Origin of the sequence: Nonomuraea sp. NPDC050022 (genome assembly GCF_044460705.1) — a bacterium.
Taxonomy (GTDB): domain Bacteria; phylum Actinomycetota; class Actinomycetes; order Streptosporangiales; family Streptosporangiaceae; genus Nonomuraea.
The window spans coordinates 1-56,528 of the sequence record NZ_JBITKE010000011.1 but is presented as its reverse complement, the minus strand read 5'-3'; the positions used below and the strand labels follow the sequence as shown (position 1 = coordinate 56,528).

The window sequence follows — 56,528 nt, the reverse complement described above, 5'->3', positions numbered from 1 at the left end:
GATGGTCGTGGCGATGTCGCGCGACATCCGGGTGCTGATCATCAAGCTGGCCGACCGGCTGCACAACATGCGCACGATGCGCTACCTGCCCGAGCACAAGCGCCACCAGAAGTCCCGCGAGACCCTGGAGATCTTCGCCCCGCTGGCCCACCGCCTGGGCATGAACACCATCAAGTGGGAGCTCGAGGACCTCGCCTTCGCCATGCTCTACCCCAAGCGCTACGACGAGATCGCGCGCATGGTGTCGGAGCGGGCCCCGCGCAGGGACCTGTTCCTGCAGGAGGTCATCGAGAAGGTCTCCGGCGACCTGCGTGACGCCAAGATCCGCGCACTGGTCAAGGGCCGGCCCAAGCACTACTACTCGGTCTACCAGAAGATGATCGCCAGAGACGTGGCCTTCGACGACATCTACGACCTGGTGGGCATCAGAGTCCTCGTCGACAGCGTGCGCGACTGCTATGCGGCCCTCGGGACGATCCACGCGCGCTGGAACCCGGTCCCCGGCCGGTTCAAGGACTACATCGCGATGCCCAAGTTCAACATGTACCAATCGCTGCACACCACGGTGATCGGTCCCGAGGGCAAGCCCGTCGAGCTGCAGATCCGCACGCACGCCATGCACCACAGGGCCGAATACGGCGTGGCCGCCCACTGGAAGTACAAAGAGGAGGTCGGCGCCCCGGGCCCCGCCGGCAAGGTCAAGCCGGGCAGCGACATGGCCTGGCTGCGCCAGCTCCTCGACTGGCAGAAGGAGACCTCCGACCCGGGAGAGTTCCTGGAGTCGCTCCGCTTCGACCTGTCGGTCTCCGAGGTCTACGTCTTCACCCCGCGCGGCCAGGTGGTGGCGCTGCCGGAGGGGGCGACCCCGGTCGACTTCGCCTACGCCGTCCACACCGAGGTCGGCCACCGCTGCATCGGCGCCCGCGTGAACGGCCGCCTGGTGCCGCTGGAGTCGCGGCTGGGCAACGGTGACACGGTCGAGATCTTCACCTCGAAGTCGCCCGACGCCGGTCCGTCGCGCGACTGGCTCAAGTTCGTCAAGTCCGGCCGCGCCCGCAACAAGATCCGCCAGTGGTTCTCCAAGGAGCGCCGCGAGACCGCGATCGAGGCGGGCAAGGAGGCCATCGGCCGGGCCATGCGCAAGCAGGGGCTGCCGCTGCAACGCCTGATGTCCGGCGAGTCGCTGCTGGCCCTGGCCCGCGACCTGCGCTATCCCGACGTGTCCGCGCTCTACGCGGCCGTGGGGGAGGGGCACGTCGCCGCGCAGACGGTCGTGCAGAAGCTCGTGGCCTCCATCGGCGGCGTCGACAGCGCCGAGGAGGACATCGCCGAGACCTCGCTCCCGACCCGCCTGCGTGGCCGTCCCCGGGGCGGCGGCGCGGGCGTGGTCGTCGCGGGCGACTCCGATGTCTGGGTACGCCTGTCGAAGTGCTGCACCCCGGTGCCCGGCGACGAGATCGTCGGCTTCGTCACCCGGGGGCACGGCGTGTCGGTGCACCGCGCCGACTGCACCAACATCGTGCAGCTCAAGTCGCAGCCCGACCGTCTGGTGGAGGTGAGCTGGTCGCCGGGCGACGACTCGGTCTTCCTGGTGGCCATCCAGGTCGAGGCCCTCGACCGGCCCCGCCTGCTGTCCGATGTCACCCGGACCCTGTCCGACCAGCACGTCAACATCCTCAGCGCCTCGGTGACCACCTCGCGAGACCGGGTGGCGGTCAGCAAGTTCACCTTCGAGATGGGCGATCCCAAGCATCTCGGTCACGTGCTGAAGGCCGTCCGCAACATCCAGGGCGTTTTCGACGTCTACCGGGTCAGCGGCGCGAGCACGTAGCCGGATCAGGCGCCGGGTCGGCGGCCCAAGCGTGTGGACAGATCGGGCAGGTTGACCACGATCGCGTCCTGCGTGCTGCGGGCGATGACGACCACGGCCTCCTGCTCCGGATCGGCGTTCTCCTCGCGGTGCGGGACATAGGGCGGGACGAAAATGTAGTCACCGGGCTTGGTCTCCAGCCGCGTCTCGCGTGCGTCCCGGGGGTCGAGGAACACGAACGACGGTGTGCCGCTGATCACGTAGATGGCCGTCTCCGACTCCCCGTGGTGGTGATCGGCCGAGCGCGTCGACGGGGCGACGTGGGTCTGGCCCATCCACAGCTTGCCGGACCCGGCCGTACGCCCGCTGACGGCGGCCAGGCGGTGCATGCCGGAGCTCTGGGCGGTCTCGGACGTCAGATCGCCTGAGGCGATGTGGCGCAGCCGCTGGTGGAAAGGGTCCCCATCGGCCCGGTAACCCTCCCACAGGCGCCCTCCGGCCCGCTCCAGCACGCTTCCCGCCGTGGCGGCCAGGCGTACCGGATCGTCGTGGGCGGACAGCAGCTCGTCGGCGAGCGCGGCGTCGTACGCGCGCAGCTCGCGCAGCAGCCATTTGCCCGAGCCGTGCCAGCGGCCCGCGGACGTCAGCGCCAGCCGGGCCGACTCCTCCACGACCTGCCAGCGGATGAACGCCAGCTCGCCCGGATCCGTCGCGCCCGCCAGGTCGTCGAGCAGGTCCGACAGGAGGTAGCGGGCCCGGTCCAGCATCCGGGGCGCGGCGGGGCCGGGACCGGCGGAGAGGCGTTCGCGCATGACCGCCTGGACCTCGGCGGCGCGGCCCGCCCGGTCGGTGAGCACCACGCCTTCGGCGCACAGGCGCGGCAGGGTCGGCGAGTGGGCGGCCAGATCGCGGTCGGCCCAGCCGGTCAGGCTCAGCTCGGTGTGCACCAGCAGGTCTACCGGCCAGTCATGCCAGCGCAGCGACTCGCGGTAGGGCACGGCCAGGCCGTCCAGCACCACGACCACGTCGAGATCGGACCGGCTCGTGCGGTGGCCGGTCAGCGCGCTGCCGCCCAGGAAGGCGTAGAGCGCGTCCGGGAACAGCTCGGCGACCAGGGCGCGCGCGGCGGGCACAGGTTCCATGCCCAACACCCTAGAACTCCCCGAGCCGGCCGGGCATCCCCCGACGCCGGACATCCCTGATGACAGGACATGCCGGGCGCCGGGTACGCAGGCGACCCCCTTCGCCCGCGGATCGGCGCGAACCTCAGCGGATCGGCCCTCAGTGGATCTTCGCGGACCTCAGCTGAACTCGGCCAGCGTCCGCTCGGCCTCCTCCAGCCACGAGCGGCGGGCCGTGATGGCCTCCTCGGCCTCCTTCACGTCCTTGGCGCGTCCGGCCGCCTCGGCCTTGGCCAGGCGCTTCTCCAGCTGCTCGATCGAGGTGCGCAGCTGGTCGACCGCGTTCTGGGCGCGGGCCCTGGCCTCGGGGTTGGACCGCTTCCACTCGGCGTCCTCGGCCTTGCGCACGGCGTCGTCCACCTTGCGCAGGCCGCCTTCGAGGCGGTCGCGCTGCTCGCGCGGCACCGGACCGGCCGCCTCCCAGCGCTCCAGGATGTGGCGCAGTGCCGCCCTGGCCGTGCGGACGTCGGTGACCGGAAGGATCTTCTCGGCCTCCGTCAGCAGCACCTCCTTGAGCTCGGCGTTGGCCGCCAGGGACGCGTCCCGCTCGGCGAAGACCGCCGAGCGGGCCTGGAAGAACAGGTCCTGGGCGCCCTTGAACCGCGCCCACAGCTCGTCCTCGGCCTCCCGCGACGCCCGGCCCGCGCTCTTCCAGCGCTGCATCAGGTCGCGATAGACGGCCGCCGTCGTGCCCCAGTCGGTCGAGTCGGCGATCGCCTCCGCCTCGGCGACGATGCGCTCCTTCTCGGCGCGTACGCCCTCGCGCTGCTCGTCGAGCCCCGCGAAGTACGCCTTGCGCCGCTTGGCGAAGGCGGTGCGGGCGGCCGACAGCCGCTTCCACAGCGCGGCCTCGGTCACGCGGTCGATGCGGTCGGCCGCCTTCCACTCCTCGACCAGCTGGCGCAGCCGCTCACCACCCGACTTCCAGTGGGTGGTCTCGTCGGCGATGCGCTCGGCCTCGTCGACGATGCGTTCCTTGACCGTCCTGGCCTCGGCGCGCGCGTGCTCACGCGCGGCCTTGACCTCCTCGCGCCGCTGCGCGACCGCCTCCGTCAGGCCGTCGAGACGGGCCGTCAGCGCGGCGAGGTCGCCGATGGCGTGCGCGTCGGCGACCGCTTCGCGGAGCTTGACGATGCTGGCCTCGGCCTGCGCCGGGGCCAGGTCGGTGCCTTTCAGCCGCTGCTCCAGCAGCGTGACCTGGCCGGCCAGCTCGTCGTACTTGCGATGGAAGTAGGCCAGCGCCTCGTCCGGTTCACCGGCCTGCCAGGACCCGACGGCTCGCTCTCCCTCAGCCGTACGCACGTAGACGGTGCCGTCGTCGTCTACCCGGCCCCACGGGTCGGTGCTCACCGTGTCCTCCCGCACTATCCATCAGACCCTTCGGGACTACTGTCCCTAGTTTGTATTACGTCAGCTCTTGCCAGAGAATGTCACGCTTTTGATTTCGACGGTTTCCTTAGGTGCGCCAGTACCATCCTGCATGGGAGTGATGACACCTGCTTTGTTCACCTTGTCTAGGATGTCCAGACCCTTGGTGATCGTACCCACCGGCGTGTAATCCGGGGTGAGTCCGAGGTCGCCGAAGACCAGGAAGAACTGGCTCCCGGTGCTACCCGGCGCCTGCGTCTTGGCCATCGCCATCACGCCGCGCTTGTAGGTGGCGCCCTTGAGGTTCTCCTCGGCCATGACGTAGCCGGGGCCGCCCGCACCGTCCGACTCGCCCTTGCCGTCGGCCTTGGCCTGCGGGTCTCCGCACTGCAGCATCGGGAACTGGGCGCTGCCGAGCCGGTGACACTTGCTGCCGTCGTAGAACTTCTTCTCCGCCAGGTAGGCCAGCGAGTTGACCGTGCACGGCGCCTTGGCGTTGTCGAGCTGCACCTCGATGTCGCCCAGATTGGTGTTGAGCGTCATCGTCTTGGTCGCCGGCTTGAGTTTCACCTTCTTCGGCGGCAGTCCGACGTCCTTGACCACGCCGCCGCCCTTCTCCGCGACGTAGTCGCAGGTGCCGGTCTTGGCGTCGAACGGCTTGGGCCCCGCGGCGGCCGAAGCCGAGGCCGTGGGCGCCGCCGTGTCCTGGGCGGAGGTCGAGGGCTGCGCCGTCGCGGCGGCGTCGGTCTTCGAGTCATCGCCGCCGCCCAGCAACGCGACCGCCGCCACGATGCCCCCCACCACGACGACCACGCCCACCGTGGAGCCGATGATCGCCGTGCGCTTGGCGCGCTGCTCGCGTTCGAGACGGCGTGCCAGCTGCCGCTCGTGGTGCTCGCGTGCCAGCTGTTTCTGCCGGTCCTTCCCCGTGGCCACCGCTTTGCCTCCCATAGTCAATCAACTGAGGTGGGCGAATCGTATCGGCCAACGGGTAATGATTCGCAGCCCGGCGACCCGCACCGGTACCCTTCGGTTACATTCCCATTGGCTTTTTTGACGAGATCAGCTGAGGCAGATGCTCATCGCAGGCTTCCCCGCAGGGGCCTTCCAGACCAATTGTTACGTCGTCGCGCCCGCAGCGGGCGAGGAGTGCGTGATCGTCGATCCAGGTCAGGACGCGGTCGACGGGGTCGAGGAGCTGCTGAGAGAGCACCGGCTCAAGCCGGTGGCGGTGCTGCTCACCCACGGACACCTCGACCACGTCTGGTCGGTGGCCCCGGTCTGCGGCGCGCGCGACGTGCCCGCCTGGATCCATCCCGACGATCGCCACCTGCTGAGCGACCCGGCCGCGGGCTGGTCGCCGTCGAGCTCGGCGATGTTCGGCGGCATCACGCTCAGCGAGCCCGACGACGTACGGGAGCTGTCCGACGGCGCCGTGCTGCCGCTGGCCGGGCTGGAGCTCGTGGTCGACCACACCCCCGGCCATACCAAGGGGTCGGTGAGCTTCCGGATGCCCGATGACGACGTCCTGTTCTCGGGTGACCTGCTGTTCGCCGGCTCCATCGGCCGCACCGACCTGCCGGGCGGCGACTACCCGACGATCCTGCGCAGCCTGGCCGACAAGTGCCTGCCACTGCCTGACGATACGGTCGTCCTGCCGGGCCACGGACCACAGACCACGATCGGCCACGAGCGCGCCACCAATCCATATCTGAAGGAAGCCGCGCCGCACGCCGGTCCCACACGAGGCATCTAACAGGGATCTCATGAGTTTCCAAGCGCCAAAGGGCACCTTCGACTGGCTGCCGCCCCGCTCCGAGCAGGTCCTCGCCGTACGCGAGGCCCTCGTCGCGCCCGCGCGGCTGGCCGGCTACGGCTACATCGAGACGCCGGTGTTCGAGGACACCCAGCTGTTCGCCAGGGGCGTGGGTGAGTCGACCGACATCGTGTCCAAGGAGATGTACACCTTTCCCGACAAGGCGGGCCGGTCGCTGACGCTGCGTCCCGAGGGCACCGCGTCGGTCGTACGCGCCGTCCTGCAGCACGGCCTGCACAACGGCCAGCTCCCGGTCAAGCTGTGGTACTCCGGCAGTCAGTTCCGCTACGAACGCTCCCAGAAGGGCCGTTATCGGCACTTCTGGCAGGTCGGCGCCGAGGCGCTCGGCTCCGAGGATCCCGCGCTCGACGCCGAGATCATCGTGCTGGGCGCCCAGGGCTTCGCCGCGCTCGGCCTGACGGGCGTCCGGCTGCTGATCAACTCGCTGGGCGACAAGACCTGCCGGCCGGCCTACCGGGCCGCGCTGCAGGAGTTCCTGCGCGGGCTCGACCTCGACGCCGACACCAGGGCCCGGATCGAGATCAATCCGTTGCGGGTGCTCGACGACAAGCGGCCCGAGGTGCAGGCGCAGCTGACCGGCGCGCCCCTGGTCGTCGACCACCTGTGCGCCGCCTGCAAGTCCTACCACGAGGAGGTCCGCGGGCTGCTGAGCGCCGCCGGCGTGGCCTACGAGGACGATCCGCGGCTGGTGCGCGGGCTCGACTACTACACGCGCACCACGTTCGAGTTCGTGCACGACGGGCTCGGCTCGCAGTCCGCGGTCGGCGGCGGCGGACGCTACGACGGGCTGAGCGAGATGCTCGGCGGGCCGCCCCTGCCCAGCGTCGGCTGGGCCCTGGGCGTCGATCGCACGTTCCTCGCCATGGAGGCCGAGGGGTTGATCGGCGAGGCCGCACCGGGACGCGTCCAGGTGTACGGTGTCCCGCTGGGTGACGAAGCCCGCCGCCGGATGTTCCTGCTCGTGACCGAGCTGCGCCAGGCGGGCGTCAGCGCCGACCTGGCTTACGGCGGCAAGGGGCTCAAGGGCGCGATGAAGGGCGCCGACCGCTCGGGTGCCCGGTTCGCGCTGATCCTGGGCGAGCGTGACCTGGCCGCGCAGGCCGTACAACTGAAGGACCTGACCACCGCTGAGCAGACCGAGGTGCCGCTGGCCCAGGTCGTCGATGTCTTGAAGGGGAAAGTGCAGTGATGCGCACGCATACCGCCGGGTCGCTCCGAGAGGAGCACGCCGGGCAGCAGGTGACGCTGGCAGGATGGGTGGCCAGGCGCCGTGATCACGGCGGTGTGGTCTTCATCGACCTGCGCGATGCCTCCGGCTCGGCGCAGGTGGTCTTCCGCGAGGAGGACCACGCCCACGACCTGCGCGCCGAATACTGCGTGCGGGTGGTCGGCCAGGTCCGGGTCAGGCCGGAGGGCAACGAGAACCCCGAGCTGCCCACCGGCGCGATCGAGGTCGTCGCCGAGCGGGTCGAGGTGCTCAGTGAGTCCGCCCCGCTGCCCTTCCCGATCGAGGGCGGCGCGGGCGTCTCCGAGGAGGCCCGCCTCAAATACCGCTATCTCGACATTCGCCGCCCGCAGGTGGCCAATGCCCTGCGGGTCCGCTCGAAGGCCACCTACCTGGCCAACGAGGTCATGCACGAGCTGGGCTTCGTCTACGTCGAGACGCCGACGCTGACCAGGTCCACGCCCGAGGGCGCGCGCGACTTCCTGGTGCCGGTCCGGCTCCAGCCGGGCAACTGGTACGCGCTGCCGCAGTCGCCGCAGCTGTTCAAGCAGCTGCTCCAGGTGGGCGGGCTCGAGCGCTACTACCAGCTCGCCAAGTGCTACCGCGACGAGGACCTGCGGGCCGACCGGCAGCCGGAGTTCACCCAGATCGACGTCGAGATGTCGTTCGTCGACCAGGAAGACGTCATCGCGGTCGGCGAGAAGCTCATCGGCCGCGTGTGGCGGGAGACGGTCGGCTACGAGATCCCGACCCCGCTGCCCCGCATGACCTACGCCGACGCGATGGCCCGCTACGGCTCCGACAAGCCCGACCTGCGCTTCGGCCAGGAGCTCGTCGAGATGACCGACTACTTCGCCGGCACCTCCTTCCGCGTCTTCCAGGCCGACTACGTGGGCGCGGTCGTCATGCCGGGCGGCGGCTCGCAGACCCGCAAGGAGCTCGACGGCTGGCAGGACTGGGCGCGCTCGCGCGGCGCCAAGGGCCTGGCGTACGTGCTCGTCCAGGAGGACGGCACGCTCGGCGGCCCCGTGGCGAAGAACCTCTCAGAAGAGGAAATTTCCGGACTCGCGGCGAAGGTCGGCGCCCAGCCGGGCGACGCGGTCTTCTTCGCGGCCGGCGCGCGCAACGCGGCGCGCGACCTGCTCGGCGCGGCCCGGCTGGAGATCGGCCGCCGCTGCGGCCTCATCGACGAGTCGCTGTGGTCGTTCCTGTGGGTCGTCGACGCGCCCATGTTCGAGGAGGACGGCGAGGGCGGCTGGACGGCCGTGCACCACCCGTTCACCGGCCCCAAGCCCGAATGGGCGGACAACTTCCAGGACCACCCCGGCGAGGCCCTGGCCTACGCCTACGACATGGTCTGCAACGGCATGGAGATCGGCGGCGGCTCCATCCGTATCCACCGGGCGGAGATGCAGCAGCGGGTCTTCGACGTGCTGGGCATCTCCAAGGAGGAGGCCGAGAACAAGTTCGGCTTCCTGCTGGAGGCGTTCAAGTACGGCCCGCCCCCGCACGGAGGCATCGCCTACGGCTGGGACCGCATCTGCATGCTGCTGTCCGGCGGTGAGTCAATCCGCGACGTGATCGCCTTCCCGAAGACCGCCTCGGGCTTCGACCCGCTCACCGGCGCGCCCACGCCCATCACGGTGGACCAGCGCAAGGAGGCGGGCGTCGACGCCAAGCCCAAGAACGAAGGCTGACCCACCACGAAAGAGGGCGCCCCGCCTCTCCGGTTCAGGAGAGGCGGGGCGCCCTTTCGTGTCCGGCTAGCGGAGCGTGACCTTCTCGATGATGATCGGGTTCTTCGGGGCGGTCGAGCCGCCGTCGCCGACGATGTCCTGGCTGTTGACGATGACGCCGTCCTTGGCGACCTTCTCGATGATCTCCAGGCCCGAGCGGACCATGCCGAGCACCGAGTACTGGCCCTCGATCTGCGAGTTCTCGTCCGACAGTGAGATGGCGAACTGGCTGCTGTTCTGCCCGGCCGCGTCCAGCGGCTGGGTGAGGAACACCACACCGCGGGTGTACGGGATCGCGCCGACGGCCTCGTCCTGGTAGACGTAGCCCGCCGTGCCCTGGCCGTCCGTCGGGTTCTTGCCGTCGGCCTTGGCCTTGGGGTCGCCGCACTGCAGCAGGAACAGCCCCGCCGTCTCCGGCGTCACCAGGCGGTGGCACTTGGTGTTGTTGTAGAAGTTCTTCTTGGCCAGGAAGTCCATCGAGTTGACCGAGCATGGGGTCGCGGCCGGGTCGACGTCGATGACGATCTTGCCATGGTTGGTGAAGACGGTCATCGTCTTCAGCTTCAAGTTCGGGCGGCTGCCCGGCATGCCCACGTACTTCATCGGCACGCCCGAGGTGTCCCGCTTGTAGGTGCAGGATATCTTGCCGGTCTTCTTCGGTATCGAGGACAGCGACGGCGTCGGCGAGGGCGCGGCGCTGGGCGGCGTGGAGGCCGACGGAGTGCTCTCGGCCGAGACCTTCTTGCCCGCGTCGTCCTTGTTGACCAGCGTGGTCGCGGCGAAGATGCCGCCCGCCACCACGACCACGGCCAAGCCCGCGCCGATGAAGACGTTCCGCTTCCCCTTGGCGCTGTCCGCCGCCGCGCGCTGCTCCTGCCGCTCCTTGTGTTCCCGAGCCAACTGGCTCTGGCGGTCGTCCTCGCCGCTCACCGGTATGTCCTCCACTTTTGCCAGTACATGACCAAACAACTCCGGGAATGCTACCGGCCCTGCGATGTGCCGGACGTAAGAGGAGGAAACCACTCGTAGTGACGGGATGGACCGCGAACCATATCGTGTCGCCATTCGTAGTTGAAATGAGAACTAGGAGTGCAGACATGTTCGACGAGATCTTCGGCTTGCCCGCCCATCCGCTGATCATCCACTTCGCCGTGGTGCTGACCCCGCTCCTCGCGGCCGCCTCCGTGGCGTACACGGTCCTGCACCGCTGGCGGCCGCTGCTGGCCTGGGCGGTGGTCCTGCTCTCCCTGGGGGCGCCCGTGGCCGTCTTCGCGGCCAAGGAGAGCGGCGAGAGCCTCAAGGCGGCCCGCTTCGCCTCGGTCGACGGCAGCCTGGGCGAGCGGATCGAGACCCATGAGAACTTCGCCAACCCGTTGCTCCTGTCGACGGCGGGCCTCGGGGTCGCCGCGTTGCTACTGGTCTACGCCACGAGCCCGAGCCGCGGCTCGCTCGGCGACCGGTTCGGCCGCCCGGCCACCCTTGTGCTGTCCGGCGTGACGGTGCTGCTGGCCGTGGTGGTCGGCTACTTCGTCTTCCGCGCCGGTGACTCGGGCGCGAGAGCCGTCTGGGGCGCGTAGCCCGCTCCCTGATGGTGGAAGAGCCGTCCGGGATACCCGGCCCGCTCTCTGGCGGTGGATTGAAGCCCGTGTGCCTGGCGGTGGACCGAGGCCCGCTTGCCTGATGGTGGGCCGCTGGACGCGGTCCACCCCGTAAACTCGCGTTGTGGAGAGTCTGTTCGATTCGGCGGCTGAGGAGGCCACACCGCAGCCCCTCGCGGTCCGGATGCGGCCGCGCACGCTCGACGAGGTGATCGGCCAGCGGCACCTGCTCGGCGCGGGCACCCCGCTGCGCAGGCTCGTCGAGAGCGAGGCGCCGATGTCGCTCTTCCTCTGGGGGCCGCCCGGCACCGGCAAGACGACGCTCGCCTACGTCGTCTCCAACGTCACCAAGCGGCGCTTCGTCGAGGTCTCCGCCGTCTCGGCCGGGGTCAAGGACGTACGCGCCGCCATCGACGTCGCCAAGCGCGAGCTGGGCATGAGCGGCCGGCAGACCGTGCTCTTCGTCGACGAGGTCCACCGCTTCAACAAGGCCCAGCAGGACGCCCTGCTGCCCGCCGTCGAGAACCGCTGGGTCACCTTCATCGGCGCCACCACCGAAAACCCCTTCTTCTCGGTCATCTCCCCCCTGCTGTCGCGCTCGTTGCTGCTCACGCTCGAGTCCTTGACCGACGACGACATCCGCGCGGTCCTGGAGCGGGCGGTGGCCGACGAACGCGGCCTCGGCGGCCGCGCCACCGTCGCCCGCGAGGCCGTCGACCATCTCGTACGCCTGGCCGGCGGCGACGCCCGCCGCTCCCTGACCTACCTCGAAGCCGCCGCGCTGCTGTCCGACGACATCACGGTCGAGGTCGTGGAGAAGGCCGTCGACAAGGCGGCCGTCCGCTACGACCGGCAGGGCGACCAGCACTACGACGTCATCAGCGCCTTCATCAAGTCGATGCGCGGCTCCGACGCCGACGCCGCGCTCCACTACCTGGCCCGCATGATCGAGGCGGGCGAGGACCCGCGCTTCATCGCCCGCCGCATCGTCATCTTCGCCTCGGAGGACGTCGGCCTGGCCGACCCGACCTGCCTGCAGACCGCGGTCGCCGCGGCCCAGGCCGTGCAGCTGATCGGCCTGCCGGAGGGCCAGATCAACCTGGCCCACGCGGTCCTGCACTGCGCGCTGGCGCCCAAGTCCAACGCCGTCGTGAAGGCCATCGGAGCGGCGATCGGCGACGTACGCCGCGGTCTGATCGGCCAGGTGCCCGGCCACCTGCGCGACGCCCACTATCCGGGCGCCGCCAAGCTGGGCCACGGCGACGGCTACAAGTATCCGCACGACTTCGACCACGGGCTGGTCCGCCAGGACTACGCGCCCGAGCAGGTGCGCGACAAGCGCTACTACGAGCCCACCAAGCATGGTGGTGAGGGCGTGCTGGCCGAGCGGTGGGCTCGGATACGTGACTTCCTGCGTGGCTCTTGACGGCCGCTTGGCGGGCTCTTGAAGGACTTCTGGCTGTCCGGCACGGGCCGGGTTCGGCTGGTCGGCGTCGGGGTCGGTGCCGCTCGCGAGCCGGTCCGTTCGAGCGGGGAAACGGGGGCCTCCGACGTGGCGGCCTGATGGAGCCGGGCGTCACCAGTAATCTGGGCCGTCGAACGCGATAGGGTTCTTGCCGTTCCGGCCCAGCGTACGAGGGAGATGAGCGGATGCTTACCGCTGGAGAGGTCGCCGGGCTGATCGCCGCCACGGGCTGGATCGTCTTGGTCTGCGTGCTCGTCATGGTGCTGGTCAAGCTCACCCGGCTGATCACCGCGACCAGCAGAGCGGTGGCCGACCTGAGCGCCCGCATGGCGCCGCTGCTCGACGACATGAGCCTGACGGTCAACGAGACCAACCGGCAGCTGGTGGTCGTCGAGGCCATCGCCAAGGACGTCAAGCAGGTGAGCTCCCACGCCGCCAAGCTCAGCGCCGTCACCCAGACCGTCTTCACCGGACCGCTGATCAAGGTCTCCTCCATCGGCTACGGTGTGCGCAGGGCCATCGAGGTCCGCAGGCCGCGCAAGGCGGGCCGGCGGCGATGATCAGACGGCTGTTCTACCTGTCGCTCGGCGCGCTGCTGACCCTCTGGGTGATGCGCAGGCTGCAGGCGCTCCACCCCAACCACGTGGCCCGCAGGACCGTCGGCGGCGCCGCGAGCATGCTCGGACGGGTGAGAGACTTTACTTCTGACGCGCTCGGCGAGGCCGCGGAGCGCGAAATCGAGTTGCGGGCCCGTTTCGGACTCGACAACCCTGAAAGCAACGACTAACGCAAAGGATGGCCACCATGGAGTCGGCAGAGATCGCGCGCCGCTTCCTGCGCTTCTTCGAGGAGCGTGGGCACAAGGTAGTGCCCTCGGCCAGCCTGATCGCTGAGGACCCGACGCTTCTCCTGGTCAACGCGGGTATGGCGCCGTTCAAGCCGTACTTCCTGGGGCAGCGCAAGCCTCCGGCGGACCGGCTGGCCACCGCGCAGAAGTGCGTACGCACCCCCGACATCGACGAGGTCGGCAAGACCACTCGGCACGCGACGTTCTTTCAGATGCTCGGCAACTTCTCCATCGGCGACTACTTCAAGGCCGAAGTGATCCCGTTCGCCTGGGAGTTGCTGACCAAGCCGGAGTCCGAGGGCGGCTTCGGCTTCCCGCCCGACCGCCTCTGGGCGACCGTCTACCTCGACGACGACGAGGCGCTCGACATCTGGCACAACAAGGTCGGCCTGCCCCTCGACCGCATCCAGCGCCGCGGCCTCGAAGACAACTACTGGCACATGGGCGTGCCCGGCCCCGGCGGCCCGTGCTCGGAGATCTACTACGACCGCGGCCCCGAATACGGCCGCGAGGGCGGCCCCATCGCCGACGAGAACCGTTACCTCGAAGTCTGGAACCTGGTCTTCATGCAGGACCAGCTCGGCGAGGTCCGCAGCAAGGTCGACTTCGACATCATCGGCGGCCTGCCCGCCAAGAACATCGACACCGGCATGGGCCTGGAGCGCATGGCGGCGATCCTGCAGGGCGTCGACAACATCTACGAGATCGACACCACCTACAAGATCCTCGACAAGGCGGCCGAGCTCACCAAGACCCGCTACGGCCGCGACCACCGCTCCGACGTCAGCCTGCGGGTGATCGCCGACCACGTGCGCACCGGCACCATGCTGGTCGCCGACGGCGTCATGCCCGGCAACGAGGGCCGCGGCTACGTGCTGCGCCGCATCCTGCGCCGCTCGGTCCGCAACCTGCGCCTGCTCGGCTCCGGCGACGAGCGCTACATGCACGCGCTGACCGAGGTCGCGATCGAGGTCATGAGCGAGCAATACCCGCAGCTGAAGGCGGACGCGCCACAGATCCACGGGGTCATCGACGCCGAGGAGGCGTCCTTCCTCGGCACGCTGCGCACCGGCACCGCCATGTTCGACGTCACGGTGGAGGAGACCAAGCGCAAGTCCGGCACCACGCTCTCCGGCGAGCAGGCGTTCCAGCTGCACGACACCTACGGCTTCCCGATCGACCTCACGCTCGAAATGGCTTCCGAGCATGGACTCCAGGTCGACGAAGAGGGCTTCCGCCGCCTGATGAAGGAGCAGCGCGACCGCGCCAAGGCCGACGCGGCGGCGAAGAAGACCGGCAACGCCGACATCTCCGTCTTCGGGCAGCTGCTGGAGAAGGCGGGCCGGGTCGAGTTCCTCGGCTACGACCAGACCGAGGCCGACACCAGCATCGTCGGCATCCTGGTCGACGGCGGCGCGGTCCCCGCGGCGGGCGCGGGCACCGACGTGGAGGTCGTGCTCTCCCGCACTCCCTTCTACGCCGAGGGTGGCGGCCAGCTCGCCGACCAGGGCGTGATCCGCACCGGCGGCGCCGAGGTCGAGATCCGCGACGTGCAGACGCCGCTCGCGGGCCTCGTCGTGCACCGCGGCCGGATCCGCAAGGGCGAGCTCAAGGTCGGCGACGAGGCCCAGGCGGAGATCGACATCGAGCGGCGCCGCGCGATCTCGCGCAGCCACAGCGCCACCCACCTCGTCCACCGCGGCTTCAAGAACGCGCTGGGCGAGACGGCGGCGCAGGCCGGCTCGGAAAACTCGCCCGGCCGCTTCCGCTTCGACTTCACCGCGGCGGGCGCGGTGCCGCCGAGCGTGCTGCGCGACGTCGAGGACGAGGTCAACGCGGTCCTCGTCAACGACCTCAAGGTCAACGCCTTCTACACCTCCCAGACGGAGGCCAGGGCGATGGGCGCGCTGGCGATGTTCGGCGAGAAGTACGGCGACGAGGTCCGCGTCGTGGAGATCGGCGACTACTCGCGCGAGCTTTGCGGCGGCACCCACGTGCACAGCTCCGGCCAGCTCGGCCTGGTCAAGGTGCTCGGCGAGCAGTCGGTCGGCGCCGGTGTGCGCCGCGTCGAGGCGCTCGTCGGCATCGACGCCTTCCGCTTCCTGGCGCGCGAGAGCGTGCTGGTCGCCCAGCTCACCGAGCAGCTCAAGGCGCGCCGCGAGGAGCTGCCCGAGCGCGTCGAGGGCATCGTCACCCGCCTGCGCACCGCCGAGAAGGAGCTGGAGCGGCTCCGGTCCGCGCAGGTGCTCCAGGTGGCGGGCGAGCTGGCGGCGCAAGCCCGTGACCTGGACGGAGTCTTCGTGGTGACGCACCGCGCGCCTGACGGCACCGGGGCCGACGACCTGCGTAAGCTCGCGCTTGATGTGCGTGGCAGATTCCCGGCCGACCGACCGGCGGTCATCGTGATCGCGGGTGTCCCCTCCGACCGGCCCGTGGTCGTTGCCGCGGTCAACGAGGCGGGACGTGAGCGTCAGCTCAAGGCCGGGCGACTGGTCGGCGTCGCCGCCAAGGCGCTTGGGGGTGGCGGTGGCGGCAAGGACGATGTCGCGCAAGGCGGCGGCACACGACCAGAGGCGGTCGGCGACGCGCTGCGACTGGTCGAGCAGGCCATCGCGGAGCAGCTCGGCTGACATGCGGTTCGGTTCACGGATCGGCGTGGACGTCGGGTCCGTACGCATCGGCGTGGCCCGCAGTGACCCCTCGGGCCTGCTGGCCACTCCGGTGGAGACCGTCAGGCGAGGCCAGGGCGACCTCGACCGCATCGCCTCGATCGCCGACGAACATTCGGCGATCGAAGTCGTGGTCGGGCTGCCCACCTCGCTGTCGGGCCGCGAAGGGCAGGCCGCCGCGCTGGCCCGCGAATTCGCCACAGCGCTGGCCCGGCGACTGGCGCCCACGCCCGTCCGCCTCTTCGACGAACGGCTGACCACGGTCGCGGCGCAGCAAGGACTACGGGCCAGCGGCGTGCGGGCCAAGAAGCAGCGCGCGGTCGTGGACCAGGCGGCGGCGGTCGTGCTGCTGCAGGACGCGCTCGACGTCGAGAGAGCCACGGACAGACCACCCGGCAGGCCCGTCGATCCGCCCTCCGGGGTGGACGGCGGACCCGCCTCATGACCGGGCCTCTTACCGGGGGCGGCGGGGAACGGGCGGGGGTGGCCGCATGAGCGGGCCACCTCCGGACGAGAATGACGACCTGATCCCGTTCGTCCCGGAACCCTTCTTCCCGTCCTCGGACACAGCACCGTCTTCGGACGCCGAGGTGCCCTCGGAAGCCGAAACGCATTCGGACTCCGCGACGCCCTCGGGTGCCGCGATGCCCTCAGACACCGATATGTCCTCTAGCGCCGACGTGTCCTCGGGAACCGGCGCGTCTTCGGACTCCGACGGTCCCTTGGGACCGGACGCGTCAGAGGCTCCGGATGTGACGGTGACGGGGGAGTACGCAGCGGACGGACGAGAGTGTCGCGCGGACGACCTGGGCGCGATCGCCCCGGCGGACGGCGGGCGGCTTCCCGGCGGTGCTCCGTCTGATGATGGCGCGCCTTCTGATGGCGCGCTGTTGGAGGGCGGGCGGCTTCCTGGTGGTGCGCCGTTCGACGGCGGCTTGCCCGACGGCGGGAGGTTCGCCGGTGGTGCTCCGTCCGACGGTGGCGTGCCTTCCTATGGCGGGCGGCTTTCGGATGGTGGCACGTCCCACAGCGGCGCGCCTTCGGACGGCCGCACCTCCGATGGTGGCGTCTCCGGTACGGATCCGGGCGAATCGCCGGGCGTCGGTGGCATCGCACCTGGTGTGGCCCGGGTCGGTGGCGGTGGCGTGTCCGAGGCCGGAACCGGGACCGAGACCGGGACCGGGACCGGAGGCGGAGCTGGAGCCGGTACCGAAGCCATGGGCGGAGCTGGAACCGGAACCGGAACCGGAGCCGGAACCGGAGCCGGGGGCGGAACCCAGCGCAGAGCTGGAGCCGGCGGCGGGGACGTTCGTGGGGTTCGGCGGCGGGAGAAGCGGTCGGCCGTGCGTACGGTGGCGCTGCTGGGCGTGGTGGTGTCCGCGTCGATCGCCGCGCTCGGCGTAGGCGTGTACGTGGCGCTCGAGCCGTACGTGACCCCCGACGACTTCGAGGGCACCGGCGGCGGGCCCGTGACCGTGCGGATCCCGCCCGGCGCCAACGCGGGTGACGTCGGCGCGGTGCTGGCCGAGGCGGGGGTGGTGGCCAGCGCGCGGTCGTTCGTGAACGCGGCCGAGGACCGCGCCGTGGCGGGACGCCTGCGGCCGGGGCACTATCGGCTGCGCAAGGGCATGGCCGCGGGCGCCGCGCTCGACCTGCTGCTCGCGCCCGCCTCCAGGATGGTCAGGCGGGTCACGGTGCCCGAGGGCATGCGGGCGTCCGAGACGCTCGTCCGGCTGGCCGCTCAGTCCGGGCTGGCTCTTAAGGAGTTGCAGGCGGTCGACGCGGCTCTGGTCGGGCTGCCCAAATACGCCAAGGGCCTCGAAGGGTTCCTGTTTCCGGCCACGTACGAGGTCGAGCCCGGGGACAAGGCCGTCGACCTGCTGACCGCGATGGTGGAGCGGTTCGGCGCGGCGGCGAAGCAGGTGGAGCTGGTGAAGAAGGCCCCGCACGTGCATCTGAGCCCGCTGGAGGCCGTCACGGTGGCCAGCATGATCCAGGCCGAGGGCGGCAGGGACGAGGACTATCCCAAGATCGCCAGAGTGATCTACAACAGGCTCAAGCGCGACATGCGGCTCCAGATCGACAGCACCGTCCTGTACGCCCTGGGCAAGCGGACCCTGAAGGTCACCGAGAGCGACACCAAGGTCCAATCGCCGTACAACACCTACCGGCACACCGGACTGCCGCCGGGGCCCATCGCCAATCCCGGAGAGAAGGCGCTGATCGCGGCTTTGCATCCAGCGAGCGGTGATTGGCGCTGGTTTGTGACGACGGATCCGGCGCATAGAATCACCAAATTCACCGACAAAGAGAGCGAGTTCGTGAGATACCGGGAAGAGTTGCACCGAAACCTCGGGACGAAATGATGCTTGCCGGGACCCCCCTCTTCCCGCGAGGGATCTTCGAAATCCCCGAGCGGAGCCCCCGAGAGGGGGCCCGCGCGCTCTTCTTGTCCTCTAGCATGGCTACCCAGAGTGATATTCGCCGGTCGTGGGTGCACGGTCGGCGAGCCCCCCGCTCGGTGACCCCCAGCGGTTCGGCAGTGCCACTTGACGCCGGGCCGTACATACCGGGAGATTGGCCTGCGCACCTATGAACGATCTCGACATGGATTTCCTGCTCGGCGCCGAGGACGACGAAGGCTCCTCCCGGCGCCGCGGCCGAGCCAACGGTAGAGGCGGCAACCGCAGGCGTCGCAGGCGCCGTAACCGGGGCGGCTTCATCGCACCGCTGCTGGCCTTCATCGTCCTGGCGGGCATTCTCGGCGGCGGCGGCTACTTCGGCTACCAGTGGATCAGCGGAGCGCTGGTGCCCGACGACTTCACCGGTCCAGGCAAGGGTGAAGTGACCATCGAAATCAAGGACGGCCAGATCGCCTCCGACGTGGCGCAGGAGCTGGAGCGGCAGGGGGTCGTCGCCAGCGCCAGAGCGTTCACCAACGCGATCGCCAACGCCAACAAGAGCGGCGCGCTCCAGCCGGGCCAGTACACCCTGCGCAAGGGCATGTCGGCCGCCTACGCGGTGACGATGCTCGACTCGGCCAACAAGCTGATCGTCAAGGTCACGTTGGAGGAGGGGCTGCGTCTGTCCGCCGTCCTCACCAAGCTCGCCCAGCAGACCCGCAAGCCGCAGAAGGACTTCGTCGCCGCCGCCAAGGACACCGGTGACATGGACCTGCCGCCATACGCGAAGGGCAAGCTGGAGGGGTATGCCTTCCCCGCCACGTACGAGTTCCAGCCGAAGACCACGCCGGCCGAGATGCTGTCGCAGATGGTCGACCGGTTCAATCAGGCGGCAGAGAAGGCCGACATCGAAGGCGGCGCCAAAGCCCTTGGGCGCACACCCGGCGAGATCGTCACGATCGCCAGCATCATCCAGGCCGAGGCCGGCAGACATGAGGACATGCCGAAGATCGCCCGCGTCATCTACAACCGGCTCAACAGCAACCCGCAGATGAAGCTGGCGATGGACAGCACGACGATGTACGGCCTGAACAAATACCGGACCTTCGCCACGCATGCCGAGGTGCAGAGCAAGTCGAAGTACAACACTTACATGTACCTCGGCCTGCCGCCCGGCCCGATCTCGAACCCGGGCGACGCCGCGATCGAGGCGGCGCTCAACCCGGCCAAGGGTCCCTGGCTCTACTTCGTCGCCACCGACCCGAAGAGTAATATCACCAAGTTCGCCTCGACCGAGGCCGGGCGACAGGAACTCCTGGCCGAGTACAAGAGGAACGGCGGCTGACGCCTTGGGCTGAGGGGCAGAAGCCGGCCACGGCTCCGGTCTCACCGTCTCGTAACGGTGCCCGGCCCTGTGCGGGCTCAGCGGTCGTTTCCCTGGAAGCCCTGAGCCCCGTACGGCGACTGGGGTCGGCCGAGCATGCCGTACAGACAGGCGTGCCGTAAAAAGACGGGTGTACGGCCGGGAGTGCTGTACGGCCGGGCATGCCAACAAGAGCGCCGGGCGGGCCGTACGGCCGGGCATGCCGTACAAAAGCGGCTGTACAGAAGACATGCCGGGCGAAAACAGCAGGCAGTAAGGCATGGAGAGGAGAACCGCGTGCGGGCAGGGGTGCTGGGGTCGCCGATCGCGCATTCGCTGTCGCCCTACCTGCATCGGGCGGCCTATCAGGCGATGGGGCTCGACGGGTGGAGCTACGAGGTCCGCGAGTGTGACGAGGCCCGGCTGCCCGGGCTGCTGCGGGAGCTCAGGCCGCGCCGCGGTGAGGTGCCGGGGGACGAGGGGGCCTGGGCGGGGCTGTCGCTGACCATGCCGCTCAAGCGGGCCGTGCTGCCGCTGCTCGACAGCGTCTCAGACCTGGCCGTCGAGGTGGGCGGGGCCAATACCGTGGTGTTCCGCGACGGCGCGAGCCATGGGGACAACACCGACGTCTACGGCATCGAGCGGGCGCTGGCCGAGGCGGGGGTGCCGGCTCCGAGGTCGGCGACCGTGCTGGGCGGGGGCGCCACGGCCGCTTCGACACTGGCGGCGCTGCGCAACCTGGGGCTGCACTCCGCGACCCTGCTGGTACGCGACCCCGCCAGGGCGGGGGACACGGCCGGGGTGGCCGAGCGGCTCGGGATGGCGCTGGCGATCGAGACGTTCGACAAGCTCGATGTCTCGACGCGGGTGGATCTGGTGGTGTCCACGCTGCCGAGCGGGGCGGCCGACGCCTTCGCGGCCCGCCTGGCACGGGTTCCGGCGCTCTTCGACGTGGTCTACTCGCCCTGGCCGACCAGCGCGGCGGCGGTGGTCCAGGCTGGGGGCGGCACCGTGGTCGGCGGGTTCGGGATGCTGCTGCACCAGGCGGTGCGGCAGGTGGAGCTGATGACGGGCCGGACGGATGTGCCGGTGGAGGCCATGCGCGCGGCCGGCGAAGCGGAGATCCTCAGACGGTCGGCCAGTCGAACGGGTTGATCAACCGAGCGGCCAGGATCGACCAGGTGGTGTCGAGAACGTAGGTCGCTCGATGCCCTCAAGGTCGACATCCCGCGTCATGCTGCTCTTGTCGCGGGTGAGGTCGAGCGCGCTCAGGTCGGGCCCCGAGAGCGGGAACTCCTTGAAGCCCGGCTGTTCGCCCTTGAGCCGGCGGTATTCCTCCACATCCACGTCCTGCCCGCGCCTGGTGACGATCCGCGGTCCCTCGTCATGGGCCCTGCGGACGGCCTCGCTGAAGCGCTGTTCAGCCTTCTGCGGCTGCCTTTTGCTCTCTTCGAGATCGGTCACATGCCCTCCTTCTGGCTAATTTTCTGCACAGAATTTACCGCTCAGATCTCTGGCCAGCGGGGATGATTCGAAGAAGTCTCGTGGTTGTGGTAACGTAGCTCACTGATCGGTCCGGCATGCCTTGCTGGACGCGCAAGCGGAGGTCTCCCTCCCACCTGAGTCACCGAGAGGCGGCCGGGTCCAGGATCACGCCGGACTTACTCCGGGGAGCTTACGGCCACGATGCCAAAGAGCTCAGTGGCCCCGCATGCGCGACGTGCGGGGCTTTTCGCGTTTGCGCGGAGTTCCTCGGCACCGAGCACGTACGGGAACGCAAACCTAGGAGGCCCCATCAGCACTGAGCCCCGCATCAACGAGCGTATCCGAGTTCCCGAGGTTCGCCTCGTGGGCCCGAACGGCGAGCAGGTAGGCATCGTCTCCATTCACGATGCCCTCAAGCTCGCTCAGGAGGCCGACCTAGACCTCGTCGAGGTCGCGGCCACGGCTCGACCGCCCGTGTGCAAGCTCATGGACTACGGCAAATTCAAGTACGAGTCCGCGATGAAGGCGCGCGAGGCGCGCAAGAATCAGGCGCACACGATCATCAAGGAGATCAAGCTCCGGCCGAAGATCGACCCGCACGACTACGAGACCAAGAAGGGTCACGTGGTGCGGTTCCTCAAGGCGGGGGACAAGGTCAAAGTCACGATCATGTTCCGTGGTCGCGAGCAGTCCCGGCCGGAGCTCGGCTTCCGGCTGCTGCAGCGGCTCGCGGACGACGTCCAGGAGCTGGGATTCGTCGAGTCCCACGCGAAGCAGGACGGTCGTAACATGATCATGGTGATCGGTCCGCACAAGAAGAAGGCCGAGGCGAAGGCCGAAAAGGCCGCAGCCAAGGCACAGCGTGGCGGCGAGGAGCCTTCCGAGCTGGAGACTTCCGAGCAGGAAGCTCCCATACAGGAAGCGTGACCCGCGGTTGGGGTTAGCCTTAACAGCACACCCCGACAGCCACCCCGCCAGACGAAGACGCCGCGACCGGGTCGGCCAGCACCGGCCCGGCCACCGGCACGGACGAATTGAGGAGAGACGGCGAATGCCGAAGATGAAGACGCACAGCGGTGCGAAGAAGCGGTTCCGGCTCACCGGCACCGGCAAGGTCGTGCGCCGCCGGGCCAATCGCGCGCACTACAACGAGTGGAAGTCGTCCACGCTGACGCGCCGTCTCAAGAACGAAGTCGTCCTGTCCGACGCTGACTCCAAGAAAATCAAGAAGCTGCTCGCCAAGTAGCGCGACCCCCGGGGAGATAGAACATGGCACGCGTGAAGCGGGCGCTCAACGCCAAGAAGAAGCGCAAGGTCGTCCTCGAGCGGGCTTCCGGTTACCGTGGCCAGCGGTCACGTCTGTACCGCAAGGCCAAGGAGCAGATGCTCCACTCGATGACGTACGCCTATCGGGACCGTAAGGACCGTAAGGGTGCGTTCCGTCGTCTGTGGATCCAGCGGATCAACGCCGCTGCCCGCCAGAACGGCATGACGTACAACCGCCTGATCCAGGGTCTGCGGCTGGCCAACATCGAGGTCGACCGTAAGATCCTCGCCGATCTCGCGGTGAACGACAGCCAGACCTTCGCCACGCTCGTCGAGGCCGCCAAGAAGGCGCTGCCGGCGAACGTGAACGCCCCAGCCGCGAGCTGAGGCGCTTGACAGAGGAGCCCGGCGAGGCTCTAGCCGAGGGCCCACCTGATGGTGGGCCCTTTGCTGTGTGCGCGGACGCCACGACCGCTGTGCGCGCAGGCACGACTGCTGTGTGTACGGGCACGACTTCCGTGTACGCAGGCGCCACGACCGGGCACGCGGCCGGTGCGACCGGCCGTACAGATCATCAGGGGAGAGCATGGCCGGATCCGAGCTGACCAATGTGAAGTCGCCGCGCGTGAAGGCCGCCAGACGGCTCGCCAAGCGCGCCTTCAGGGAGCAGGACCGCAAGTTCCTGGCCGAGGGGCCCCAGGCCGTACGCGAGGCGCTCAAGCTCGAAGGGGTGACGCTGGAGCTGTTCGCCACCGCCGAAGCCGAGCTCCGCCACCCAGAGCTGATCACCGACGCGACGCTCAAGGGCATCCCGATCCACCGGGCCAGCGGCGAGGTCATGGCCGAGCTCTCCCAGACCGTCACCCCGCAGGGGCTGCTGGCCATCTGCCGGCTGGTGCACGTGCCGCTCGACAACGCCCTGTCCGGCGACCCGCGCCTGGTCGCGGTCCTGGCGCACGTGCGCGACCCCGGCAACGCGGGCACCGTCATGCGCGCCGCCGACGCCGCGGGCGCCGACTCCGTGATCTTCACCGACGCCTCCGTCGACCCCTACAACGGCAAGTGTGTACGCGCCAGCGCGGGCAGCCTGTTCCACCTGCCCGTCACCATCGGTACACCGGTGGCCGCCGCCGTGCGTCAACTCAGAGAGCGCGGACTTCGCGTGCTGGCGGCCGACGGCGCGGGCAAGCACACGCTCGACGACGTCGACCTGTCGGGCCCCACCGCGTGGATCTTCGGAAACGAGGCATGGGGTCTGCCCGAGGAGGTTCTCGCCGAAGCCGACGATGTGGTCAGAGTGCCCATCTACGGACAGGCCGAAAGCCTCAACCTGGCCACCGCGGCCGCGGTATGCCTTTACTCCTCCGCCAGGGCTCAGCGAGTGCCCTAGGCGGCTGGAAACCCGCTATTGTCGGCCTTGTAGGCGGAGGAGGCGAGTTCGTGCACGGCGCAGACACCGATGGTCGAGTGGTCGCCTCCGCGTGCACGATAGCCATCGATGATCTTCCAGACGGCCTCATCGTGACCGACAGATTCGGTTGCGTGCTGGCCGTCAACCGGGCCGCCGCGCGGCTCACCGGCGTCACCGTCGAGCGGGCGGTCGGCAGGGACATGAACGAGGTCTTCCCCTTCCGCGACCACGACGGCCGCGAGTGGTGGAAGGCCCTCGACCCCGAGGGCGGCCTGCGCACCCGCAGCCGGGTGCCCGAGCGCCCCATCCACCTGCCCGGCGGGCAGGAGCTCTACGTCGCGGCCAGGCTGTCGCGCGAGCCCGAGCGGTGCGGCGACGTCGACCGGGTGACGATCACCCTGCGTGACGGCGGCGCCCGCGCCCGGCTGGAGCGCAGCCGCGCCGACCTGGTCTCCACGGTCGCCCACGAGCTGCGCTCGCCGCTGACCAGCGTCAAGGGCTTCACCGCGACCCTGCTGGCCAAGTGGACCCGCTTCACCGACGAGCAGAAGCGCGTCATGCTCGAGACCGTCAACAACGACGCCGACCGCGTGACCAGGCTGATCACGGAGCTGCTCGACGTCTCCCGCATCGAGTCGGGCCGGCTGGAGCTGCACCGCCAGGTCGTCGACGTGCCCGCCAGAGCGCGGCGCATCATCGCGGGCCGCGTCGCGGCGGGGGAGGCCGAGGACCGCTTCCGCCTCGTCGTCGGCGACCACCTCCCCGAAATGTGGCTGGACCAGGACAAGGTCGACCAGATCCTCGGTAACCTGATGGAAAACGCGGTGCGCCACGGACGCGGCACCGTCACCATAGACATCGAGTCCGTCGGATGGGGAGTTGCCGTGTCGGTGCGCGACGAGGGCGAGGGCATCGCGCCCGAGCTGGCTCCGCGCGTCTTCCGGCAGTTCTGGCGCGGCAACAGCCGTCGGCGAGGCGGCACCGGGCTCGGCCTGTTCATCGTGAAGGGCCTGGTCGAGGCGCACGGCGGCACGATCACCGTGCAGCGCGCGCCCGAGGGTGGGGCGGAGTTCCGATTTACCGTGCCCACCGGCACACCCGACTTCGCCACGGTGTAGTTAGCCAGGTGCGGTCCGCGCGACCCGATTGCGGGAAGCGGCGGGAGTCGGGCCCGGTGGGCGGATCCCACTAGACTCTGTCACGCTCAAGCCCTGGATACGGAGCTCACTCTTGTCTGACTACGACCCCGTCGAGGTGACACCGTTGCATGCCGACGAGGTGTCCCGCATGGAGGCCGACGCCCTGGCGGCGATCAAGACGGCCGGCGACCTCGACGCACTCAAGCAGGCGCGGCTGGCCCACGCGGGCGACCGTTCGCCCATCGCGCTGGCCAACCGCGAGATCGGCGCCCTGCCGCCCGCGGCCCGCGCCGAGGCCGGCAAGCGCGTCGGCGGCGCCCGCAAGGCGATCAACGAGGCGCTCGCCGCCCGGCAGGCCGAGCTGGAGGCCGAGCGCGACGCCCGGGTGCTCGTCGAGGAGGCCGTCGACGTCACTCTGCCGTGGGACCGGCGGCCGCGCGGCGCCCGCCACCCGCTGACCACCATGCAGGAGCGCATCGCCGACACCTTCGTCGCGATGGGCTACGAGGTGGCCGAGGGCCCCGAGCTCGAAGGTGAGTGGTTCAACTTCGACGCCCTCAACATCGCCAAGGACCACCCGGCCCGCTCCGACCACGACACGTTCTTCGTGGAGTCCACCGAGTCGGGCATGGTGTTGCGCACTCAGACCTCGCCGGTGCAGATCCGCGCGCTGCTGCAGCGGGGCGCGCCGTGCTACGTCATCTCGCCGGGCAAGGTGTTCCGCACCGACGAGCTCGACGCCACCCACACCCCCGTCTTCCACCAGGTCGAAGGCCTGGCGATCGACGAGGGGCTGACGATGGCCCACCTCAAGGGCACGCTCGACCGGTTCGCCGAGGTCATGTTCGGCGAGGGCATCACCACCAGGTTCCGGCCCAACTACTTCCCGTTCACCGAGCCGTCGGCCGAGATGGACCTCAAGTGCTTCGTCTGCCGCGGCGCCTCGGCGATCCCCGGCAACCCGCCGTGCCGCACCTGCAAGTCCGAGGGCTGGATCGAGTGGGGCGGCTGCGGCATGGTCAACCCGCGCGTGCTGATCGCCTGCGGCGTCGACCCGTCGACATACTCGGGCTTCGCGTTCGGCATGGGCATCGAACGTACGCTGATGTTCCGTCACAACGCTGAGGACATGCGCGACATGGTCGAGGGAGACGTGCGCTTCACGCTTCCGTTCGGATTGGAGATCTGATGAAGGTCCCGCTCTCCTGGCTGCGGGAGCACGCCGATCTCCCGGCGGTCACCGCACAAGAGGTGGCCGACAAGCTCACCGCGGCCGGGCTCAAGCTCGAGTCGATCACCTCCCACGGTCATGACGTGAAGAACGTCGTGGTCGGCGAGGTGCTCGAGATCGAGGAGCTGACCGGTTTCAAGAAGCCGATCAGGCACTGCAAGGTCGAGGTCGGGGAGGCGATGCCGCGCGAGATCGTCTGCGGTGCCACCAACTTCGCCGTCGGTGACCGCGTGCCGGTCGTGCTGCCGGGCGGCGTGCTGCCCGGCGGTTTCGAGGTCGGCTCGCGCAAGACCTATGGGCGGCTGTCCGAGGGCATGATCTGCTCCGAGCGCGAGCTCGGGCTCGGCGAGGACCACGGCGGCATCATGGTCCTGCCCGCCGGCACGCCGATCGGCGCCGACGTGGTCGAGCTGCTCGGGCTCCGCGACGACGTGATCGAGCTGGAGATCACCCCCGACATCGGCTACGCGCTGTCGGTCAGGGGCGTGGCGCGCGAGGCCGCGACCGCCTTCGAGGTGCCCTTCCACGACCCCGCCGACGTCGAGCTGCCCACCGCCGACGAGCAGGCGTGGCCCGCCTCGATCGGCGACCCGACCGCCTGCGACAGGTTCGTGCTGCGCGAGGTCACCGGCTTCGACCCGGCCGCCCAGAGCCCGCTCTGGATGCGCGTACGCCTGACGCGGGCCGGCATGCGGCCGGTGTCGCTGGCCGTCGACATCACCAACTACCTGATGCTGGAGCTCGGCCAGCCGCTGCACGCCTTCGACCGGGCCAAGCTCACCGGCGAGATCGTCGTACGCCGGGCCGGGCAGGGCGAGCGGCTCGAAACGCTCGACCACGTCACCCGCGAGCTCGACCCCGACGACATCCTGATCACCGACCAGTCGGGCCCGATCTCGATGGCGGGCACGATGGGCGGACTGGAGACCGAGATCTCCGGCGAGTCGACCGACATCGTCATCGAGGCCGCGCACTTCTCGGCGACCGGCATCTCCCGGGAGTCGCGCAGGCACAACCTCGTGTCCGAGGCGTCCAAGCGGTTCGAGCGCGGCGTCGACCGCGAGCTGCCGCTGGTCGCCTCGTGGCGGGCGGTGAGCCTGCTGGCCGAGCTGGGCGGCGCCACCGTGCGGCCGGGCCTGACGCACGCCGAGGTCGACGTCGAGCCGGCGCGCATCGCCATTCCGGCGAGCCACCCGGGCGACGTGGCCGGCGTGCCCTACCCCAAGGAGACCGTCGTACGCCGCCTGGAGCAGGTCGGCTGCGTCGTGACCGACGGCGACGACCCGGCCGTGCGCAGGGGCGGCGTCGACCCGACCGGGGTCGTGACCGGCGGCGAGCTGGCGGCCAAGCTGGCCGTCACCGGCGACGACATGCTCACGGTCACCCCGCCGTCCTGGCGGCCGGACCTCACCGACCCCAACGACCTGGCCGAAGAGGTCATCCGCCTCGAAGGCTACGAGCGCCTGCCCTCCGTGCTGCCCAAGGCTCCGGCCGGAGCCGGGCTGACCGAGGGGCAGCGGCTGCGCAGGCGGGTCGGCCGGACACTGGCCGCCGCCGGTTACGTCGAGGTGCTCGCCTACCCGTTCATCAGCGAGGGCGACTTCGACGCGCTGCAGCTGACCGCCGACGACGCGCGCCGCCGCGCCCTGCGGCTGGCCAACCCGCTGGCCGAGGACGAGCCGCTGCTGCGCACGACGCTGCTGCCCGGGCTGCTCAAGACCCTGGTACGCAACGCCGGGCGGGGCTTCTCCGACGTGGCGCTGTTCGAGTCGGGGCTGGTCTACCGGCCGCGCGAGGGAGCGCCGGACACCGCGCCGGTGCTGGGTGTCGAGCGCAGGCCCAGCGACGACGAGCTGGCCTCGATCGCCAACGCTCTGCCCGACCAGCCGCACCGGGTCGCGGTCGTGCTGGCCGGCGAGTTCGAGCGGTCCGGCTGGTGGGGCCAGGGCCGCCAGGAGTGCTGGGCCGATGCCGTACAGGCGGCCCGGCTGGTGGCGGCCGAGGCGGGAGTCGAGCTGTCGGTCATCGCCGACCAGCACGAACCGTGGCACCCCGGCAGGTGCGCCGCCCTCTACGTCGGCGACACGCTCGTCGGCCACGCCGGCGAGCTGCACCCGCGCGTCGCCGAGGCCTACGGACTGCCGCCGCGCACCTCGGCGATGGAGCTTGAGCTGTCCAAACTGGAGTCGGCCATGCCGGGTCCGGTCGACGCGCCGGCTGTCTCGTCCTACCCGGTCGCGACCCAGGACGTGGCGCTGATCGTGCCCGACTTCACGCCGGTCGCCGACGTGGAGGTGGCGCTGCTTGACGGGGCGGGCGAGCTGCTGGAGTCGATCCGGCTGTTCGACGTCTACGCGGGGGAGCAGGTGGGGGAGGGCAACAAGTCGCTCGCCTACACCCTGCGCTTCCGCGCGGCCGACCGCACGCTGACGGTGGAGGAGACGACGGCGGCTCGTGACGCCGCTGTGGCCATGGCCGCCGACCGCGTCGGCGCCCAGCTCCGCAGCGCCTGACCGTCCAGTCGCCACGAGGTCCGGTACGGTCCGCCGTACCGGACCTCGCGCATGAGTCCGGCGTACCGGACCTCATGCACGAGCGTGCCGGGCCTCACGCATGAGTCCGGCGTACCGGACCTTACACACGAGCGTGCCGGGCCTCACGCATGGGTCCGGTGTACGCGACCTCGCGCAGGAGCCCGGCGTATCGGGCCGCACGCATGAAAGGCCGGAGATGAGGCATCTGCTGGTGTTCGCCGAGCGCGACGACGCCGAGGAGGTGGCGGAGGCGCTGGGCGAGCGGTTCCCCGCGCTGGGGACACCCCAGGTGGTGCGGGAGACGCTCGCCGGAGAGGACGACGCCGAGGACGCGCAGTGGCTGGTCGTCCTGGAAGGGCTCGACGAGGGCGGCCTGCCGGAGGTCGACGCCCTCGTGGAAGACTACGACGGCTGGCGCGAGCCGGGCTGACCACAGCGTGCCTCAAGGCGATGAGACGGGCCGGCCACAACCGCGGCTCAAGGCGGTGAGGCGGGGCGGGCACAGCCGGGCCTCCAGGGGGTGAGGCGGGCGGGCACAGCCGTGCCTCCAGGGGGTGAGGCGGGCGGGCCACAGCCTGGCTCTGGGCCGTCAGCCGCGCCTATGCGGTGAGGCGGCTCTCTCGGCGAGCCTTCTCGGTCAGCGCGTGCACGTCGGTGCGTGAGTCGTACCCGCGGAACTTCGGCAGCACCGCCGCCAGCCCGGCCACCGCCGCGACGCACAGCACGCCGCCCGCGCCCAGGGAGAACCGGGCGCCGCCCCACTGCGCCATCAGCCCGGCGCGGGCGTTGCCGAGCATCGGGCCACTGGCGTAGGACAGCAGCTCGATGCCGGCCAGTCGGCCCCGCAGCTCGTTGGGGATCGTCTGATTCCACATCGTCATGCGGAAGATGCCGCTGATCATGTCGGCCGCCCCGGCCAGCGCGAGGCAGAGGAAGATCGCCCAGACGTTCGGGATCACCGCCGCCAGTGCCATCGCGGCGCCCCAGAGCGTCGCGGCGATGATCACGCCCATGCCCTGGCGGTGGACGCGCGCAGTCCAGCCGCCGGTGAGCGAGGCCACGAGAGAGCCCACCGCACCCGCCGAATAGAGCAGCCCGAGCGCCTGAGGCGCGCCGAGCTGGTCGGCCAGGAACGGGAACAGCGCCGTCGACATCGCGAACAGCATGGCGGCGATGTCGACCAGGTAGGTGCCGACCAGGTCGCTCCGGCCGGCCGCGTAGCGCACGCCCTCGACCAGTGAGCTCAGCGACGCCGGCGCGGCGTCCTCGGCGGGCGGCACGGCCTTGATCCGCCACAGCAGTATCAGGGACAGGACGAAGCTCACCGTGTCGAGGCCGTAGGCGACGGCCGTGCCGAACGCCGACACCAGCAGCCCACCGAGCGCCGGGGCGACGATCGCGCCGAGGTTCCAGCGCAGGTTGGCCAGCACCGCGGCCGCGGCGAGCTGGTCGTGCCTGACCACCTGCGGGATCAGCGCCTCCAGGCTGGGCCGCTGCAGGCAGCCCACGCCCATCGCCACGGCGCCGATCACGTAGAGCACCCAGACCTGCGGGTGGGGGAGCAGCGAGTTGACCATGAGCAGCCCCGAGGTCACCATCAGCCCCAGCTCGCTGAGCAGGATGACCGTGCGCCGGTCGAGCGCGTCGGCGATGGCGCCGCCCCACAGCCCGCACACCACCATCGGCACGAACTCGGCCAGGCTCACCAGACCGACCGCCACGTAGGAGCCGGTGAGCTCCTTCATCTGGAACGGCACCGCGACCATGGTGATGAACGTGCCGAACATCGTGATGACACCGGATGCCATGAGCAGCCGATAGTCACGCGAGTCCCGCAGCGGGCCCAGGTCGGGTGCCAGCCCGCGGAGCAGGCGTTTCAGTTGATCGGCCACGAGGTCTGATTCTGCGGCGCGGCCCGTGGTACGGGCAAACGGTTTATCGCGCGGTCCTCGGCACGGGCAAACGGCTTATGTTGCGACCCATTGCCGGGCAAGCGGTTTACCCGGCACAAGGCTGGGCCCCCGGAGTGTGGTGTCTCCGGGGGCCCAGTGAAGCAGAGTTACCCTGTGAAGCGGTGTTCAGGCGGCGGGCATCTTGTCCAGGAAGCCCAGGACCCTGGCGATCCGCCCGTCCGCGGCCAGCTGCACCACGTCGAACCCGACCACCACCGGCTCCTCACCCGCCGGACCCAGGTGCCAGGTGAACCGGGCGATGTCGTGGTGGGCGTCGTACACCTCACCGGGGCTGAACACGAAGCCCGGGAACATGCCCTGCGCGCCCTCGATCAGCGCGGCGAGCCCGGCGTGCCCGGAGACCTCGGCCAGCGGGTCGGTGTAGGTCGCGTCCTCGGTCCAGACCTCGGCCACGGCCTTGGCGCGGGCGTCCGCGTCGGTCTCGTTCCAGGCGGCGATGTAGCGGTCGACCAGTTCGTTGCTCATGGTTGTTTACCTTTCAGGTGATAGTGAGAGTGGGTCAGCGGAGCCTGCGGAGGCTCCGGTGATAGTGAGAGTGGGTCAGCGGAGGCGGCGGAGGCCCATGATCTGCAGCTCGGCGAAGACGCCGACCACGAGAGCCTGGCCGATCGCCCACACCGCGCCGGGCATGGTGAACCCCGTCATCCCGGTGACCACGGCGGCCACGCTGGCCAGGGTCCAGGCGGCGTTGAGCGCGATCACGGCCTTGGTCGCCGCCGGGCTGATCGTCTGGCGGCCGGCCAGCAGGCCGACCGCCGCGCCGTACGCGAGAAGGAAGACGCCGATCGCCCTGAGCAGGCCCGCGTCCGGGCCGAGCAGGTCGCTGGCGGGACCGGCGGCGGCGAGGTAGACGAGCCCGTTGACACCGGTGACGACGGCGTCGGAGGCCAGCGCCAGGCGCAGGAACCTGGCCCGGTCGGTCACAGTGAGGGCGGTCATTTCGGCGCTCCCTTCGAGCGGTTCGTTCGGACATGAGAACCATGTCAGCGGGGGTGCGGGCGCCGCGATTACGCCAGAGGTAATGCGCGCGCTTATCTCCGGCTCCACCTGGGACGCGGCTCCCAAAAGACCGTCCCGAGGGAGATCTTTAGCGGTTGCGCACTCAGAGCCGCCTGCGGGCCCGGCATAGTGGTCAGCCCGGCGCGGGACGGTGTTCTCGCAGGTCGGGGGCGATGGGGGGGTCGCAGTGGGTCTGTGGGGAAAAATCCGGAAGACGGGGCGGATGGCCGAGCCGCCGCTGGAACGCGGGAAAGATTGCGAAACGTCCGAGCTGTCGGGCTCGGTGCAGATCCGCCACGTGGACGCGGGCTCGTGCAACGGCTGCGAGGTGGAGATCGCCTCGGTGTTCGGGCCGGTCTACGACGCGGAGCGCTATGGCGCCCGGCTGGTCGCCTCGCCGCGGCACGCCGACGCGTTGCTGGTCACCGGGCCGGTCACGCGCAACATGGAGATGGCGCTGCGCCGCACCTACGAGGCCGTGCCGGAGCCGCGCGTGGTGATCGCGCTGGGCGACTGCGCGCGTGACTGCGGGGTGTTCGCGGGCGCGTACGGCGTCGTGGGCGCGGTGGGCGACGTGGTGCCGGTCGACGTCGAGGTGACCGGGTGCCCGCCGCCGCCCGAGGCGATCATCGAGGCGCTTCGCGGGATGACCGGGCGATGATCCTCTACGCGTGCGCCCTGGGCCTCTGCCTGGCCGCCGCCCTCCTCGCCCTGCCGCGCCCACGCGCGATCACCGTCACGGCGGAAGTGATCACCGCGCTGGCCGGCGTGGTGGCGGCCGTGGCGGGGGTGCGGGCGACGCTCGGCCACGGCTGGTCGGCCTGGCTGCCCGACCTGCTGCCCCTGGGCGGCCTGCGCCTGACGCTCGACCCGCTCGGCGGCCTGTTCACCGCCATCACGGGCGCGGTGACGGTGTGCGCGGCGATCCACGGCATCGGCTCCGGCGCGGCCAGGGCGACACGGGTGGTCATGCCGCTGTTCGTGGCCGCGCTGCTGCTGGTGCCGGCGGCCGGCGGCGTGAGCACGTTCCTGTTCGGCTGGGAGCTGATGGCGATGACCTCGCTCCTGCTCGTGGCGGCCGAGCACCGCGACCGGCCGTCGGTCAGGAAGGCCGCGCTCTGGTACGCCGTCATGACCCATCTCGGCCTGGTGACGATCATGTGCGGACTCTGCTACCTGGCGGCCGGAGCCACGGGCGACGGCTTCGACCAGCTGCGCGTGGCCGAGCTGTCGCCCGTCGCCAAGGACGTGATCTTCCTGGCCACTCTGGCTGGGTTCGCGGCCAAGGCCGGGATCGTGCCGCTGCACGTGTGGCTGCCCAGGGCCTACCCGGCCGCGCCCGGTCACGTGTCGCCGCTGATGAGCGGCGCCATGGTCAACATGGGCGTCTACGGCGTGGTCAGGGTCGGCCTCGACCTGCTGCGTGGTGGTCCCGTCTGGTGGTGGTGGATCGTCCTGGCGCTCGGCGCCCTGTCCGCGCTGTACGGAGTGCTCCACGCGGCCATGGCCACCGACCTGAAGCGGCTGCTCGGCTACTCCTCGACCGAGAACATGGGCCTGGTGCTCATCGGCGTCGGCGCGGCCGGCTTCTTCGCGGCCGACGGCGCCGGCCCGCTGGCCGCCCTCGCCCTCACCGCGGCCCTGCTGCACGTCGTCAACCATGCCGCGTTCAAGACGCTGCTGTTCCAGGCGGCCGGCTCGGTCCATCGGGCGACGGGGACCAGGGATCTCGACGCGCTCGGCGGCCTGCGCACCCGAATGCCGTACACCACGGCCCTGTTCGCCGTCGGCGCCCTGTGCGCGTCGGCGCTGCCGCCCGGCAACGGCTTCGTCAGCGAATGGCTGCTGCTGCAGAGCCTCATCCACGCGCTGCCCGCCTCGGGGGTGGCGGGCGCGGTCACGATGCCGCTGGCCGTGGGCGCCATCGCGCTGACGGCGGGACTGGCCGTGGCCACGTTCGTGAAGGCGTTCGGCGTCGGGTTCCTGGCCCGGCCGCGCACTCCGGCCGCCGAACGAGCGGTGGAGAGCCCTCGTACGGCGATCTGCGGGACGGCGCTGGCGGCGGCGGCCTGCCTGCTGCTCGCCCTCGACCCCGCGCTGGTCCTGCCCGCGCTCACCGAGGCCGTCGCGCGGGTGATCCCGGCGGGCCGGCCGGTCACCGGGGAGGTGACGCTCCGGCTGAGCGCGATCACCGGCTCGATCTCGCCGGTCCTCATCGCGCTGGCGCTGGCCGGGGCCGTGACGGCGGTGCTGTCGCTGGTCCGCGCGGTGGCCGCCCGGCGCCCACGACGGACGGCCCGCCTGTGGGACTGCGGCGCGGGACCGGTCTCGGCCCGCATGGAGTACACCGCCACCTCCTTCGCCGAGCCATTGCAACGGGTCTTCGTCGACGCCCTGCAACCGGAGAGCGCCATCGACGTGACGGCCGTCAAGGAGTCGGCCTACCTGGTCCAGCGGGTACGGTTCCGGGCCAGGGTGCCCGACCGGGTCGAACGGCGCCTGTACGAGCCGGTGCTGGCCGCCGCAGTCAGGCTCGGCGCGCGGGCGCGGCGGCTGGCCGACGGCAGCGTCCACCGCTACCTGTCCTACGGCTTCTACGCGCTGACCGGCGTGCTGATCGTCCTGGCGGTGATCTCGTGATCGCCATGGTGCTGCAGGTGCTCGTGGTGGCCGCCGGAGCGCCGCTGCTGGCCGGACTGATGCGCCAGGTCAGGGCCCGCCTGGAGGGGCGCGCGGGCGCCGGGGTGCGCCAGCCGTGGCGCGACCTGCGCAAGCTGGCCCGCAAGGAACCCATCGCCCCGCACGGCACCGGCTACCTGTTCAGGGCGGCGCCGCCGCTGCTGGCCGGGACCACGCTGGTGGTCGCGGCGGCGGTGCCGCTGGTCACCGCCGCCTCGCCGCTCGACGGCGTCGCCGACCTGTTCGCGGTCGCCGCGCTGCTCGCGCTCGGCTCGGTGGCGCTGGCGCTGGGCGGGCTCGACACGGGCACCGCGTTCGGCGGGATGGGCGCCAGCCGGGAGATGACCGTGCTCGCCCTGGTCGAGCCGACGATCCTGCTGGCCGTCTTCGCCCTGTCGATCCGCGTGGGCACCACCGACCTCGGCGCGATCGTCACCGAGACCGCCAGCAGCCCGCTGTCGGTCATCTCCCCGGTGAGCCTGCTGGCCGCCGTCGCGCTCGCGGTGGTCACGATCGCCGAGTCGGGCCGGATCCCGGTGGACAACCCGTCGACCCACCTGGAGCTGACGATGATCCACGAGGCGATGATCCTGGAGTACGCCGGTCCCGACCTGGCGCTCATCGAGTGGGCCTCGGCGATGCGGCTCACGGTCATGCTCGGGCTGTTCGCCGCGCTGTTCGCGCCGGTCGGCATCGCCACCGCGGGCGCCGGGCCGATCATGCTGCTGGTCGCCGTGATGGCGTTCGCCCTGAAGGTGTCGCTACTGGGCGGCCTGCTGGCGGCCGGTGAGGTGTTCATGGCCAAGCTGCGCCTGTTCCGCATCCCCGAGCTGCTGGCCGGCTCGTTCCTGATGGCCCTGCTGGCGGTCGCCGCCTCCTTCTTCCTGGCGTGAGTGAGATGACTGATCCCGTGTACGTGCAGGCGCTCGACCTGGCCTGCGGCGCCTTCCTGCTGACGGGGGTGCTGGTCCTGTGGCGGCGCGACCTGGCCGCGATCATCTGGCTGTTCGGGCTGCAGGGGGTGGCGCTGGGCGCCCTGATCGCGGTCAGGGGGCTGCACGAGGCCGACATCGAGCTGACCGTGCTCGGGCTCGGGGTGGGGCTGCTGCGCGCGGTGCTCCTGCCCTACCTCATGCGGCGCGCGCTGGCGGCCGGCGAGGAGGGGCGCGAGGCCCGGCCGCACGTCAGCGTCGCCGCGTCCCTGCTGGTCACGGCCGTCCTGACGATGCTCGCGTACGCGGTCTCCCAGCCCCTCGTACGCCTGGCGCCCACGCCCGCCACCCAAGCCGTGCCGATCGCGCTGACCGTGCTGCTGGTGGGCTTCTTCGTCCTGGTCACCAGGAGGCGGGCGCTGTCGCAGGTGGTCGGGTTCCTGCTGATGGACAACGCCATCACCGCCGCCGCCTTCCTCACCACCACCGGGGTACCGCTGGTGGTGGAGCTGGGCGTCTCCCTCGACGTGCTGCTGGCCGTACTGGCGCTGCAGGTTCTGACCACCCGGATGCGGGCCGCGTTCGGCGGCACCGACCTCGACGAGCTACGGGAGCTGCACGACTGATGGTGATCGTCCCGGTGGCGCTGCCGCTCGCGGCCGCGTGCCTGTATGCCCTTTTCGGCTGGAATCGTGTGACGGAGTGGCTCGGCGCCCTGTCCGCGGGCGGGCTGCTCGCCGCCGCCGTCCTGCTCGCGCGGGCCGGGGAGGGAAGCGGGCTGTGGGGGCTGCTGCGGGTGGACGCGCTCAGCGCGTACATGCTGATCGTGATCGGCGTCGTGGCGCTGCTGGCGATGCTGGCCAGCCCCGGCTACCTGCGGGCCGAGGCGGCCGCCGGCCGTACGGGGCCGCGGGCCGCCCGTAGCTACGGGATCTTCACCCAGTGCTTCGTCGCGGCGATGGCGACGGCCGTGCTGGCCGCGAGCCTCGGGGTGCTCTGGGTGGCGGTCGAGGCGACCACGATCCTGACCGCGTTCCTTGTCGGGCAGCGCCGCACCAGGAAGGCCACCGAGGCGGCCTGGAAGTACGTGGTGATCTGCTCGGTCGGCATCGCGCTCGCGCTGCTCGGCCTGGTGATGGTGCACTACGCCGCCGTACACGCCGGGCTGTCCTCGCGCGAAGGGCTCGACTGGGTCTCGCTCGCCGAGCACGCCAGGCGGCTGGACCCGGGGGTGACGCGGATCGCGGTGGTGCTGCTCGTGCTCGGCTTCGGCGCCAAGGCCGGGCTCGCGCCGCTGCACGCCTGGCTGCCCGACGCCCACAGCCAGGCGCCCGCGCCGGTCTCGGCGCTGATGTCCGGGGTGCTGCTGTCGGTGGCGTTCTACGCGATCCTGCGGGTCAAGGTGGTCTCCGACGTGGCGCTCGGGGCGGGCTTCTGCCGGATGCTGCTGATCGTGGTGGCACTGGCGTCGCTGGCCGTGGCGGCGGTGCTGCTGATCGGGCAGCGCGACTTCAAGCGGATGCTGGCCTACTCGAGCATCGAGCACATGGGGCTGATCGCGCTCGGCGCGGCCATCGGCAACGGTCTGGCGCTGGGCGCGGTGTTGCTGCACATTCTCGGGCACGGGCTGGGCAAGTCGGTGCTGTTCATCGGCTCGGGACGGATCCAGCAGGCGGCCGGGAGCAGCAGCGTCGACGCGGTGCGCGGGCTCGGCGGGCGGGCGCCAGGGCTGGCCGCGGCCTTCGGGCTCGGGCTGCTGGCGCTGCTGGGGTTGCCGCCGTTCAGCCTGTTCGCCAGTGAGCTGGGGATCGTGCGGGCGGGGTTCGCGGCCGGGCTCGGGTGGGCGGTGGCGCCCGCGCTGGTGCTCATGCTGGTGATCGTCGCCGGGGTGGGCAGAGCGGCGGGCCGCATGCTGCTCGGCACCGCGCCGCCGGACGGCTCCAGCGCCGCGCCGCCGGATGGCTCCGGCGAGCGGTCGCGCGGGGCGGGGGACGGGTTCGGCGGGCGGTCGCGTGGCGCGGGCGTGCCGCTGGTCGTCGGGCTGGTGGCGTGCGCGGTGCTCGGTGTGACGCTGGGGCCGCTCCGGCCGCTCCTGGAGTCCGCCGTCACCATCGCGACCGCCGGACCGCCGCTGAGCGCCATGGGAGGTGCGCGATGACGGCCACGCTCCCGCTGGTCGCCGAGATCAGCCCCGGCGAGCTCGCGGGGTGCGCCGCCGAGCTGCTGGCTCTGGGACACCGCGTCGCGCTCGTGGCCGCGCACGCCGAGGACGACGGCTTCCGGCTGGTCTACCTGTTCACCGCCGCCCGTCCGGCGCGGCGGGCCGAGCTCCACGTACGCCTGACCGAACCCGCCGTACCCAGCCTGGCCACCCTCTCCTTCCCGGCGGGGCGCTTCGAGCGGGAGATCCGCGACCTGTACGGCATCACCCCCGAAGACCACCCGCTGCCCAGCCGCCTGGTCCGGCACCACCACTGGCCCAGAGGCTGGTACCCGATGCTCCCCGACGCGGGCCCGCCCCCGTCGTTCGGCGACCCCGAGGGCCCGTACCCGTTCGGCGACGTGGAGGGCGACGGCGTCTACGAGATCCCGGTCGGCCCCGTGCACGCGGGCTGCATCGAACCGGGCCACTTCCGCTTCTCGGTGGTCGGCGAGACGATACTCAAGCTCAAGGCCCGCCTGTGGTTCGTGCACAAGGGCCTTGAGCAGCTCTTCGAGGGCCGCCGGCCGGAAGACGGCCTGGCCCTGGCCGAGCGGGTCAGCGGCGACACCTCGGTCGGCCACGCCCTGGCCTACTGCCTGGCCGTCGAGGAGGCCACCGGCACGGCCGTCGACCCCGACTCGCAGCGCGCCCGAGCCGTGCTGCTGGAGCTCGAACGCCTCTACAACCACGTCACCGACCTGGGCGCGCTCTGCAACGACGTCGCCCACAGCGTGCTGCAGGCCCACTGCGGCACCGTCCGCGAGCAGCTGCTGCGCGTGAACGCGGAGGTCACCGGCCACCGCCTGCTACGCGGCGCGATCCGGCTCGGCGGCGCCGAGCCGCTGGCCCTGCCCGACACCGCCAGGCTCGCGGCGCTCGGCGCCGAGGTGGCCGAGATCGTCGGGCTCGCGCTCGGCCACGGCGTGGTGTCGGACCGCTTCACCGGCACCGCCGTGCTCACCGAGCGGGCCGCCGCGGACCTGGGCACGCTCGGCTACGTGGCCAGAGCCAGCGGGCTCGACGTCGACGCCCGTCGCGACCATCCGTTCATCGATCTGGGGCCATTCCCGGTGGCGGTCCGGGCCGGGGGAGACGTGCTGGCCCGCTTCCAGGTCAGGGCCGACGAGATCGCCGCCTCGATCGGGCTGATCGACCGGCTGGCGCACACCTCGGGTGACTGGAGCCTGCCGGACGGGCGGCGCGGCTCGGGCGTGGGCATCGTGGAGGGCTGGCGGGGCACGATCGTCCATCGCGTCGAGCTGGGCGCGGACGGCAGGCTGGCCAGAGTGAAGATCGCCGATCCGTCGTTCTTCAACTGGCCCGCCCTGCCGGTCGCACTGGGCGGGGCGATCGTGCCCGACTTCCCGCTGGTCAACAAGAGCTTCAACCTGTCCTACGCGGGAAACGACCTCTAGCCGCCCAGCACCTCACGGTCTCCAGCCGTCCGGCACCTCGCGCCTTCTAGCCGCCCAGCACCTCGCGGCGCAGGTGGGTCTTGAGGATCTTGCCGCCCGGGTTGCGCGGCAGCTCCGCGTCCCTGAACCAGATGTGCGCGGGGATCTTGAACTTGGCGATGCGCTCCACCAGGAAGGACTGAAGCTCCTCGGCGGTGGTCGAGGTGCCCGGCTTGAGCCGGATCACCGCGCCCACCTCCTCGCCCAGCTCGTCGTGCGGGACGCCGATCACCGCGGCGTCGTCCACCGCCGGGTGCTCGAACAGGGCCGCCTCCACCTCGGCGCAGTAGACGTTCTCGCCGGCCCTGATGACCATGTCCTTCGCTCGGTCCACGATGTAGACGAAGCCGTCCTCGTCGATTTTGGCCAGGTCACCGGTGTGCAGCCAGCCGTCGACGAAGGTCTGCGCCGTCGCCTCCGGCTTGTTCCAGTAGCCCATGATGACGTTCGCGCCGCGTACGCACAGCTCGCCCACCTCGCCGGGCGGCAGCTCCTCGCCCAGCGGGCCGGTCACCCGGATGTCGACCACGGCCGTGGGCAGGCCGATGCTGTCGGGCCTGGCCAGATAGTCGGGGCCGGCGTTGCCGATGGCCAGGCCAGTCGTCTCCGTCATGCCGTAGCCGTTGGAGGCGGCGCGGTCGGGCAGGTTCTCGCCGATGCGCTCCAGCAGCTTCGGCGGAGCCGGTGCCCCGCCGTAGCCGAGGGTGGTCAGCGACGACAGGTCGTACTTGACGAAGTCGGGATGCGACATCAGCTGCCACGCGTTGGTCGGCACGCCGATCATCGCGGTGATCCGCTCCCGCTCGATGAGCCGCAGCGCCTGCCCGGGGTCCCACTTGTACATCAGGACCAGGCCGCCGCCCGCGAACATGGTGGTGGTCAGCGCGGAGAAGCAGCCGGTGACGTGGAACAGCGGCACGGTCAGCAGCGTCACCCGGCGCGTGCCCGTCGCCGCGGCGACGTCCTTGCCCGCCAGCGCGACCCCCCGTATCAGCCCGTAGGCGAGGGTCATCGGCGATTGGCCCAGGTTGCGGTGGCTGCCCAGCGCCCCCTTGGGATGCCCGGTCGTACCGGAGGTGTAGAAGATCGTGGCCGGATCCTCGGGGGAGAGCCGGACGTCCGGCAGCGTCACATCCCCGCTGACCTCGCCCAGCACCTCGCCGAACGACCGCGCGCCCTCGGGCACCTCGCCTCTGGCCACGATCATCGGCACGCCGGTGTCCGCGAGCCGGACGGCCCGCTCACCGTCCACGATCAGCACCTTGGCGTCGCAGTCGCGCACGCCGTACGCCAGCTCCGACTCGGTCCACCAGGCGTTGAGCGGCACGGCGATCGCCCCGGCGGCTAGGGCGGCGGAGAAGGCCACCGCCCACTCTGGATAGTTGCGCATGGCCACGACCACCCGATCGCCCTTGGCCACGCCGTAGTCCGTCACCAGGCGGTTGGCCAGCGTCGCCGCCCGCCGGAAGTGCTCCTCGAAGGTGATGTGCTCGTCCTCGTAGACGAGGAACTCCTTCTCACCGTGGTACCTGCTCATCTCCAGCAGGGCGCGGAAGTGGCCTGGAGCGTGCTTCCAGGTCCGCACCCCCGTATCGCCGATCTCCTCCATCTCGAAAAGCTGGCCAGGACCGGTGAGCTGGGCTTGGACCTGGGCATGAGAAAGAGTCATGCGAAGTACTCCCGCGGTGGACGGCGCTATCGGATAAATCACAGTACCGACCGGTAGGTACGTCGCGCTAGAGCGCGAAATCCGGCTGAAACGGGGGGTTAACCGTCTCGCTATGTGAGCGCAATGGCGCGCCCAGCTTGCGTGTTCATGCCCTGGAGTGCATCATCGTCATAGTAAGGACATGAGTTTAGGTGCATGATTATGCAGGGGGTTGGGAATGAGAGCGGCGATCGCGGGAGCCAGCGGCTACGCGGGCGGTGAGCTTCTGCGCCTGCTGCTCGGGCATCCAGAGCTCGAGATCGGCACGCTCACCGCGGCCGCCAGCGCGGGCAGCGCGCTCGGCGCCCACCAGCCACACCTCCCGCAACTGGCCGACCGGATCATCGAGGACACCACCCCAGAAACGCTGGCCGGGCACGAGGTGGTCTTCCTGGCCCTGCCGCACGGCCACTCCGCCGCCGTCGCCGCCCAGCTTCCCGAGAGCACGATCGTCGTCGACTGCGGCGCCGACCACCGGCTCGCCGACCCGGCCGCCTGGCAGGAGTTCTACGGCGGCGAGCACGCCGGCACCTGGCCCTACGGCCTGCCCGAGCTGCCCGGCCAGCGCGAGGTGCTCAAGGACGCCAAGCGCATTGCGGTGCCCGGCTGCTACCCGACCTCCGTCATCCTCGCCCTGCTGCCCGCCTTCGCCGCCGGCCTGGCCGAGCCCGACGTGGTCGTCGTCGCGGCCAGCGGCACCAGCGGCGCGGGCAAGTCGCTCAAGCCCAGCCTGCTCGGCAGCGAGGTCATGGGCTCGGTCAGCGCCTACGGCGTGGGCGGCGTCCACCGCCACACCCCGGAGATGGAGCAGGCGCTCGGCGCCGTCGCGGGCACGCCGGTCCGGGTGTCGTTCACCCCGACGCTGGCCCCGATGAGCCGCGGCATCCTGGCCACCTGCTCCGCCCCCGCCGCGCCCGGGCTGACCAAGGCCGCCGTGCGCGAGGCGTACGAGAACGCGCTGGCCAAGGAGCCGTTCGTCAACCTGCTGCCCGAGGGCACCTGGCCCGCCACCGCGATGACCTACGGCGCCAACACCGCCGCCCTGCAGGTGACGCTCGACGAGCGCGCGGGCCGCGTGGTCGCCGTCATCGCCATCGACAACCTCACCAAGGGCACGGCCGGAGGCGCGATCCAGAGCGTCAACCTCGCACTCGGCCTGCCGGAAGAGCTCGGCCTCCCCCTGACAGGAGTTGCTCCGTGAGAGAGCGCAGCGCACCAACCGACACAGCAGTCCAGCGGCCGGCAGAGGAGAACGCATGAGCGTGACCGCTCCCCTCGGTTTCAGAGCCGCGGGCGTCGCCGCGGGCATCAAGTCCGGCGCCGCCCGTGACCTGGCCCTGGTCATCAACGACGGACCTAACCAAGCCGCGGCCGGTGTCTTCACCGCCAACCGCGTCAAGGCGGCCCCGGTCCTGTGGTCACAGCAGGTCCTGCGCGGCGGCCGGGTCCGTGCGGTCGTCCTCAACTCGGGCGGCGCCAACGCCTGCACCGGCCCCGAGGGCTTCCAGGACACGCACGCCACCGCCGAGAAGGCGGCCGAGGTGCTCCAGGACTCGGCGGGCGAGATCGCGGTCTGCTCCACCGGCCTGATCGGTGAGCGGCTGCCCATGGACGCGCTGCTGGCCGGAGTGGAGCGCGCCGCCGCGCAGCTGTCGCGCGACGGCGGGCTGGCCGCTGCCGATGCCATCCGCACCACCGACACCGTCTCCAAGATCTCCTTCAAGCGCGCCGACGGCTACATGGTGGGGGGCATGGCCAAGGGCGCGGGCATGCTCGCCCCGGCCCTGGCCACCATGCTCTGCGTGATCACCACCGACGCCGACCTGACCGCGGAAGAGCTCGACACCGTGCTCCGCGAGGCCACCTCCAAGACCTTCGACCGCCTCGACGCCGACGGCTGCATGTCCACCAACGACACCGTCCTGCTTCTGGCCAGCGGTGCCGCCGGGGTCAAGCCGGACCTGGCGGAGTTCGGGCAGAAGGTCACCGAGGTCTGCGCCGACCTGGCCAGGCAGTTGCTGGTCGACGCCGAAGGCGCGTCCAAGGCCATCGCCATCGAGGTGGTCGGCGCGGCGTCGGAGGACGACGCGGTCAAGGTCGGCCGCACCGTCTCCCGCTCGAACCTGCTCAAGTGCGCCATCCACGGCGAGGACCCCAACTGGGGCCGCGTGCTGGCCGCCGTCGGCACTACCGACGCCGTCTTCGAGCCCGACCGGCTGAACGTGGCCATCAACGGCATCTGGATCTGCCGCGGCGGCGCGGTCGGCGATGACCGGAACAAGGTGGACATGCGCCCGCGCGACGTGACGATCACCATCGACCTGTCGGCGGGCACCCACTCGGCCACCGTCCACACCACCGACCTGACCGCGGACTACGTCCACGAGAACTCGGCGTACTCCTCATGAGGACCATCACCGCCCACACCAAGGCGGACACCCTCATCGAGGCCCTGCCCTGGCTGGCCCGCTTCCACGGCGCGACCGTCGTCATCAAGTACGGCGGCAACGCGATGATCGAGGAATCCCTCATGGAGGGCTTCGCCGAGGACATCGGCTTCCTGCACTACGCCGGTCTGCGGCCGGTCGTGGTGCACGGCGGCGGCCCGCAGATCAGCAAGCACCTCGACCGGCTCGGCATCGAGTCGACGTTCACGGCCGGGCTGCGGGTCACCACACCCGAGGCCATGCAGGTGGTCAGGATGGTCCTGGTCGGTCAGGTCAACCGCGACGTCGTCGGCCTGATCAACCGGCACGGCCCGCTCGCGGTCGGCATGTCGGGCGAGGACGCCCACCTGTTCACCGCCGAGCGCAAGCACGCGCTCGTCGACGGCGAGCACGTCGACATCGGCCAGGTGGGCGAGATCGTCAAGGTCGACCCGGGCGCCGTCCAGGCCATGATCGACAACGGCCGCGTCCCCGTCGTCTCCAGCGTCGCCCGCGGCGAGGACGGCGAGATCTACAACGTCAACGCCGACACCGCCGCCGCCGCGCTGGCCGTGTCCCTCCAGGCGCAGAAGCTCATCGTCCTGACCGACGTCGAGGGCCTGTACGCCGGCTGGCCCGACGACACCGACGTGATCGACAAGCTCGACGGCGCCGAGCTCGCGGCCATGCTGCCCTCCCTGTCCAGCGGCATGAAGCCGAAGATGGAGGCCTGCCTGACGGCGGTCCAGGGCGGCGTCCCCCAAGCGCACATTCTCGACGGCCGGGTCTCCCACTCGCTGCTGCTGGAGATCTTCACCGACCAAGGAATCGGAACCATGGTGATGCCCTGATGAACCTTCGCGACAGGTTCGAACAAGCCTTCATGCCCAACTACGGCGTCCCGCCGATCGCCCTGGCACGAGGCGAGGGCACCCGCGTGTGGGACGTCGACGGCAGGGAATATCTCGACTTCGTCGGCGGCATCGCCGTCAGCTCGCTCGGCCACGCCCACCCGGCCCTGGTCGAGGCGGTTTCCAAGCAGGTCGCGACGCTCGCGCACACCAGCAACCTCTACCTGCACGAGCCGGAGGTGCTGCTCGCCGAGCGGCTGCTCGGCCTGCTGAACGCCCCCGGCCGCGTCTTCTTCGCCAACTCCGGCACCGAGGCCAACGAGGCCGCCTACAAGCTCGCGCTCAAGTACGGCAGGCGCGACGGCCGCACCTACTTCGTCGCCGCCGAGAACGGCTTCCACGGCCGCACAATCGGCGCCCTCTCGCTGACGGGCAAGAAGTCGATCCGCGACCAGTTCGGCCCGTTCCCGGTAGAGGTCCAGTTCGTCCCGTACGGCGACGCCACCGCCCTCAAGGAGGCCGTGACCGGCGACTGCATCGCGGTCTTCCTGGAGCCCACTCAGGGCGAGGCAGGCGTGGTCCCGCCGCCCGACGGCTACTTCGCGGCGGCCCGCGAGATCTGTGACTCGACCGGCGCGCTGCTGGTCGCCGACGAGATCCAGTCCGCGATCGGCCGCACCGGGCACTGGTTCGCCCACCAGGCCGACGGCGTCACCCCCGACATCCTGACCCTGGCCAAGGGCCTGGGCGGCGGCCTGCCGATCGGGGCGTGCGTCGGCTTCGGCGACTCGGGCCGGCTGTTCGACAAGGGCGATCACGGCTCCACCTTCGGCGGCAACCCGGTCTCGTGCGCGGCGGCGCTGGCCGTGCTCGACAACCTCGACCTCGACCACGTGCGGACCACCGGAGCCCGGCTGCGGGCCGGGCTCGAAGCGGTGGCTCACCCGCTGCTGAAAGGTGTGCGCGGACGTGGGCTGTGGCTGGCCGCCGTGCTGGCCGAGCCGGTCTCCGGCAAGGTGCAGCAGGCGGCGGCCGAGGCGGGCTTCCTGGTCAACGCGCTGCAGCCGGACGCCGTACGGATCGCGCCGCCGCTGGTCGTGACGGCCGAGCAGGTCGACGCGCTGGTGGCCGCGTTCCCCGAGATCCTCGCCGAGGCGGCGAAATGACGGCGACTGTCAGGCACTTCCTGAGGGACGACGACCTGTCGCCCGCCGAGCAGGGCGAGGTTCTCGACCTGGCCGCCGCGATGAAGAAGGACCGCTACGGCTACCGCCCCTTCGAAGGGCCGCAGACCGTCGCCGTCCTGTTCGACAAGCCCTCGACCAGGACCCGGATCTCCTTCGCCGTCGGCGTCGGCGAGCTGGGCGGGCTCCCGCTGGTCATCGACGGCGGCAACTCCCAGATGGGCAGAGGCGAGCCGATCGAGGACACCGCCAGAGTGCTCGAACGGCAGGTCGCCGCGATCGTCTGGCGCACCGGCGCCCAGGCGGGCCTCGAGCTCATGGCCGCGGGCACCGCCGTGCCGGTGGTCAACGCGCTGACCGACGAGTTCCACCCCTGCCAGATCCTCGCCGACCTGCTGACCATCCGCGAACGGTTCGGCGGCGGGACGGGTGGGCTGACGCTGACCTATCTGGGCGACGGCGCCAACAACATGGCCCACTCCTACCTGCTGGGCGGCGCCATGGCCGGGATGCACGTACGGATCGGCGCCCCGGTCGGCTACCAGCCGGACGCCGTCATCCTCGACCGGGCCGCCGCCATCGCCGCGACGACCGGCGGCTCGGTGATCTCGCTGACCGACCCGGTCGCCGCCGTCCAGGGCGCGCACGTCGTCGCCACCGACACCTGGGTGTCGATGGGCCAGGACGGCAAGGACGAGCGGGTCCGCGCGCTCATGCCGTACCAGGTCAACTCCGAGCTCATGGAGCACGCCGCGCTCGACGCGATCGTGCTGCACTGCCTGCCCGCCTACCGCGGCTACGAGATCACCTCCGAAGTGATCGACGGCCCGCGCAGCGCGGTGTGGGACCAGGCCGAGAACCGGCTGCACGCGCAGAAGGCGCTGCTCCACTGGCTGGTGAGCACCGCGTGACCATCCCGATGACCAAGGTCGCGCGGCAGGCGAAGATCACCGACCTGCTGCAGCGGCAGGCCGTCCGCTCCCAGCCCGAGCTGGCCAAGCTGCTGGCCGAGAGCGGCGTGGAGGTCACCCAGGCCACGCTCTCGCGCGATCTGGACGAACTCGGCGCGCTCAAGCTGCGCGCCGAGGACGGCTCGCTGGTCTACGCGCTGCCCGGCGAGGGCGGCGGCCGCATCCGGGTGGCCAGGCTGGGCACCGGCGAGTCCCCGGCCGCCCGGCTGCACCGGATCGCCGAGGAGTTGCTGGTCTCCGCCGAGGCGTCGGCCAACCTGGTCATCGTCAGGACTCCGCCGGGCGCCGCCCAGTTCATGGCCTCGGCCATCGACCACGCCGACTGGGAGTCCATCCTCGGCACGGTGGCGGGCGACGACACGATCCTCGTGATCAGCCGCGATCCCCAGGGCGGGAGCGTCGTGGCCGAGGCCTTGCTGAGGATCGCCGCCCGGCGTACTTAGCCCGTTTACCAAGATTTTGGAGGTACCGATGACTCAGAGAGTGGTACTCGCCTTCTCCGGAGGTCTGGACACCTCCGTCGCGATCCCGTTCCTGGCCGAGAAGATGGACGCCGAGGTGATCGCCGTCGCCGTGGACCTGGGACAAGGCGGCGAGGACATGGAGGTGATCCAGAAGCGGGCCATGGACTGCGGCGCGGTCGAATCCGTCGTCGTGGACGCCAAGGAGGAGTTCGCGGCCGACTTCTGTGTGCCCGCGCTGCAGGCCAACGCCCTCTACATGGACCGCTACCCGCTCCTGTCGTCGCTGTCGCGCCCGCTCATCGTCAAGCACCTGGTGAGCGCGGCCAAGCAGTTCGGCGGCACGATCGTCTCCCACGGCTGCACCGGCAAGGGCAACGACCAGGTACGCTTCGAGGCCGGCCTGGCCGCGCTCGCCCCCGACCTGCGGGTCGTCGCCCCGGCCCGCGACTTCGCCTGGACCCGCGACAAGGCGATCGAGTACGCCGAGCAGCGGGGCCTGCCGATCGAGACCTCCAAGAAGAACCCGTTCTCCATCGACCAGAACCTGTGGGGCAGGGCCGTCGAGACCGGCTTCCTCGAGGACATCTGGAACGGCCCCACCGAGAACGTCTACGCCTACACCGCCGACCCGGCCGTCCCCCGTGACGCCGACGAGGTGGTCATCACCTTCGAGCAGGGCGTGCCGGTCAAGCTCGACGGGCGTTCGCTCACGCCGTACCAGGTGATCGACGAGCTGAACACCCGCGCGGGCGCGCAGGGCGTCGGCCGGATCGACATGGTCGAGGACCGGCTCGTCGGCATCAAGTCGCGCGAGGTGTACGAGGCGCCCGGCGCGATCGCGCTGATCACCGCGCACATGGAGCTGGAGAACGTCACCGTCGAACGCGACCTGGCCCGCTTCAAGCGCGGCGTCGACCAGCGCTGGAGCGAGCTCGTCTACGACGGCCTATGGTTCTCGCCGCTCAAGGACGCCCTCGACGCGCTCATCGCCGAGGCCCAGAAGCACGTCACCGGCGACATCCGGATGACTCTGCACGGCGGCAAGGCCACCGTCAGCGGCCGCCGCTCCGAGCAGTCGCTGTACGACTTCTCGCTGGCCACCTACGACACCGGCGACACTTTCGACCAGTCGCTCGCCAAGGGCTTCGTCCAGCTGTTCAGTCTGCCCTCCAAGATCGCCGCCGCGCGCGACGCGAAGAAAGGATGATGTGCACTATGGTCGCGGGGGACGAGAAGGAGATGACGGTGAGTGATGGCAAGCCGATGCGGCTGTGGGGCGGGCGATTCGAAGGGGGTCCCGCCGACGCGCTGACCCGGCTGTCGGTGAGCGTGCACTTCGACTGGCGGCTGGTGCCGTACGACCTGGCGGCGTCCAGGGCGCACGCCCGGGTGCTGCACAAGGCGGGGTTGCTGAGCGACGACGAGCTCGAACGCATGATCGGCGCGATCGATGACCTGGAGCGGGCCTGCAAGGCGGGCGAGTTCCGGCCGACGGTCGCCGACGAGGACGTGCACACCGCGCTCGAACGCGGCCTGCTGGAGCGGCTCGGCTCGCTCGGCGGCAAGCTGCGCGCCGGCCGCAGCCGCAACGACCAGATCGCCACCGATCTGCGCCTCTATCTGCGCGACCACGCCCGCACGATCGTCTCCCGGCTGGTCGAGCTGGAGACGGCGCTGATGGCCCAGGCCGAGCAGCACACCGACACGGCCGCGCCCGGCATGACCCACCTGCAGCACGCGCAGCCGGTCTCCTTCGGACACCAGCTGCTCGCGCACGTGCACGCCTTCGCCCGCGACATCGACCGGGTCACCGACTGGGACCGCCGCGCGGCCGTCTCGCCGCTCGGCGCCGGCGCGCTGGCCGGCTCGTCGCTGCCGCTGGACCCGGAGGCCGTGGCCGTCGAGCTCGGCTTCTCCTTCGCCGCGCTCAACTCCATGGACGCGGTGTCCGACCGTGACTTCGCGGCGGAGTTCCTGTTCGACGCGGCCCTGATCGGCGTGCACCTGTCGCGGCTCGGCGAGGAGATCGTGCTCTGGGCCTCGCAGGAGTTCCGCTGGATCGAGATGGACGACGCCTACTCCACCGGCTCATCGATCATGCCGCAGAAGAAGAACCCCGACGTCGCCGAGCTGGCCCGCGGCAAGTCCGGGCGGCTCATCGGCAACCTCATGGCGATGCTCACGACGCTCAAGGGCCTGCCGCTCACCTACAACCGCGACCTGCAGGAGGACAAGGAGCCGGTGTTCGACTCGGTCGACACGCTGCTGCTCGTCCTGCCCGCGATGGCCGGCCTGGTCGCCACCATGCGGGTCAACACCGCGCGCATGGAGGCGTCGGCTCCCGACGGCTTCGCGCTGGCCACCGACCTCGCCGAACTGCTCGTACGCCGCGGCGTGCCGTTCCGCGACGCCCACGAGGCGGTCGGCCACCTGGTGGTGTGGTGCCAGGTCAACGACAAGGACCTGGGCGACCTGACCGACGACGAGCTCAGCAAGGTCTCGCCGCACCTCACCCCCGACGTCCGCGACGTGCTCAACGTCCCCGGCGCCCTCGCCGCCCGCAAGGCCCACGGCGGCACCGCGCCCGACCGGGTCCGCGACCAGCTCGCCGCGCTGCGCGAGACGGTCGACGCCCAGGCGGCGTGGGCCGCGGGGGCCTAGCGCTCGGCATGGACTCCGGGACCCTGGACTCGGCACCCCTGCCGCGCAGCTTCTTCGACCGGCCGTCGCACGAGGTCGCGCCCGACTTGCTCGGGCGCGTGCTCGTGCACGGCCCGGTCGCGGTCCGGCTCACCGAGGTCGAGGCGTACGGCGGCCCCGGCGAGGATCCGGCGGCCCACACCTACCGGGGACGGACCCCCAGGAACGCGGTCATGTTCGGGCCACCTGGGCATCTGTACGTGTACTTCACCTACGGCATGCACTTCTGCGCGAACCTGGTGTGCCTGCCCGAGGACCACGGGTCGGCGGTGCTGTTGCGCGCCGGTGAGGTGGTGGCGCGGGCCGACGTGGCCCGCTCGCGCCGCTCAGGAGACGGCGACGGCCCGCCCGCCTCCGGGCGCAAGCCGATCGCGGACCGCGACCTCGCCCGCGGCCCCGCCCGGCTGGCGGTCGCCCTCGGGCTGGCGCGCGAGCACAACGGGCTCGACGCCGTATGGGAGGGTTCAGCCGCCGGGCTGCCCCGTTTGTCCGAGAAAGGCGGCGCTCAGCCCGAACACGCGGCGTGGCTCACCGGGCTCCCCAAGGGGACCGTGGCCGTGCTCGGCGGGCGGCCCGCGGAGGCGGACACGATCAGGTCGGGGCCGCGCACCGGGATCTCGACCGCCAAGGACACCCCGTGGCGGTTCTGGATCGACGGCGACCCGACCGTCTCACCGTTCCGGCCTCACGTGCCGCGCCGCCGCAGCACCGCGGCCACCTCGGTCGGGGAGGCACCCAGCTCGTGAGCGCTGAAGATGTGCAGCTGGTCGCCGGTGTCGATCTCCAGCATCTCGCTGCGCAGACCGTACCTCCTGCGTACGTCCACCTGCACGTCCTCGATCGCCTCCCACGGGACGTGCCGCCGGCCGGCGAAGCCGTGCACCACGGTGACGCCGCTCTCGTCGGCCGCCAGCCGTACCGGGACCAGGACGTCACGCAGCCCCATGGCCCCCACCAGCAGGGCGGCCGGCACGGCCAGCACCACCCCGCGTACATCACCCTGGAGATACCAGAACAGGGCGAGACCGGCACACGCCACAGCCCCTAGGATCTTGAAAACGGCCAGCTCGCGACGGACCTTCCACATGGCGACCGAGATTATCCAAGTGGCGGTCATCCGGCGCGATCGGGCACTCTGTAACCACTCGACGTCTCCTGGAAAGCCAGCACCGTGACCGACATTCTCGATGAGCTCGAATGGCGCGACGTCCTCGCGCAGACCACCGACATCGACGCCCTGCGCGCGGCGCTGTCGAAAGGTCCGATCACGGTCTATGCGGGCTTCGACCCGACCGCGCCGTCCCTGCACATGGGCAACCTGGCCACGCTGCTGATCCTGACCCGCTTCCAGCGGGCGGGCCACAAGCCGATCGGCCTGGTCGGCGGCGCCACCGGCCTGATCGGCGACCCCAGCGGCCGCAGCACCGAACGCGTACTCAACACCACCGAGGTCGTGGAGGAATGGGTCTCCCGGATCCGGGTGCAGGTGGAGAAGTTCCTGACCTTCGACGACAGCCCCACCTCGGCCGCGCTGGTCAGTAACCTGGACTGGACCGCCGAGATGTCGGCCATCGGCTTCCTGCGCGACATCGGCAAGCATTTCCCGGTCAACCGGATGCTCGCCCGCGAGTCGGTGGCGGCCCGGCTCGGCGGTGAGGGCCTCAGCTACACCGAGTTCAGCTACCAGATCCTGCAGGCCAACGACTACCTGGAGCTCTACCGGCGCAACGGCTGTACCCTCCAGGTCGGCGGCAGCGACCAGTGGGGCAACATCACGGCCGGCGTCGACCTGGTCAGGCGCGTCGAGGGCGGCCACGTGCACGCCCTGACCGGCAAGCTGATCACCAAGGCCGACGGCACCAAGTTCGGCAAGACCGCCGGTGGGTCGGTCTGGCTCGACGGCGCGCTGACCTCTCCCTACGCCTTCTACCAGTACTTCCTCAACGCCGACGACCGCGACGTGGTGCGCTTCCTGAAGGTGTTCACCTTCCGCGAGCGCGAGGAGATCGAGGCGCTGGAGAAGGCGGTGGCCGACCGCCCGTTCGCCCGCGAGGCGCAGCGGACGCTGGCCGAGGACCTGACCACGCTCGTCCACGGCGCCGACGAACTGGCGGCCGTCGTGGCGGCGTCCAAGGCGCTGTTCGGGCAGGGGTCCCTCGAAGAGCTGCCGGGCTCGACGCTGGCCGCGGCGCTGGCCGAGGTGCCGAAGGCGACGGTTGCGGCTCTCGGGGCGCCGTTCGTGGACCTGCTGGCGGACAGCGGGCTGGTGGAGTCGAAGTCGGCGGCCAGGCGGGCGGTGAAGGAGGGCGGCGCGTACCTCAACAACGTCAAGATCACCGACGAGTCGTACGTGCCTGAGGCCTCGGACCTGCTCCACGGGCGGTTCATGGTGCTTCGGCGCGGCAAGAAGGCGGTCGGCGGCGTCGAGGTCGGCTGACTTTTCTTGACCCTGTGCGGGCCCTTTCCCTTGTTGGGGGAAGGGCCCTGGGCTATTTGCGGGCGAACAGGGCGACGGTGAGGCCGGGCGTTTCCGCCGAGTGCCAGGACCCGGTCTGCTCGTAGCCCGCCTCCCGTACGGCCTTCACCCGCGGCAGCTTCTGGCCGGCGGACTTGACCCCGCGCCACACGACCCAGACCCGCTCCCGATCGGCCAGCGCGGCGGCGACGTCATCGCGCTCAGGAAAGCCGAACCCCTCCGCCTCCGGAGCGGCCCCCAGCCGCAGCACGTCGTCCGGCATCGACCCGTCACGGTAGTAGTCGAACCCCGCCCGCACCGAGCTCTGCCCGAACACGATCGCGTCCCCCGGCCGCGCCTCCACCTTCCGCACGGCCCACGGGAAGTCCTCGAAGCGCCCGTTGGCCTCCCGCACCTCCACCTGCTGCGGTACGCCCACCGCCACGGCGACCACCACCAGCCCGCAGCAGGCCACCACCCCTCCCCGCGAAAGACTCGCCACCGCGATCCCCGCCAGCAACGCCAGAGCGGGCGCGGCGACGAACAGGTACCGGTCCACATAGACCGGCGTCACCAGATGCGACACCGCCAGCAGCAGGACGGGCGGCAGCACCAGCCAGCCCAGCAGCGTCCCCGCCCACGCCCTGTTGCGAAGCAGCACCACACCGGCCAGCGCCACCACGAACAGCACCACCCCCACCTCGGTGCTCCCCGCCGCCATCTTCGGGAACTTCAGCAGCACCTCCGGCCCGCGCTGCGGGATCCAGCTGATCGCATGCCGCTCGCCGTACCCGACCAGACCGAGAACGAGCGCGGGCAGGCAGCCGACGGCGACCGCGGGCGCCCACCTCAGGAGCACGGTACGGCGGGGGAGCAGTGCTACGGCGGCGACCAATTGAGCGGGCAGCACGAGCACCGCGAACAGGTGCGTGCAGCACACCAACGCCACCGCCGACGCGTAGACCACCCAGGGCGCGCGCTCGGCCTGCTGCTCCGCCTGCGTGGCCTGCTGCTGGGCTCGCATGGCGCGGTGAAGGGCCCAGAACGAGAAGACCACCGCGGCGGCCGCGGGCGCGTACGAGCGGGCGAAGGCGCCGTAGTACGACACCGACGGCAGCGCCGCGAACAGCAGGCCGGCCGTCACCCCCGCCCACGTACCGTGCAGCCGCCGCCCCAGGTCCACCAGGAACCACACGGCGACCCCGATGGCCAGCGCCGACGGCAGCCGCAGCCACAGCTCCGCGGTCCCGGCCTTCGCCCAGAGCTGCATGAACAGGTAGTACGGCAGGAAATGACCATCGATGTGCCGCGCCAGCTCCCACAACCCCGGCAACGACCGGGACGCGGCGCTGATCGTGGCCAGCTCGTCACCGTTGAGAGAGGCGGAGCCCGAGCCGCTGAACGCCACGACTCCGCCGATTCCGGCCACCCACCACGGGCTTGACCTGCGCGAACGTACGACTGGCCGGGCTGGAGGGGCGAGGGTGGAGGCGGTGGTCACCGGGGCAGAATACGCGCATAGGCTCAGATTTATGCCTGAAGTGATCGTGTTTGACCTTTACGGAGTTATCGCCCGCGTCCAGACGGCTGACGCCAAACAGGGCCTCGTCGACCTTTCCGGAGTGCCGGGGGAGAGCTTCTGGGAGGCGTACTGGGGGTGCCGGCCCGACTATGACGCCGGTCAGGACGCTCTGGCGTACTGGGCGGCGGTCGCCGGACGGCTGGGCACGCGGTTCGCCGATGTGGACGCGCTGATGGCGGCCGACCTGGAGAGCTGGTGCCACGTGGACGACGAGATGGTCGCCGTGGTGCACGAACTGGCCGATCAGGGACGGACACTGGGGTTGCTGTCGAACATCGTCCCGGACCTGGTGCCGCTGTGGGAGGCGCGGCACGGTGACTGGCTGGGACGGTTCGCGTCGCTGACGTACTCGTGCCGGATCGGGGTGGCCAAGCCGGATCGGCGCGCGTACGAGATCTGCGCGCAGCGGCTGGGGGTGGAGCCGGGGGAGGCGCTGTTCTTCGACGACAACGAGGTCAATGTGGTCGCGGCTCGGGAGGCGGGGATGGCGGCGGAGCTGTTCGTCTCGCCGGCGCAGGTACGCGCGCTCACGCTTTCCGGTGGGTCTTGGCTGTCCGCGCCTTCGGGCGGGGTTCGATCCGTCGGCGCCGAGCGTGATTCGTGATGACGTCCCCCAGAGCGGTCTAGTTTCTCACTCGCTCAGCCCTGTGCGCCCGCGGAGGAACCGAACAACAAGATCGTTGATCCACAGGCGGGAGGGACGCCACCTGATTCGTTCGAGCAGCGTCGTTCCCGCGGTAACAGCCACGGCGCCGGCCCACGGGGCGCCGGGCTTGTCTTTCGCGTGGGCCTTGGCCAAGCCATCACCCACCCCCGGCGGTCGCGGGTGAGCCTGACCAGCCCCGCTCACCCGCATCGGTCTCACCCACTCGCAGATCTCGCTCACCTGCTGCGGTCTCGCCCACTCGCAGGTCTCGCCCACCCGTAGTGGTCTTGCACTCCCGCAGGTCTCGCCACTCATTCGCGGCGGTCTTGCGCTTCCCGGCCCGCTCGGGCGGCGGCTCGTGCCATGGCGGCCGCCCCGGGCTTCACCGGCTGGTCGCTGATCGTTTCACGAGCTGGTCATATGCGTCGTCACGGGTTGGTCGTACGTGTCGTCACTGGCTGGTCGTACGTGTCGGCCGGGCGACGATGACCACCCGCCGCTCCGCGTCGCCCACCGGCCGGTCGTACTGCAGGCCGTAGCGGGTGGCGAGCACGTCGAAGAAGTCGCCCGACGGGTCGGGGTCGATCCGCTCCACCACGGCTCGGATCTCCAGGTACCGGTACGGCTTGTCAGGGTCGTTGATGGAGACCGCCAGGTTCCCATTCGCCGCGACATTTCGGTATTTCTGGCGGTCCGTGGTAGTCGTGAAGCGCAGGAACTCACCGTCCCACACTGTCCAGACCGGGTTCACATGTGGCTTCCCGTCTGGCGCGATGGTGGCCAGATGCGCGAACAGCGGCCTGGTCAACAGGTCCAGATGGCTCTCAGGAATCACGTGACGCCTCCTCAATCGGGTGTACGGTTCTGCACATTATCAAAGCTTTGATAATCGTCAATGCTAGATTGCTTGTAGCATCTCGTGCCATGGGCATGCCCGCGGAGGAGCGCCTCGGCCTCGACATCAAGCGAGCCGAGCAGGAACTGATCGCCGCCAAGCAGGTCGCGGTCAGGCCCGCGGGGCTGACGGTTCCGCAATACGCGACGCTCTACGTATTAGCTGCCAACCCCGGCATCTCGGCCGCCGCTCTCGCCCGAGCCTGCTTGGTGACCCCGCAGGCGATGACCGTGGTGCTGAAAAACCTCGAGGCACGTGGGATGGTCGAACGTACGCCGCATCCATGGCACGGCAATGTCCTGGAGACCCGACTCACGGACGCCGGCCGCATCGCGCTAGAGGAGGCGGACGAGCGGGCGGTGCGGATAGAGCAGGCGATAGCGGACGAACTCACCGCAGAGGAGCGTGACACCCTCCGCTCCCTCCTCCGACGCTGCGGAGCGGCGATCGACCGGGCGTCCGGGCAACTGTGAAGGCTTGCCCTCGGCCCCTACACCGGGTGTCCCGTTGTGATGACGCCCTGCGGAGCGGTGTGGATTCTCGGCCGCTCGACCATGATCATCCCTGGTAGAAGCCATGTAACGAGATCGTGGATCGCCGCTCAGTGGGACATCATCCCTGCGGTGCCACATTCACCTGTTCGGTCCGCGCTCCTGTTCGGTCCGCGCTCCTGTTCGGCTCGCGATCCGTCTGGTCTGGGATCGGTCCGTCCGTCCGTCCGATCCATCTGGTCCGGGATCCGTCCAGTCGCGACCCGTCTGGCCGTCCGGCCGCTGTCCGGTCGCGATCCGTTTCCTCCAGGATCCGTTCCTGGAGGAGAAGCCGCAGCACCCCAAGAGCGACCTGGCGCTGATGGGTGTCTACTTGTTCACCCCGGCCATGCGCGAGGCCTGTCCCGCGATCCGTTCGGATGACGTCCCGCAGAGCGGCGTCGCTTCTCACCCGCTCGGCCCTGTGCTGCCACGTAGGAAAACGCACGGCGAGATCGTTGATCCACTCCTGGGCGGGACATCACCTCCGTTAGGCTCGCCCGCTGCCCCGGTCCGCGCTCTCCGCCGTCTGCCCGCTTCGTGGTCGGCCTGCTTCGCCCTTTGCCCGGCTCGCCCTCTGCTCCGGCTCGCCTTCTGCCCGGTCCGCAGTCGGTCCGGACCATCGTCGGTCCGGACCGCGCACAGGACGCAGAGTCGCCCGCCCCGCCCTATGGCTCATCTTGCTCATCCGCATGTCGGCAATGGCTTCCGAGCCTCGCCGTGCCCCGCCATCTCCCTCGCGGAAGCTAGGGACATGTCCTGCCATGTCCCTAGTTTCCGTGACTTGAACACCTCGAGTCTCCGATCTGCACGGCGTTTGCGCAGATCAGAACCGGCCTTGCTGGAGGTCCCGTGGAGACCTAGAGAGCGGGCGTGAACACCGATTTGACGTAGGGCGAACGGCGACCTAATCTTCTCTTCGCCCCGGGAGTGAGCCGGACGCCGATCAGGCGGACGGGCCCCCAGGGCGAACCCCTCGAGAAACGAGCCACTCGGCCAGGCGCTTCCATGCGCTCGCTGGCACGAGTCGTCTCGGGTGCGCTCAGATCGCCGGAAAATCGGTTGATTCGACAAGCCCAGGATGACACGGTAAGTTACGAGGGTTGCCCTGGAGACAGGGCGCACAATCTTAGACAGTTCGCCCAGCTTCAAGCAAGTCTCCGATTTGACGCGAAGCTGACGAGCTGGATAAGCTTAAGACACAACGAAATGAACGCCTCTCGCAGGTTGGGGAGTACGCGTCCGTTTCTTGAGAACTCAACAGTGTGTTAAAAGCCAGTGCATGATGCACAACCCCGTCATGTCCATG

The 56,528-nt window shown here is 70.4% G+C and carries 51 protein-coding genes (1 of these 51 running past the window's edge); 39 read left to right on the top strand and 12 right to left on the bottom strand.

From position 1 onward, the window contains the following. Positions 1 to 1,831: the 3' portion of a bifunctional (p)ppGpp synthetase/guanosine-3',5'-bis(diphosphate) 3'-pyrophosphohydrolase gene (locus tag ACIBO2_RS40850; RefSeq protein WP_358545904.1), read on the top strand. It extends 359 nt beyond the left edge of the window; only the last 1,831 of its 2,190 coding nucleotides appear in the window; its start codon lies off the left edge, out of view; the stop codon is at positions 1,829 to 1,831. 5 nt (positions 1,832 to 1,836) lie between these two features. Here the strand turns inward: ACIBO2_RS40850 and ACIBO2_RS40845 are convergent, their stop codons facing one another. The 3 genes from ACIBO2_RS40845 to ACIBO2_RS40835 all read right to left on the bottom strand — a co-directional run bounded on the left by ACIBO2_RS40845 (position 1,837) and on the right by ACIBO2_RS40835 (position 5,295). Next, positions 1,837 to 2,952: a cupin domain-containing protein gene (locus ACIBO2_RS40845; protein WP_358545901.1), complete on the bottom strand. Its 1,116-nt coding sequence runs from the start codon at positions 2,950 to 2,952 to the stop codon at positions 1,837 to 1,839. A 159-nt stretch (positions 2,953 to 3,111) separates the two neighbouring features. Continuing rightward, positions 3,112 to 4,341 carry a DUF349 domain-containing protein gene (locus ACIBO2_RS40840; protein WP_358545898.1) on the bottom strand — a complete coding sequence of 410 codons (1,230 nt, stop codon included), beginning with the start codon at positions 4,339 to 4,341 and terminating at the stop codon, positions 3,112 to 3,114. A 60-nt stretch (positions 4,342 to 4,401) separates the two neighbouring features. Continuing rightward, complete coding sequence (locus ACIBO2_RS40835) at positions 4,402 to 5,295, bottom strand: peptidylprolyl isomerase (RefSeq protein ID WP_357955552.1); 894 nt, start codon at positions 5,293 to 5,295, stop codon at positions 4,402 to 4,404. Positions 5,296 to 5,434: 139 nt separating this feature from the next. Here ACIBO2_RS40835 and ACIBO2_RS40830 point away from each other — a divergent pair, with 139 nt between their 5' ends. From ACIBO2_RS40830 to aspS, 3 genes are read left to right on the top strand one after another with little or no spacing between them, the layout of a single operon-like run. Then, positions 5,435 to 6,115 (top strand): MBL fold metallo-hydrolase, encoded by a 681-nt coding sequence (locus ACIBO2_RS40830; protein ID WP_358545895.1) that lies wholly within the window; start codon positions 5,435 to 5,437, stop codon positions 6,113 to 6,115. 10 nt (positions 6,116 to 6,125) lie between these two features. Next, the gene (gene hisS / locus ACIBO2_RS40825) at positions 6,126 to 7,385 is read left to right on the top strand and encodes a histidine--tRNA ligase (protein WP_397303846.1); all 1,260 of its coding nucleotides are present in this window, start codon (positions 6,126 to 6,128) and stop codon (positions 7,383 to 7,385) included. Then, positions 7,382 to 9,118, top strand: a complete 1,737-nt coding sequence (aspS, locus tag ACIBO2_RS40820; protein WP_358545890.1) for an aspartate--tRNA ligase — start codon at positions 7,382 to 7,384, stop codon at positions 9,116 to 9,118. The genes hisS and aspS overlap by 4 nt, the downstream gene beginning before the upstream one ends. A 66-nt stretch (positions 9,119 to 9,184) precedes the next feature. On the opposite strand, the gene ACIBO2_RS40815 is transcribed toward aspS, so the two are convergent. Beyond that, positions 9,185 to 10,102: a peptidylprolyl isomerase gene (locus tag ACIBO2_RS40815; RefSeq protein WP_358545887.1), complete on the bottom strand. Its 918-nt coding sequence runs from the start codon at positions 10,100 to 10,102 to the stop codon at positions 9,185 to 9,187. A 152-nt stretch (positions 10,103 to 10,254) separates the two neighbouring features. Here ACIBO2_RS40815 and ACIBO2_RS40810 point away from each other — a divergent pair, with 152 nt between their 5' ends. From ACIBO2_RS40810 to ACIBO2_RS40770, 9 genes are all read left to right on the top strand, one after another. Beyond that, positions 10,255 to 10,734 (top strand): hypothetical protein, encoded by a 480-nt coding sequence (locus tag ACIBO2_RS40810; RefSeq protein ID WP_358545884.1) that lies wholly within the window; start codon positions 10,255 to 10,257, stop codon positions 10,732 to 10,734. 145 nt (positions 10,735 to 10,879) lie between these two features. Continuing rightward, complete coding sequence (locus ACIBO2_RS40805) at positions 10,880 to 12,181, top strand: replication-associated recombination protein A (protein WP_358545882.1); 1,302 nt, start codon at positions 10,880 to 10,882, stop codon at positions 12,179 to 12,181. A 224-nt stretch (positions 12,182 to 12,405) separates the two neighbouring features. Then, positions 12,406 to 12,780 carry a DUF948 domain-containing protein gene (locus tag ACIBO2_RS40800; RefSeq protein WP_358545880.1) on the top strand — a complete coding sequence of 125 codons (375 nt, stop codon included), beginning with the start codon at positions 12,406 to 12,408 and terminating at the stop codon, positions 12,778 to 12,780. Then, positions 12,777 to 13,007, top strand: a complete 231-nt coding sequence (locus ACIBO2_RS40795) for a hypothetical protein (RefSeq protein WP_225298225.1) — start codon at positions 12,777 to 12,779, stop codon at positions 13,005 to 13,007. The genes ACIBO2_RS40800 and ACIBO2_RS40795 overlap by 4 nt, the downstream gene beginning before the upstream one ends. A gap of 17 nt (positions 13,008 to 13,024) precedes the next feature. Then, positions 13,025 to 15,697, top strand: coding sequence for an alanine--tRNA ligase (gene alaS, locus ACIBO2_RS40790; protein ID WP_358545874.1), 2,673 nt, complete (start codon positions 13,025 to 13,027; stop codon positions 15,695 to 15,697). A 1-nt stretch (position 15,698) separates the two neighbouring features. Continuing rightward, a complete protein-coding gene (gene ruvX, locus ACIBO2_RS40785) occupies positions 15,699 to 16,181 on the top strand; it encodes a Holliday junction resolvase RuvX (RefSeq protein WP_358545872.1) in 483 nt (160 codons plus the stop codon). Positions 16,182 to 17,079: 898 nt separating this feature from the next. After that, positions 17,080 to 18,102, top strand: coding sequence for an endolytic transglycosylase MltG (mltG, locus tag ACIBO2_RS40780; protein ID WP_358545869.1), 1,023 nt, complete (start codon positions 17,080 to 17,082; stop codon positions 18,100 to 18,102). A gap of 226 nt (positions 18,103 to 18,328) precedes the next feature. After that, positions 18,329 to 19,483, top strand: a complete 1,155-nt coding sequence (gene mltG / locus ACIBO2_RS40775) for an endolytic transglycosylase MltG (protein WP_358545866.1) — start codon at positions 18,329 to 18,331, stop codon at positions 19,481 to 19,483. A 315-nt stretch (positions 19,484 to 19,798) separates the two neighbouring features. Next, on the top strand, positions 19,799 to 20,656 hold the full coding sequence (locus ACIBO2_RS40770) for a shikimate dehydrogenase (RefSeq protein ID WP_358545864.1): 858 nt from the start codon (positions 19,799 to 19,801) through the stop codon (positions 20,654 to 20,656). Here the strand turns inward: ACIBO2_RS40770 and ACIBO2_RS40765 are convergent, their stop codons facing one another. After that, positions 20,657 to 20,965 carry a prevent-host-death protein gene (locus tag ACIBO2_RS40765; protein ID WP_358545861.1) on the bottom strand — a complete coding sequence of 103 codons (309 nt, stop codon included), beginning with the start codon at positions 20,963 to 20,965 and terminating at the stop codon, positions 20,657 to 20,659. Positions 20,966 to 21,295: 330 nt separating this feature from the next. Between ACIBO2_RS40765 and infC the strand changes: the two genes are divergently transcribed. The 8 genes from infC (at position 21,296) to ACIBO2_RS40725 (ending at position 28,997) form a co-directional block, all read left to right on the top strand. Continuing rightward, positions 21,296 to 21,913 (top strand): translation initiation factor IF-3, encoded by a 618-nt coding sequence (infC, locus tag ACIBO2_RS40760; protein ID WP_357955860.1) that lies wholly within the window; start codon positions 21,296 to 21,298, stop codon positions 21,911 to 21,913. A 124-nt stretch (positions 21,914 to 22,037) separates the two neighbouring features. Next, the gene (gene rpmI, locus ACIBO2_RS40755; protein WP_225298242.1) at positions 22,038 to 22,232 is read left to right on the top strand and encodes a 50S ribosomal protein L35; all 195 of its coding nucleotides are present in this window, start codon (positions 22,038 to 22,040) and stop codon (positions 22,230 to 22,232) included. Between the two features lie 23 nt (positions 22,233 to 22,255). Further along, positions 22,256 to 22,639, top strand: coding sequence for a 50S ribosomal protein L20 (gene rplT, locus ACIBO2_RS40750; protein WP_219538506.1), 384 nt, complete (start codon positions 22,256 to 22,258; stop codon positions 22,637 to 22,639). A 199-nt stretch (positions 22,640 to 22,838) separates the two neighbouring features. After that, positions 22,839 to 23,642, top strand: a complete 804-nt coding sequence (locus tag ACIBO2_RS40745) for a TrmH family RNA methyltransferase (protein WP_397303840.1) — start codon at positions 22,839 to 22,841, stop codon at positions 23,640 to 23,642. A gap of 50 nt (positions 23,643 to 23,692) precedes the next feature. Then, positions 23,693 to 24,781, top strand: coding sequence for a PAS domain-containing sensor histidine kinase (locus tag ACIBO2_RS40740; protein ID WP_357955524.1), 1,089 nt, complete (start codon positions 23,693 to 23,695; stop codon positions 24,779 to 24,781). A gap of 169 nt (positions 24,782 to 24,950) precedes the next feature. Next, a complete protein-coding gene (gene pheS, locus ACIBO2_RS40735) occupies positions 24,951 to 25,991 on the top strand; it encodes a phenylalanine--tRNA ligase subunit alpha (RefSeq protein WP_358546395.1) in 1,041 nt (346 codons plus the stop codon). Next, on the top strand, positions 25,991 to 28,546 hold the full coding sequence (locus ACIBO2_RS40730; RefSeq protein ID WP_397303838.1) for a phenylalanine--tRNA ligase subunit beta: 2,556 nt from the start codon (positions 25,991 to 25,993) through the stop codon (positions 28,544 to 28,546). The genes pheS and ACIBO2_RS40730 overlap by 1 nt, the downstream gene beginning before the upstream one ends. A 217-nt stretch (positions 28,547 to 28,763) precedes the next feature. Then, entirely contained in the window at positions 28,764 to 28,997 is a 234-nt protein-coding gene (locus tag ACIBO2_RS40725) for a hypothetical protein (RefSeq protein ID WP_358545854.1), read from the top strand. A gap of 169 nt (positions 28,998 to 29,166) precedes the next feature. Here the strand turns inward: ACIBO2_RS40725 and ACIBO2_RS40720 are convergent, their stop codons facing one another. From ACIBO2_RS40720 to ACIBO2_RS40710, 3 genes are all read right to left on the bottom strand, one after another. After that, positions 29,167 to 30,459 carry an MFS transporter gene (locus tag ACIBO2_RS40720; RefSeq protein ID WP_358545851.1) on the bottom strand — a complete coding sequence of 431 codons (1,293 nt, stop codon included), beginning with the start codon at positions 30,457 to 30,459 and terminating at the stop codon, positions 29,167 to 29,169. A gap of 186 nt (positions 30,460 to 30,645) precedes the next feature. Continuing rightward, on the bottom strand, positions 30,646 to 31,005 hold the full coding sequence (locus ACIBO2_RS40715) for a nuclear transport factor 2 family protein (protein WP_358545849.1): 360 nt from the start codon (positions 31,003 to 31,005) through the stop codon (positions 30,646 to 30,648). Between the two features lie 75 nt (positions 31,006 to 31,080). Beyond that, positions 31,081 to 31,479: a hypothetical protein gene (locus ACIBO2_RS40710; RefSeq protein WP_358545846.1), complete on the bottom strand. Its 399-nt coding sequence runs from the start codon at positions 31,477 to 31,479 to the stop codon at positions 31,081 to 31,083. A 283-nt stretch (positions 31,480 to 31,762) separates the two neighbouring features. On the opposite strand from ACIBO2_RS40710, the gene ACIBO2_RS40705 reads away from it, so the two are divergent. Genes ACIBO2_RS40705 through ACIBO2_RS40680 form a run of 6 tightly spaced genes read left to right on the top strand, consistent with a single transcriptional unit; the run spans position 31,763 to position 38,768 of the window. After that, the gene (locus ACIBO2_RS40705) at positions 31,763 to 32,200 is read left to right on the top strand and encodes an NADH-quinone oxidoreductase subunit NuoB (RefSeq protein ID WP_358545844.1); all 438 of its coding nucleotides are present in this window, start codon (positions 31,763 to 31,765) and stop codon (positions 32,198 to 32,200) included. Further along, positions 32,197 to 34,179, top strand: a complete 1,983-nt coding sequence (locus ACIBO2_RS40700) for a proton-conducting transporter membrane subunit (protein ID WP_358545841.1) — start codon at positions 32,197 to 32,199, stop codon at positions 34,177 to 34,179. Before ACIBO2_RS40705 ends, ACIBO2_RS40700 begins: the two co-directional genes overlap by 4 nt. Before the next feature lie 5 nt (positions 34,180 to 34,184). Further along, a complete protein-coding gene (locus ACIBO2_RS40695) occupies positions 34,185 to 35,111 on the top strand; it encodes an NADH-quinone oxidoreductase subunit H (protein WP_358546392.1) in 927 nt (308 codons plus the stop codon). Between the two features lie 5 nt (positions 35,112 to 35,116). Beyond that, on the top strand, positions 35,117 to 35,776 hold the full coding sequence (locus ACIBO2_RS40690; RefSeq protein WP_358545838.1) for a hypothetical protein: 660 nt from the start codon (positions 35,117 to 35,119) through the stop codon (positions 35,774 to 35,776). Then, a complete protein-coding gene (locus ACIBO2_RS40685) occupies positions 35,776 to 37,308 on the top strand; it encodes a proton-conducting transporter membrane subunit (protein ID WP_397303834.1) in 1,533 nt (510 codons plus the stop codon). The genes ACIBO2_RS40690 and ACIBO2_RS40685 overlap by 1 nt, the downstream gene beginning before the upstream one ends. After that, entirely contained in the window at positions 37,305 to 38,768 is a 1,464-nt protein-coding gene (locus ACIBO2_RS40680; RefSeq protein WP_358545831.1) for an NADH-quinone oxidoreductase subunit C, read from the top strand. Before ACIBO2_RS40685 ends, ACIBO2_RS40680 begins: the two co-directional genes overlap by 4 nt. 46 nt (positions 38,769 to 38,814) lie before the next feature. Here ACIBO2_RS40680 and ACIBO2_RS40675 read toward each other — a convergent pair whose 3' ends face one another. Next, positions 38,815 to 40,476, bottom strand: a complete 1,662-nt coding sequence (locus tag ACIBO2_RS40675; protein WP_358545826.1) for a class I adenylate-forming enzyme family protein — start codon at positions 40,474 to 40,476, stop codon at positions 38,815 to 38,817. A 211-nt stretch (positions 40,477 to 40,687) separates the two neighbouring features. Between ACIBO2_RS40675 and argC the strand changes: the two genes are divergently transcribed. The 9 genes from argC to ACIBO2_RS40630 are packed head-to-tail and all read left to right on the top strand — an operon-like array spanning position 40,688 to position 49,857. Further along, positions 40,688 to 41,716, top strand: a complete 1,029-nt coding sequence (gene argC / locus ACIBO2_RS40670) for an N-acetyl-gamma-glutamyl-phosphate reductase (RefSeq protein ID WP_358545823.1) — start codon at positions 40,688 to 40,690, stop codon at positions 41,714 to 41,716. Between the two features lie 55 nt (positions 41,717 to 41,771). Continuing rightward, positions 41,772 to 42,923, top strand: coding sequence for a bifunctional glutamate N-acetyltransferase/amino-acid acetyltransferase ArgJ (gene argJ / locus ACIBO2_RS40665; protein ID WP_358545820.1), 1,152 nt, complete (start codon positions 41,772 to 41,774; stop codon positions 42,921 to 42,923). Then, a complete protein-coding gene (gene argB, locus ACIBO2_RS40660) occupies positions 42,920 to 43,792 on the top strand; it encodes an acetylglutamate kinase (protein WP_358450312.1) in 873 nt (290 codons plus the stop codon). Before argJ ends, argB begins: the two co-directional genes overlap by 4 nt. Next, positions 43,792 to 44,958, top strand: coding sequence for an acetylornithine transaminase (locus ACIBO2_RS40655; RefSeq protein ID WP_358545817.1), 1,167 nt, complete (start codon positions 43,792 to 43,794; stop codon positions 44,956 to 44,958). The genes argB and ACIBO2_RS40655 overlap by 1 nt, the downstream gene beginning before the upstream one ends. Continuing rightward, positions 44,955 to 45,887, top strand: a complete 933-nt coding sequence (gene argF / locus ACIBO2_RS40650; protein ID WP_397303830.1) for an ornithine carbamoyltransferase — start codon at positions 44,955 to 44,957, stop codon at positions 45,885 to 45,887. Before ACIBO2_RS40655 ends, argF begins: the two co-directional genes overlap by 4 nt. Positions 45,888 to 45,895: 8 nt before the next feature. Then, positions 45,896 to 46,390: an arginine repressor gene (locus ACIBO2_RS40645; RefSeq protein WP_358450328.1), complete on the top strand. Its 495-nt coding sequence runs from the start codon at positions 45,896 to 45,898 to the stop codon at positions 46,388 to 46,390. A 28-nt stretch (positions 46,391 to 46,418) separates the two neighbouring features. Further along, entirely contained in the window at positions 46,419 to 47,618 is a 1,200-nt protein-coding gene (locus ACIBO2_RS40640; protein ID WP_358545810.1) for an argininosuccinate synthase, read from the top strand. A 32-nt stretch (positions 47,619 to 47,650) separates the two neighbouring features. After that, a complete protein-coding gene (gene argH, locus ACIBO2_RS40635) occupies positions 47,651 to 49,072 on the top strand; it encodes an argininosuccinate lyase (RefSeq protein WP_358545807.1) in 1,422 nt (473 codons plus the stop codon). 8 nt (positions 49,073 to 49,080) lie between these two features. Continuing rightward, complete coding sequence (locus ACIBO2_RS40630) at positions 49,081 to 49,857, top strand: DNA-3-methyladenine glycosylase (RefSeq protein ID WP_397303828.1); 777 nt, start codon at positions 49,081 to 49,083, stop codon at positions 49,855 to 49,857. Here the strand turns inward: ACIBO2_RS40630 and ACIBO2_RS40625 are convergent. Next, positions 49,797 to 50,198 carry a PH domain-containing protein gene (locus tag ACIBO2_RS40625; protein ID WP_358545803.1) on the bottom strand — a complete coding sequence of 134 codons (402 nt, stop codon included), beginning with the start codon at positions 50,196 to 50,198 and terminating at the stop codon, positions 49,797 to 49,799. The genes ACIBO2_RS40630 and ACIBO2_RS40625 overlap by 61 nt on opposite strands. A gap of 84 nt (positions 50,199 to 50,282) precedes the next feature. On the opposite strand from ACIBO2_RS40625, the gene tyrS reads away from it, so the two are divergent. Beyond that, positions 50,283 to 51,548 carry a tyrosine--tRNA ligase gene (gene tyrS, locus ACIBO2_RS40620; RefSeq protein ID WP_358545801.1) on the top strand — a complete coding sequence of 422 codons (1,266 nt, stop codon included), beginning with the start codon at positions 50,283 to 50,285 and terminating at the stop codon, positions 51,546 to 51,548. 52 nt (positions 51,549 to 51,600) lie between these two features. On the opposite strand, the gene ACIBO2_RS40615 is transcribed toward tyrS, so the two are convergent. Next, the gene (locus ACIBO2_RS40615) at positions 51,601 to 53,067 is read right to left on the bottom strand and encodes a glycosyltransferase family 39 protein (protein WP_397303826.1); all 1,467 of its coding nucleotides are present in this window, start codon (positions 53,065 to 53,067) and stop codon (positions 51,601 to 51,603) included. Between the two features lie 31 nt (positions 53,068 to 53,098). Here ACIBO2_RS40615 and ACIBO2_RS40610 point away from each other — a divergent pair, with 31 nt between their 5' ends. Beyond that, positions 53,099 to 53,752, top strand: coding sequence for an HAD family hydrolase (locus ACIBO2_RS40610; RefSeq protein ID WP_397303824.1), 654 nt, complete (start codon positions 53,099 to 53,101; stop codon positions 53,750 to 53,752). A gap of 493 nt (positions 53,753 to 54,245) precedes the next feature. Here ACIBO2_RS40610 and ACIBO2_RS40605 read toward each other — a convergent pair whose 3' ends face one another. Then, on the bottom strand, positions 54,246 to 54,629 hold the full coding sequence (locus ACIBO2_RS40605) for a PPOX class F420-dependent oxidoreductase (protein ID WP_358187081.1): 384 nt from the start codon (positions 54,627 to 54,629) through the stop codon (positions 54,246 to 54,248). 89 nt (positions 54,630 to 54,718) lie between these two features. On the opposite strand from ACIBO2_RS40605, the gene ACIBO2_RS40600 reads away from it, so the two are divergent. Continuing rightward, the gene (locus ACIBO2_RS40600) at positions 54,719 to 55,162 is read left to right on the top strand and encodes a MarR family transcriptional regulator (protein ID WP_358545795.1); all 444 of its coding nucleotides are present in this window, start codon (positions 54,719 to 54,721) and stop codon (positions 55,160 to 55,162) included. Positions 55,163 to 56,528 lie beyond the last annotated feature (1,366 nt).

What these genes read in the sequence shown, in the direction of transcription:
- ACIBO2_RS40700 (WP_358545841.1), top strand. Translation starts at nt 32,197, where the DNA reads ATGATCCTCTACGCGTGCGCCCTGGGCCTCTGCCTGGCCGCCGCCCTC.
- ACIBO2_RS40695 (WP_358546392.1), top strand. Translation starts at nt 34,185, where the DNA reads ATGGTGCTGCAGGTGCTCGTGGTGGCCGCCGGAGCGCCGCTGCTGGCC.
- ACIBO2_RS40795 (WP_225298225.1), top strand. Translation starts at nt 12,777, where the DNA reads ATGATCAGACGGCTGTTCTACCTGTCGCTCGGCGCGCTGCTGACCCTC.
- ACIBO2_RS40645 (WP_358450328.1), top strand. Translation starts at nt 45,896, where the DNA reads ATGACCAAGGTCGCGCGGCAGGCGAAGATCACCGACCTGCTGCAGCGG.
- ACIBO2_RS40710 (WP_358545846.1), bottom strand. Translation starts at nt 31,479, where the DNA reads ATGACCGCCCTCACTGTGACCGACCGGGCCAGGTTCCTGCGCCTGGCG.
- alaS (WP_358545874.1), top strand. Translation starts at nt 13,025, where the DNA reads ATGGAGTCGGCAGAGATCGCGCGCCGCTTCCTGCGCTTCTTCGAGGAG.
- mltG (WP_358545866.1), top strand. Translation starts at nt 18,329, where the DNA reads ATGAACGATCTCGACATGGATTTCCTGCTCGGCGCCGAGGACGACGAA.
- ACIBO2_RS40705 (WP_358545844.1), top strand. Translation starts at nt 31,763, where the DNA reads ATGGCCGAGCCGCCGCTGGAACGCGGGAAAGATTGCGAAACGTCCGAG.
- ACIBO2_RS40715 (WP_358545849.1), bottom strand. Translation starts at nt 31,005, where the DNA reads ATGAGCAACGAACTGGTCGACCGCTACATCGCCGCCTGGAACGAGACC.
- argJ (WP_358545820.1), top strand. Translation starts at nt 41,772, where the DNA reads ATGAGCGTGACCGCTCCCCTCGGTTTCAGAGCCGCGGGCGTCGCCGCG.
- ACIBO2_RS40690 (WP_358545838.1), top strand. Translation starts at nt 35,117, where the DNA reads ATGACTGATCCCGTGTACGTGCAGGCGCTCGACCTGGCCTGCGGCGCC.
- ACIBO2_RS40610 (WP_397303824.1), top strand. Translation starts at nt 53,099, where the DNA reads ATGCCTGAAGTGATCGTGTTTGACCTTTACGGAGTTATCGCCCGCGTC.
- hisS (WP_397303846.1), top strand. Translation starts at nt 6,126, where the DNA reads ATGAGTTTCCAAGCGCCAAAGGGCACCTTCGACTGGCTGCCGCCCCGC.
- ACIBO2_RS40625 (WP_358545803.1), bottom strand. Translation starts at nt 50,198, where the DNA reads ATGTGGAAGGTCCGTCGCGAGCTGGCCGTTTTCAAGATCCTAGGGGCT.
- ACIBO2_RS40655 (WP_358545817.1), top strand. Translation starts at nt 43,792, where the DNA reads ATGAACCTTCGCGACAGGTTCGAACAAGCCTTCATGCCCAACTACGGC.
- rpmI (WP_225298242.1), top strand. Translation starts at nt 22,038, where the DNA reads ATGCCGAAGATGAAGACGCACAGCGGTGCGAAGAAGCGGTTCCGGCTC.
- ACIBO2_RS40730 (WP_397303838.1), top strand. Translation starts at nt 25,991, where the DNA reads ATGAAGGTCCCGCTCTCCTGGCTGCGGGAGCACGCCGATCTCCCGGCG.
- pheS (WP_358546395.1), top strand. Translation starts at nt 24,951, where the DNA reads ATGGAGGCCGACGCCCTGGCGGCGATCAAGACGGCCGGCGACCTCGAC.
- argF (WP_397303830.1), top strand. Translation starts at nt 44,955, where the DNA reads ATGACGGCGACTGTCAGGCACTTCCTGAGGGACGACGACCTGTCGCCC.
- ACIBO2_RS40745 (WP_397303840.1), top strand. Translation starts at nt 22,839, where the DNA reads ATGGCCGGATCCGAGCTGACCAATGTGAAGTCGCCGCGCGTGAAGGCC.
- ACIBO2_RS40800 (WP_358545880.1), top strand. Translation starts at nt 12,406, where the DNA reads ATGCTTACCGCTGGAGAGGTCGCCGGGCTGATCGCCGCCACGGGCTGG.
- argH (WP_358545807.1), top strand. Translation starts at nt 47,651, where the DNA reads ATGACGGTGAGTGATGGCAAGCCGATGCGGCTGTGGGGCGGGCGATTC.
- ACIBO2_RS40725 (WP_358545854.1), top strand. Translation starts at nt 28,764, where the DNA reads ATGAGGCATCTGCTGGTGTTCGCCGAGCGCGACGACGCCGAGGAGGTG.
- ACIBO2_RS40830 (WP_358545895.1), top strand. Translation starts at nt 5,435, where the DNA reads ATGCTCATCGCAGGCTTCCCCGCAGGGGCCTTCCAGACCAATTGTTAC.
- ACIBO2_RS40810 (WP_358545884.1), top strand. Translation starts at nt 10,255, where the DNA reads ATGTTCGACGAGATCTTCGGCTTGCCCGCCCATCCGCTGATCATCCAC.
- ruvX (WP_358545872.1), top strand. Translation starts at nt 15,699, where the DNA reads ATGCGGTTCGGTTCACGGATCGGCGTGGACGTCGGGTCCGTACGCATC.
- ACIBO2_RS40845 (WP_358545901.1), bottom strand. Translation starts at nt 2,952, where the DNA reads ATGGAACCTGTGCCCGCCGCGCGCGCCCTGGTCGCCGAGCTGTTCCCG.
- ACIBO2_RS40685 (WP_397303834.1), top strand. Translation starts at nt 35,776, where the DNA reads ATGGTGATCGTCCCGGTGGCGCTGCCGCTCGCGGCCGCGTGCCTGTAT.
- ACIBO2_RS40680 (WP_358545831.1), top strand. Translation starts at nt 37,305, where the DNA reads ATGACGGCCACGCTCCCGCTGGTCGCCGAGATCAGCCCCGGCGAGCTC.
- ACIBO2_RS40630 (WP_397303828.1), top strand. Translation starts at nt 49,081, where the DNA reads ATGGACTCCGGGACCCTGGACTCGGCACCCCTGCCGCGCAGCTTCTTC.
- ACIBO2_RS40640 (WP_358545810.1), top strand. Translation starts at nt 46,419, where the DNA reads ATGACTCAGAGAGTGGTACTCGCCTTCTCCGGAGGTCTGGACACCTCC.
- argB (WP_358450312.1), top strand. Translation starts at nt 42,920, where the DNA reads ATGAGGACCATCACCGCCCACACCAAGGCGGACACCCTCATCGAGGCC.
- ACIBO2_RS40600 (WP_358545795.1), top strand. Translation starts at nt 54,719, where the DNA reads ATGGGCATGCCCGCGGAGGAGCGCCTCGGCCTCGACATCAAGCGAGCC.
- ACIBO2_RS40675 (WP_358545826.1), bottom strand. Translation starts at nt 40,476, where the DNA reads ATGACTCTTTCTCATGCCCAGGTCCAAGCCCAGCTCACCGGTCCTGGC.
- rplT (WP_219538506.1), top strand. Translation starts at nt 22,256, where the DNA reads ATGGCACGCGTGAAGCGGGCGCTCAACGCCAAGAAGAAGCGCAAGGTC.